General features: G+C 60.2%; 52 protein-coding genes and 1 pseudogene (2 of these 53 only partly in view). 19 read left to right on the forward strand and 34 right to left on the reverse strand.

Annotated elements, in window-relative coordinates; all coding sequences use genetic code 11:
• Positions 1–69 carry the 5' end (the start) of a tonB-system energizer ExbB gene (gene exbB / locus AC1RS8_RS03800; RefSeq protein ID WP_090452168.1) on the reverse strand. It extends 903 nt beyond the left edge of the window, so the window shows 69 of its 972 coding nt (coding positions 1–69); the start codon lies at positions 67–69; the stop codon falls past the left edge of the window.
• A 188-nt stretch (positions 70–257) separates the two neighbouring features.
• Between exbB and AC1RS8_RS03805 the strand changes: the two genes are divergently transcribed.
• Positions 258–1115 (forward strand): SDR family oxidoreductase, encoded by an 858-nt coding sequence (locus AC1RS8_RS03805; protein WP_493162422.1) that lies wholly within the window; start codon positions 258–260, stop codon positions 1113–1115.
• A gap of 138 nt (positions 1116–1253) precedes the next feature.
• On the opposite strand, the gene AC1RS8_RS03810 is transcribed toward AC1RS8_RS03805, so the two are convergent.
• From AC1RS8_RS03810 to AC1RS8_RS03835, 6 genes are all read right to left on the reverse strand, one after another.
• Positions 1254–1994 carry a hypothetical protein gene (locus AC1RS8_RS03810; RefSeq protein ID WP_057712738.1) on the reverse strand — a complete coding sequence of 247 codons (741 nt, stop codon included), beginning with the start codon at positions 1992–1994 and terminating at the stop codon, positions 1254–1256.
• Between the two features lie 67 nt (positions 1995–2061).
• Positions 2062–2442 carry a RidA family protein gene (locus AC1RS8_RS03815; protein ID WP_003229509.1) on the reverse strand — a complete coding sequence of 127 codons (381 nt, stop codon included), beginning with the start codon at positions 2440–2442 and terminating at the stop codon, positions 2062–2064.
• Between the two features lie 24 nt (positions 2443–2466).
• Positions 2467–4572, reverse strand: coding sequence for a bifunctional GTP diphosphokinase/guanosine-3',5'-bis pyrophosphate 3'-pyrophosphohydrolase (spoT, locus tag AC1RS8_RS03820; protein WP_489339461.1), 2106 nt, complete (start codon positions 4570–4572; stop codon positions 2467–2469).
• A gap of 57 nt (positions 4573–4629) precedes the next feature.
• Complete coding sequence (rpoZ, locus tag AC1RS8_RS03825; RefSeq protein WP_007921129.1) at positions 4630–4893, reverse strand: DNA-directed RNA polymerase subunit omega; 264 nt, start codon at positions 4891–4893, stop codon at positions 4630–4632.
• 167 nt (positions 4894–5060) lie between these two features.
• Positions 5061–5681, reverse strand: coding sequence for a guanylate kinase (gmk, locus tag AC1RS8_RS03830; protein WP_046038947.1), 621 nt, complete (start codon positions 5679–5681; stop codon positions 5061–5063).
• 12 nt (positions 5682–5693) lie between these two features.
• Complete coding sequence (locus tag AC1RS8_RS03835) at positions 5694–6557, reverse strand: YicC/YloC family endoribonuclease (RefSeq protein ID WP_057712739.1); 864 nt, start codon at positions 6555–6557, stop codon at positions 5694–5696.
• Positions 6558–6825: 268 nt separating this feature from the next.
• Between AC1RS8_RS03835 and rph the strand changes: the two genes are divergently transcribed.
• Together rph and AC1RS8_RS03845 are read left to right on the forward strand one after the other, a co-directional pair.
• Entirely contained in the window at positions 6826–7548 is a 723-nt protein-coding gene (rph, locus tag AC1RS8_RS03840) for a ribonuclease PH (protein ID WP_057395880.1), read from the forward strand.
• A 28-nt stretch (positions 7549–7576) separates the two neighbouring features.
• The gene (locus tag AC1RS8_RS03845) at positions 7577–7945 is read left to right on the forward strand and encodes a DUF4870 domain-containing protein (RefSeq protein WP_057712740.1); all 369 of its coding nucleotides are present in this window, start codon (positions 7577–7579) and stop codon (positions 7943–7945) included.
• A gap of 181 nt (positions 7946–8126) precedes the next feature.
• On the opposite strand, the gene crc is transcribed toward AC1RS8_RS03845, so the two are convergent.
• The gene (crc, locus tag AC1RS8_RS03850) at positions 8127–8906 is read right to left on the reverse strand and encodes a catabolite repression control protein Crc (RefSeq protein WP_003229491.1); all 780 of its coding nucleotides are present in this window, start codon (positions 8904–8906) and stop codon (positions 8127–8129) included.
• 81 nt (positions 8907–8987) lie between these two features.
• Here crc and pyrE point away from each other — a divergent pair, with 81 nt between their 5' ends.
• Positions 8988–9632, forward strand: coding sequence for an orotate phosphoribosyltransferase (gene pyrE, locus AC1RS8_RS03855; protein ID WP_034147724.1), 645 nt, complete (start codon positions 8988–8990; stop codon positions 9630–9632).
• Between the two features lie 145 nt (positions 9633–9777).
• Here pyrE and AC1RS8_RS03860 read toward each other — a convergent pair whose 3' ends face one another.
• From AC1RS8_RS03860 to coaBC, 7 genes and pseudogenes are all read right to left on the reverse strand, one after another.
• Positions 9778–10161, reverse strand: a complete 384-nt coding sequence (locus tag AC1RS8_RS03860; protein ID WP_150812730.1) for a hypothetical protein — start codon at positions 10159–10161, stop codon at positions 9778–9780.
• A complete protein-coding gene (locus AC1RS8_RS03865) occupies positions 10148–10720 on the reverse strand; it encodes a hypothetical protein (RefSeq protein ID WP_489339460.1) in 573 nt (190 codons plus the stop codon). The genes AC1RS8_RS03860 and AC1RS8_RS03865 overlap by 14 nt, the downstream gene beginning before the upstream one ends.
• Positions 10721–10738: 18 nt before the next feature.
• Positions 10739–10999 carry a hypothetical protein gene (locus AC1RS8_RS03870; protein ID WP_057712744.1) on the reverse strand — a complete coding sequence of 87 codons (261 nt, stop codon included), beginning with the start codon at positions 10997–10999 and terminating at the stop codon, positions 10739–10741.
• Between the two features lie 190 nt (positions 11000–11189).
• On the reverse strand, positions 11190–12095 hold the full coding sequence (argB, locus tag AC1RS8_RS03875; RefSeq protein WP_053163877.1) for an acetylglutamate kinase: 906 nt from the start codon (positions 12093–12095) through the stop codon (positions 11190–11192).
• Between the two features lie 17 nt (positions 12096–12112).
• Positions 12113–13489 (reverse strand): annotated as a pseudogene (locus AC1RS8_RS03880) (phosphomannomutase/phosphoglucomutase); the annotation flags it as partial.
• A gap of 266 nt (positions 13490–13755) precedes the next feature.
• Positions 13756–14211, reverse strand: coding sequence for a dUTP diphosphatase (gene dut, locus AC1RS8_RS03885; protein WP_007975171.1), 456 nt, complete (start codon positions 14209–14211; stop codon positions 13756–13758).
• Positions 14212–14216: 5 nt separating this feature from the next.
• A complete protein-coding gene (gene coaBC, locus AC1RS8_RS03890; protein WP_489339459.1) occupies positions 14217–15425 on the reverse strand; it encodes a bifunctional phosphopantothenoylcysteine decarboxylase/phosphopantothenate--cysteine ligase CoaBC in 1209 nt (402 codons plus the stop codon).
• A 135-nt stretch (positions 15426–15560) separates the two neighbouring features.
• On the opposite strand from coaBC, the gene radC reads away from it, so the two are divergent.
• Positions 15561–16235, forward strand: coding sequence for a RadC family protein (gene radC / locus AC1RS8_RS03895; protein WP_057712747.1), 675 nt, complete (start codon positions 15561–15563; stop codon positions 16233–16235).
• A gap of 135 nt (positions 16236–16370) precedes the next feature.
• Here the strand turns inward: radC and AC1RS8_RS03900 are convergent, their stop codons facing one another.
• Entirely contained in the window at positions 16371–17957 is a 1587-nt protein-coding gene (locus AC1RS8_RS03900; protein ID WP_489339458.1) for an ABC transporter substrate-binding protein, read from the reverse strand.
• A 446-nt stretch (positions 17958–18403) separates the two neighbouring features.
• On the opposite strand from AC1RS8_RS03900, the gene rpmB reads away from it, so the two are divergent.
• Positions 18404–18637, forward strand: coding sequence for a 50S ribosomal protein L28 (rpmB, locus tag AC1RS8_RS03905; RefSeq protein ID WP_007975166.1), 234 nt, complete (start codon positions 18404–18406; stop codon positions 18635–18637).
• A gap of 11 nt (positions 18638–18648) precedes the next feature.
• The gene (rpmG, locus tag AC1RS8_RS03910) at positions 18649–18804 is read left to right on the forward strand and encodes a 50S ribosomal protein L33 (RefSeq protein ID WP_003177274.1); all 156 of its coding nucleotides are present in this window, start codon (positions 18649–18651) and stop codon (positions 18802–18804) included.
• Positions 18805–19009: 205 nt separating this feature from the next.
• Here the strand turns inward: rpmG and AC1RS8_RS03915 are convergent, their stop codons facing one another.
• Positions 19010–19372, reverse strand: coding sequence for a cupin domain-containing protein (locus AC1RS8_RS03915; protein ID WP_057395874.1), 363 nt, complete (start codon positions 19370–19372; stop codon positions 19010–19012).
• Positions 19373–19596: 224 nt separating this feature from the next.
• Between AC1RS8_RS03915 and AC1RS8_RS03920 the strand changes: the two genes are divergently transcribed.
• Together AC1RS8_RS03920 and AC1RS8_RS03925 are read left to right on the forward strand one after the other, a co-directional pair.
• Positions 19597–21090 carry an aldehyde dehydrogenase gene (locus tag AC1RS8_RS03920; RefSeq protein ID WP_489339457.1) on the forward strand — a complete coding sequence of 498 codons (1494 nt, stop codon included), beginning with the start codon at positions 19597–19599 and terminating at the stop codon, positions 21088–21090.
• Between the two features lie 186 nt (positions 21091–21276).
• The gene (locus AC1RS8_RS03925) at positions 21277–22419 is read left to right on the forward strand and encodes an MFS transporter (protein WP_090452158.1); all 1143 of its coding nucleotides are present in this window, start codon (positions 21277–21279) and stop codon (positions 22417–22419) included.
• Positions 22420–22560: 141 nt separating this feature from the next.
• Here AC1RS8_RS03925 and AC1RS8_RS03930 read toward each other — a convergent pair whose 3' ends face one another.
• Positions 22561–23994 (reverse strand): aminotransferase-like domain-containing protein, encoded by a 1434-nt coding sequence (locus AC1RS8_RS03930; RefSeq protein ID WP_489339456.1) that lies wholly within the window; start codon positions 23992–23994, stop codon positions 22561–22563.
• Between the two features lie 179 nt (positions 23995–24173).
• Here AC1RS8_RS03930 and AC1RS8_RS03935 point away from each other — a divergent pair, with 179 nt between their 5' ends.
• Entirely contained in the window at positions 24174–24419 is a 246-nt protein-coding gene (locus AC1RS8_RS03935; RefSeq protein WP_090452154.1) for a DUF1127 domain-containing protein, read from the forward strand.
• 143 nt (positions 24420–24562) lie between these two features.
• On the opposite strand, the gene AC1RS8_RS03940 is transcribed toward AC1RS8_RS03935, so the two are convergent.
• Positions 24563–25870: an NAD(P)/FAD-dependent oxidoreductase gene (locus AC1RS8_RS03940; RefSeq protein ID WP_489339455.1), complete on the reverse strand. Its 1308-nt coding sequence runs from the start codon at positions 25868–25870 to the stop codon at positions 24563–24565.
• Between the two features lie 147 nt (positions 25871–26017).
• Between AC1RS8_RS03940 and AC1RS8_RS03945 the strand changes: the two genes are divergently transcribed.
• Positions 26018–26371 (forward strand): YkgJ family cysteine cluster protein, encoded by a 354-nt coding sequence (locus AC1RS8_RS03945; protein WP_007975156.1) that lies wholly within the window; start codon positions 26018–26020, stop codon positions 26369–26371.
• A gap of 152 nt (positions 26372–26523) precedes the next feature.
• Here the strand turns inward: AC1RS8_RS03945 and AC1RS8_RS03950 are convergent, their stop codons facing one another.
• Complete coding sequence (locus AC1RS8_RS03950; protein WP_007975155.1) at positions 26524–27012, reverse strand: Lrp/AsnC ligand binding domain-containing protein; 489 nt, start codon at positions 27010–27012, stop codon at positions 26524–26526.
• A gap of 157 nt (positions 27013–27169) precedes the next feature.
• On the opposite strand from AC1RS8_RS03950, the gene dadA reads away from it, so the two are divergent.
• The 6 genes from dadA (at position 27170) to AC1RS8_RS03980 (ending at position 33447) form a co-directional block, all read left to right on the forward strand.
• Positions 27170–28474: a D-amino acid dehydrogenase gene (dadA, locus tag AC1RS8_RS03955; RefSeq protein WP_218494623.1), complete on the forward strand. Its 1305-nt coding sequence runs from the start codon at positions 27170–27172 to the stop codon at positions 28472–28474.
• A complete protein-coding gene (locus AC1RS8_RS03960) occupies positions 28446–28799 on the forward strand; it encodes a RidA family protein (protein ID WP_057712756.1) in 354 nt (117 codons plus the stop codon). Before dadA ends, AC1RS8_RS03960 begins: the two co-directional genes overlap by 29 nt.
• Before the next feature lie 99 nt (positions 28800–28898).
• Positions 28899–29972, forward strand: a complete 1074-nt coding sequence (gene alr, locus AC1RS8_RS03965) for an alanine racemase (protein ID WP_489339454.1) — start codon at positions 28899–28901, stop codon at positions 29970–29972.
• Between the two features lie 127 nt (positions 29973–30099).
• Positions 30100–30648, forward strand: coding sequence for a cupin domain-containing protein (locus tag AC1RS8_RS03970; protein ID WP_007975150.1), 549 nt, complete (start codon positions 30100–30102; stop codon positions 30646–30648).
• Positions 30649–30830: 182 nt separating this feature from the next.
• On the forward strand, positions 30831–31253 hold the full coding sequence (locus AC1RS8_RS03975; protein ID WP_090452146.1) for a c-type cytochrome: 423 nt from the start codon (positions 30831–30833) through the stop codon (positions 31251–31253).
• 271 nt (positions 31254–31524) lie between these two features.
• The gene (locus AC1RS8_RS03980) at positions 31525–33447 is read left to right on the forward strand and encodes an acetyl-CoA hydrolase/transferase C-terminal domain-containing protein (protein ID WP_489339453.1); all 1923 of its coding nucleotides are present in this window, start codon (positions 31525–31527) and stop codon (positions 33445–33447) included.
• A 129-nt stretch (positions 33448–33576) separates the two neighbouring features.
• On the opposite strand, the gene AC1RS8_RS03985 is transcribed toward AC1RS8_RS03980, so the two are convergent.
• Entirely contained in the window at positions 33577–34149 is a 573-nt protein-coding gene (locus tag AC1RS8_RS03985) for a xanthine phosphoribosyltransferase (protein WP_057712760.1), read from the reverse strand.
• Positions 34150–34206: 57 nt separating this feature from the next.
• Positions 34207–36216, reverse strand: coding sequence for a DNA helicase Rep (gene rep / locus AC1RS8_RS03990; RefSeq protein WP_489339452.1), 2010 nt, complete (start codon positions 36214–36216; stop codon positions 34207–34209).
• A 264-nt stretch (positions 36217–36480) separates the two neighbouring features.
• Between rep and AC1RS8_RS03995 the strand changes: the two genes are divergently transcribed.
• Complete coding sequence (locus AC1RS8_RS03995) at positions 36481–38154, forward strand: putative bifunctional diguanylate cyclase/phosphodiesterase (RefSeq protein WP_489339451.1); 1674 nt, start codon at positions 36481–36483, stop codon at positions 38152–38154.
• Positions 38155–38276: 122 nt separating this feature from the next.
• Here AC1RS8_RS03995 and AC1RS8_RS04000 read toward each other — a convergent pair whose 3' ends face one another.
• Entirely contained in the window at positions 38277–39674 is a 1398-nt protein-coding gene (locus tag AC1RS8_RS04000) for a NorM family multidrug efflux MATE transporter (RefSeq protein ID WP_489339450.1), read from the reverse strand.
• Positions 39675–39833: 159 nt separating this feature from the next.
• Here AC1RS8_RS04000 and AC1RS8_RS04005 point away from each other — a divergent pair, with 159 nt between their 5' ends.
• A complete protein-coding gene (locus tag AC1RS8_RS04005; protein ID WP_057712762.1) occupies positions 39834–40754 on the forward strand; it encodes a LysR substrate-binding domain-containing protein in 921 nt (306 codons plus the stop codon).
• A gap of 32 nt (positions 40755–40786) precedes the next feature.
• Here AC1RS8_RS04005 and AC1RS8_RS04010 read toward each other — a convergent pair whose 3' ends face one another.
• The 11 genes in view from AC1RS8_RS04010 to AC1RS8_RS04060 are tightly spaced (at most 56 nt apart) and all read right to left on the reverse strand, a layout consistent with a single transcriptional unit that may run on beyond the window.
• Entirely contained in the window at positions 40787–42250 is a 1464-nt protein-coding gene (locus AC1RS8_RS04010) for a vWA domain-containing protein (protein ID WP_218494629.1), read from the reverse strand.
• A gap of 56 nt (positions 42251–42306) precedes the next feature.
• Entirely contained in the window at positions 42307–42813 is a 507-nt protein-coding gene (locus AC1RS8_RS04015; protein WP_489339449.1) for a hypothetical protein, read from the reverse strand.
• A 4-nt stretch (positions 42814–42817) separates the two neighbouring features.
• The gene (locus AC1RS8_RS04020) at positions 42818–43555 is read right to left on the reverse strand and encodes a hypothetical protein (RefSeq protein ID WP_489339448.1); all 738 of its coding nucleotides are present in this window, start codon (positions 43553–43555) and stop codon (positions 42818–42820) included.
• 34 nt (positions 43556–43589) lie between these two features.
• Complete coding sequence (locus AC1RS8_RS04025) at positions 43590–45134, reverse strand: SUMF1/EgtB/PvdO family nonheme iron enzyme (RefSeq protein WP_057712766.1); 1545 nt, start codon at positions 45132–45134, stop codon at positions 43590–43592.
• On the reverse strand, positions 45124–46347 hold the full coding sequence (locus AC1RS8_RS04030; protein WP_489339447.1) for an ABC transporter permease: 1224 nt from the start codon (positions 46345–46347) through the stop codon (positions 45124–45126). The genes AC1RS8_RS04025 and AC1RS8_RS04030 overlap by 11 nt, the downstream gene beginning before the upstream one ends.
• Positions 46331–47032 carry an ABC transporter ATP-binding protein gene (locus AC1RS8_RS04035; protein ID WP_057712768.1) on the reverse strand — a complete coding sequence of 234 codons (702 nt, stop codon included), beginning with the start codon at positions 47030–47032 and terminating at the stop codon, positions 46331–46333. Before AC1RS8_RS04035 ends, AC1RS8_RS04030 begins: the two co-directional genes overlap by 17 nt.
• A 10-nt stretch (positions 47033–47042) precedes the next feature.
• Positions 47043–49022 carry a vWA domain-containing protein gene (locus AC1RS8_RS04040; RefSeq protein WP_057716539.1) on the reverse strand — a complete coding sequence of 660 codons (1980 nt, stop codon included), beginning with the start codon at positions 49020–49022 and terminating at the stop codon, positions 47043–47045.
• Positions 49023–49033: 11 nt separating this feature from the next.
• A complete protein-coding gene (locus tag AC1RS8_RS04045; RefSeq protein ID WP_154909803.1) occupies positions 49034–50056 on the reverse strand; it encodes a hypothetical protein in 1023 nt (340 codons plus the stop codon).
• A gap of 3 nt (positions 50057–50059) precedes the next feature.
• Positions 50060–52771: a putative virulence factor gene (locus tag AC1RS8_RS04050; RefSeq protein ID WP_493162439.1), complete on the reverse strand. Its 2712-nt coding sequence runs from the start codon at positions 52769–52771 to the stop codon at positions 50060–50062.
• Positions 52768–55833, reverse strand: a complete 3066-nt coding sequence (locus AC1RS8_RS04055) for a virulence factor SrfB (RefSeq protein ID WP_102669372.1) — start codon at positions 55831–55833, stop codon at positions 52768–52770. Before AC1RS8_RS04055 ends, AC1RS8_RS04050 begins: the two co-directional genes overlap by 4 nt.
• A gap of 17 nt (positions 55834–55850) precedes the next feature.
• Positions 55851–56156 carry the final stretch of an SrfA family protein gene (locus AC1RS8_RS04060; RefSeq protein WP_489339445.1) on the reverse strand. 1083 nt of this gene lie beyond the right edge of the window, so only the last 306 of its 1389 coding nucleotides appear in the window; the start codon falls outside the window, past its right edge; the stop codon is at positions 55851–55853.

Raw genomic sequence — 56156 nt, forward strand, 5'->3', positions numbered from 1 at the left:
CAGGGCGGCCACCGCGCTCCAGGCGCGAGGTCGTTTGGTTGGCGAAGCGGAGAGTTGATTGCGTGTCATGCTGGCCGGACCTGAGAGAAAAAACGGGTGATGTTCTTCCAGGCCTCGAAGGCCGAGAACAAAAGTGGGGAGGCATTATTGCAAGTAATTCTTGTTAGCAGAAGTAATAGCGTCTCTTTTTTTCCTGCATTACTAGCCGCCTGTCTGTTGCCGGCGCTAGTCTGTGGCTTTCCGATGGGAGTTTTCTGATGTCTGCGCCTACTGTTTTGATCGCCGGCTGCGGTGATGTCGGCAGCCGCCTGGCCACACAATTGCTGGCGGCGGGATGGGAGGTCCATGGTCTGCGACGCGACGTTTCACGCCTGCCCAAGGGCGTCATCGGCGTGGCCGGTGACCTGTTTAACAAAGACTGCCCGGACACTTGGCCAATCGGCGCCGTGGATTACCTGGTGTATTGCGCGGCGGCCACCGATCACGACGAAGCCGGTTACCGCGCTGCGTATGTTCAGGGGCTGGAGCATGTGCTGGAGTGGCTGGACGACTACGGGCAGATGCCCAATCGCCTGTTGTTCGTTTCCAGCAGCAGTGTCTACGGTCAGCAGAATGGCGAATGGGTCGACGAGGCTTCACCGGCCGTGGCGGCGGGCTACTCCGGACGTGTGATGCTCGAAGCCGAGCAACTTGCCCTCAAGAGCGGCATTCCGGCCAGTATCGTGCGCCTGACCGGCATTTACGGTCCCGGCCGTGAATGGCTGCTGACCCAGGTGCGCCGGGGTTATCGCGTGGCGGTCGAGCCACCGTTGTATGCCAATCGGATTCATGCCGACGATGCCGCAGGGTTGATCGCGTGTCTGCTTGAGGCGGCTCGGCGTGGGGTGGCGCTGGATGATGTCTACATCGGCGTCGATGATGCGCCGGCAGCGCTGGCCGATGTGGTGGGCTGGTTGCGCGAATATCTGGGTGTGACCGAATGGGCCGATGACGACAGCGTGCGTCGCACTGGCAGCAAGCGCTGCAGTAATGCGCGGGCCAAAGTGTTGGGCTGGACGCCGAAGTATCCGAGTTTTCGCGAGGGGTATGCGGCGATCATTGAAGGGCGCTGCTGACTTCCAGGCACCGTAAACACCTGTGGGAGCGAGCTTGCTCGCGATGGCGGCATAACAGTCAACGATAATGTTGGATGTTTTGGCCTCATCGCGAGCAAGCTCGCTCCCACAGTGTTTCGTGGTGCTTTCAAGGGACGCTTATTGCTTCTCCAGCAACCACTTGCGATCACCCGGCGTGTATTGAGGCATCTCGTCCGCCTGCGCCGTGTTCACGGTCTGGAAAATCTCCAGCTCTTTGCCCTTGCGCGCAAAGATCCAGGCGTTGCCCTGGCCATTGAGTTGCAGCCACATGTTGTCATTGCCGCCGCTCATGGATGCGCAATCGCCGGCCAGGCACAACGCATAACGGTCGCTGCCCGGCAGGCCGGTCACCTGGCCGTCGGCCTGGAATTGAACCGTGTTGCCTTCGCCCGGGCCGTTGACGATTGTCCAGCCGCCGCCCATGTAGGCTGAATACAGGGCGCGTTCGAAGGTGGCACCCATCGGTGCGCCATCCGGTACCTGGATCTGTACGCGGTCGAAGACTTGCTCAGGCTCATTGTCGCTGGCGGACTGGCTCAGTTGCTTGCCGTCACGCTTCAGTTCACTGGCCGAGCTGCCATAAAAGTCGACTTTCCAGGCGCCGGACTCTTCACCCAGCAGCTTGCCATCGACATTTTCAAAACCGTTGGTGTAGCGGGCCTGACCGGCCTTGGTGTTGATGTCCCATTCCAGGTTCGGGCCATAGGCCTGGAGCGCTTCACGCAGGGGGACGCCTTTGGCGGCAGCATCGATCGCCACCTGGTTGATCCAGGTGCCGCTGATGTCACGGTCGGCAGGGTTGCTGGCACATCCGCCCAGGAACAGGGCAAGCAGCGAGAGAACAAGCGCGTTGCGCATGGTGGAATCCTTTCAAGCTTTCTTTACAGCAGAGCAGTCGGCGCAGCCCGAGGCTGCGCCGTACGCATTACTCGATGACCAGGATGGCATCCATTTCGACCTGCGAACCCTTTGGCAGGGCGGCTACGCCGATGGCGGCGCGTGCAGGGTAAGGCTGGTCGAAGTACTTGCCCATGATCTCGTTGACCTTGGCGAAGTGGCTCAGGTCGGTGAGGAAGATGTTCAGCTTGACGATGTCCTTGAACGAACCGCCGGCAGCTTCAGCCACGGCCTTGAGGTTCTCGAATACCTGGACGGTCTGGGCTTCGAAGCCTTCAACCAGTTCCATGGTTTTTGGGTCCAGGGGAATCTGACCGGACATGTAAACGGTGTTGCCAGCCTTGATCGCCTGGGAGTAAGTACCGATGGCGGCCGGGGCCTTGTCGCTGGTGATAACGGTCTTGGTCATGTAGGACTCCTTGTAATTAGGGGCTTAGGCGCGCATGCGGGTGATGCGAATCACCCCGGTCAAGGCGCGCAGTTTCTTGATCACGCGGGCCAGGTGCACGCGGTCGTGCACGCTGACCACCAACTGGACCACGCTGATGCGACCATCGCGTTCGTCCATGCTGATTTTCTCGATGTTGCCGTCGGCGGCGTTGACGCTGCTGGCCAGCAGGGCGATCAGGCCGCGCTGGTGCTCCAGCTCAACGCGCAGCTCGACGTTGAATTCGCCGGTGACATCCTTGGCCCACGAGAGCTGGATGCATTTTTCCGGGTTGTGGCGGATTTCGCTGATGTTGCGGCAGTTGTCCAGGTGCACGACCATGCCTTTGCCCGCGGACAGGTGGCCGACAATCGGGTCGCCCGGGATCGGCGTGCAGCACTTGGCGTAGCTGAGTACCAGGCCTTCGGTACCGCGAATCGCCAGCGGGCCTTCCGGGCTTGGCAACTGTTCGCCCTCGCCCAGCAGTCTGCGGGCCACCACATAGGCCATGCGATTGCCCAGGCCGATGTCTTCCAGCAAGTCTTCGATCAGTTCGAGACGGTACTCGACGAGCATGGCCTTGACGCGCTCGGCCGGGATTTTCTCCAGCGTGCTGTCGAAACCGTTGAGGACCTTGTTCAGCAGGCGTTCGCCCAGGCTGATGGACTCGGAGCGGCGTTGCAGTTTCAGTGCATGGCGAATGTGCGTACGGGCCTTGCCGGTGACCACGAAGTTGAGCCACGCCGGGTTCGGTCGCGCGCCTGGAGCACTGACGATCTCGACCGTGGAGCCGCTTTGCAGCGGTTCGGACAGCGGCGCGAGACGACGATTGATCCGGCAGGCAATGCAGCTGTTGCCGACATCGGTATGCACCGCATAAGCGAAGTCGACCGCCGTGGAGCCCTTGGGCAGCTCCATGATCCGGCCTTTGGGCGTGAACACGTAGACCTCGTCCGGGAACAGGTCGATCTTCACGCTCTCGATGAATTCCAGCGAGTTGCCGGCGCGTTGCTGCATTTCCAGCACGCCCTTGACCCACTGGCGGGCGCGGGCATGGGTGCCTTTTGGCTGCTCGTCGCCGCTGGATTTGTACAGCCAATGGGCGGCGATGCCGTTGTTGGCCATCTCTTCCATTTCACGGGTTCGGATCTGGATCTCGATCGGAACACCGTGCATGCCGAACAGCGTGGTGTGCAGTGACTGATAGCCGTTGGCCTTGGGGATCGCGATGTAATCCTTGAAGCGTCCCGGCAGCGGTTTATACAAGTTATGTACAGCACCCAGCACGCGGTAGCAGGTATCGACCTTGTCGACGATGATCCGGAACGCGTAGACGTCCATGATCTCGTTGAAGGCCCGACGCTTGCCGCGCATTTTCTTGTAGATGCCGTAGAGGTGTTTCTGGCGACCGCTGACCTCGCCCTGAATGCCATCGATGGCCAGGCAGTGGCTTAGGGATTCTTCGATCTTGTTGACGATTTCCTTGCGGTTGCCCCGGGCGCGTTTGACGGCCTGGTAGATCCGCGCGGAACGCATCGGGTGCATGGCCTTGAAACCGAGGTCTTCGAACTCTATGCGGATGGCATGCATGCCCAGCCGGTTGGCGATGGGCGCATAGATTTCCAGGGTTTCCTTGGCGATGCGCCGGCGTTTTTCGCCGGACAGCACTTCCAGCGTGCGCATGTTGTGCAGGCGATCGGCCAGCTTGACCAGGATCACGCGAATGTCGCGAGCCATGGCCATGGCCATTTTCTGGAAGTTTTCGGCTTGGGCTTCGGCCTTGGTCTCGAAGTTCATCTGGGTCAGTTTGCTGACCCCGTCGACCAGTTCGGCCACGGTTTCGCCGAACTGCGCTTGCAGCGCTTCCTTGGCAATACCGGTGTCTTCGATCACGTCATGCAGCATCGCGGCCATCAGGCTCTGATGGTCCATGTGCATGTCGGCAAGAATATTCGCAACCGCGAGTGGGTGCGTGACGTACGCCTCGCCGCTACGGCGGCGTTGGCCGTCGTGGGCTTGTTCGGCGTAGAAATACGCTCGGCGGACCAGGTTGACCTGGTCCTTGCCGAGGTAGGTCGATAAGCGATCGGCGAGGGCGTCTATGCTCGGCATGATGTCTCCTGCCGTAAGCTTTTATCCCGCGCCGTGCTACGTCGACCAGGCATAGGCTTAGACGGCCTCGTTGGACTCGTCCTCGAATGCAGCAAAAAGCGGTTCATCTTCAACGATTTCGGCTTCGGCGATAGCTGCGTAGTCGATCAGGCCTTCAGCGATTTCGCGCAGGGCAACGACGGTAGGCTTGTCGTTTTCCCATGCTACTTTCGGCTCTTTGCCGCCGGTGGCCAGTTGACGGGCACGCTTGGTAGAGAGCATGACCAGCTCAAAGCGGTTATCCACGTGTTCTAGGCAGTCTTCAACGGTTACGCGGGCCATGGTCTTCCTCGTAGCAAATGCAATATGCGCGCTGCCCGGATGGGCGAGCGGACTCGACAGTTTAAAAAATCACCAGCGTTTAGGGAAGCGCTGATTTTTTGACCAAGCCCTTCAACGCGCTGCAAGTACCAATGTAAAGCCCTTGCAGCGGTTTTGGGAAGAGCTGATTAACCGAGCAATTCAGCCAGCAATTTGCCGTGACGCTGTTGCTGACGCTTTTGAATCAGCTGATTGGCGCGGAAAATCGCCTTCAGGTCGTGCAGCGCGTGGGCGAAATCGTCGTTGATGATCAGGTAGTCGTAGTCGACGTAGTGGCTCATTTCGCTGACGGCTTCGCGCATCCGGCCGTCAATGACTTCGTCACTGTCCTGGCCGCGATTGGTCAGGCGCTGGTGCAGGGCCTGCAATGACGGCGGCAGAATGAAGATCGAGCGGGCCTGAGGCATCAGCTTGCGCACTTGCTCGGCACCTTGCCAGTCGATTTCCAGAATCAGGTCGTGGCCTTCGTCCAGGGTTTGCTGCAGGTGGCTTTGCGAGGTGCCGTAGAGGTTGCCGAACACTTCGGCGCGCTCGAGGAAGTCCCCGTGCTCGATCATCTTCACGAACTCGCTGCGGTCGACGAAGTGATAGTTCACGCCATTCACTTCACCGGGGCGCATGGCGCGGGTGGTGTGGGAGACCGAGACGCGGATCTCCGGATTTGCGTCGGTCAAAGCCTTGACCAGACTGCTCTTGCCCGCGCCCGAAGGAGCGGAAATGATGTACAGGGTGCCGGTGCTGTGTGTCATGTCGGGGTAGCCTTACTCAATATTCTGCACTTGTTCGCGCATCTGCTCGATCAACACCTTGAGGTTGACCGCAGCCTGGGTGCTGCGCGGGTCGAAGGCTTTGGAGCCCAGTGTATTGGCTTCGCGGTTGAGTTCCTGCATCAGGAAGTCCAGGCGCCGACCGGCGGCACCGCCGGATTTGAGCACCCGGCGAACTTCGATGATGTGAGTGCTCAGGCGATCCAGTTCTTCGGCGACGTCACTTTTTTGCGCGAGCATGACCATTTCCTGCTCCAGGCGCTGCGGATCCATCTCGGCCTTCATGTCGGCGAAACGGTCGAGGACTTTCTGGCGCTGGGTGGCGAGCATTTGCGGGACCAGTTCGCGCAAGGTCACCACGTCTTCTTCGATGGCGCTCAGGCGCTCGTTGATCAGTCGCGCCAGCTCCGCGCCTTCGCGCTCGCGGCCGGCCTTCAGCTCCTTGAGGCCCTGATTGAACAGTGCCAGCGCTTCGGCGTTCAAGGCTTGCGGGTCGGTGGCGTCGCCTACCAGTACGCCGGGCCAGGCAAGGACTTCCAGCGGGTTCAGCGCTGCCGGGTTCTTGATCAGGCTGGCGATGGTCTCGGCGGCGGCGACCAGTTGCGCGGCGCGCTCCTGATCGATTTGCAGCGCCTTGCCGGTGTTTTCTTCGGTGAAGCGCAGGGTGCATTCAAGCTTGCCCCGCGATACACCCTGGCGCAGGGCTTCACGAACAGCGCCCTCGAGGTCGCGAAAGGACTCCGGCAGACGCAGGTGGGGTTCCAGGTAGCGGCTGTTGACCGAGCGCAGTTCCCAGCTCAGGGTGCCCTGGACGCCGGCTTTCTCGACGCGGGCGAAGGCGGTCATGCTGTGCACCATGGAGGTACCTCGCAAGGCAGATCGGCACAGAACCAAGGTTCCGGGAATCCGATATCAATGAATTAAAGCCGACTGGCAGCAAAGGCGCAGGATTGTAGCGCAGTGGCGCGGATGCGCCCAAACACACAGTGTGACAAAGAGCGGCAGGCCTGCAGCGGCGCGCGGTACAGAGCCCTCGGTCGTCGGCGGATTTTTTTAGAAGTGCCCAGTGGCGGCCGTCGGCTCTATAATGCTCCGCAGTTTTCCGTCCCCAGTACAGGTACTCCCTATGATACGTCCAAGTGGTCGCGCTGCCGATCAGCTCCGCTCGATCCGCATCACCCGCAACTACACCAAGCACGCCGAGGGTTCTGTGCTGGTCGAATTCGGTGATACCAAGGTCATCTGCACCGTCAGCGTTGAACCGGGCGTACCGCGTTTCCTGAAAGGCCAGGGCCAGGGTTGGTTGACTGCCGAGTACGGCATGCTGCCGCGTGCTACCGGCGAGCGTAACCAGCGTGAAGCCAGCCGTGGCAAGCAAGGCGGTCGCACCCTGGAAATCCAGCGTCTGATCGGTCGCTCCCTGCGCGCTGCGCTGGACATGTCCAAACTGGGCGATATCACCCTGTACGTCGACTGCGATGTGATCCAGGCCGATGGCGGCACCCGCACGGCTTCGATTACCGGTTCCATGGTTGCGCTGATCGATGCCTTGAAAGTGATCAAGAAGCGTGGCGGCCTGAAAGGCGGCGACCCGGTCAAGCAGATGATCGCTGCGGTTTCCGTGGGCATGTACAAGGGTGAGCCGGTGCTCGACCTCGATTACCTGGAAGACTCGGCCGCCGAGACTGACCTGAACGTGGTAATGACCAGCGCTGGCGGCTTCATCGAAGTCCAGGGCACTGCCGAAGGCGCGCCGTTCCAGCCTGAAGAGCTGAACGCCATGCTCGAACTGGCCAAGAAAGGCATGAACGAGATCTTCGAACTGCAAAAGGCCGCCCTGGCCGACTGACCGGGCTGCTCCAGACAAGGAGGACACTATGAGTGACGAGCAACTGCCGCTGCCCACGCCGAGCCAAGAGGCGCGTCAGTGGGCCATGTTTTGCCACTTGTCCGCCTTGCTGGGGATCTGGATTCCGTTCGGTACGATCATCGGCCCGCTGATTCTCTGGCAGATCAAGCGCGAGATGGACCCGTTCATCGATGCCCAGGGCAAGGAAGCGCTGAACTTTCAGATAACGGTGGCGATTGCCTCGGCTATCTGCTTCTTGCTGATGCTGGTGATTATCGGGTTCTTCCTGTTTGGCCTGATCGCGATCGGTGCGCTGGTGCTAACGATCATTGCCGGGGTGAAGGCCAATGAAGGGCAGCCTTATCGGTATCCGTTCACATGGCGGTTGATCAAATAACGATCAGCAGGATCCCCTTGTAGGAGCGAGCTTGCTCGCGAAGATGTGTCAGCCACTCAGCCACATTGGTGTCAACTGACACACCATCGCGAGCAAGCTCGCTCCTACAGAGGGCGGCGCCAGCGTCGCCCACAAAAAAGCCGACCCTGAAGTCGGCTTTTTTGTGTCTGCGAAACGACGCTTAAATGGTCAGCGTCCAGTCGTAGTCCACGATCAGCGGCGCGTGTTGCGAGAACCGCGGCTGGCGTGGCAGGCGTGCGCTGCGTACGAAGCGGCGCAGGCCAGGGGTCAGCAACTGATAGTCGAAGCGCCAACCGAGGTTGAGCATCTCCGCCTGTTCGTTGTCCGGCCACCAGCTGTACTGGTCGCCTTCCCGGCTGACTTCCCGCAGGGCGTCGACATAACCCATGTTGCCGACAATCTCGTCCATCCAGGCACGTTCAGGTGCCAGGAAGCCCGGAGATTGCTGGCTGTCGCGCCAGTTCTTGATGTCGAGCTTCTGCTGCGCCACGTACAGCGAGCCACAATAAATGTACTCGCGGCGTTTGCGCCGCTGCTTGTCCAGGTACTTGCCGAAGTCGTCCATGAGCTTGAACTTCTGGTTCAAGTCCTCATCGCCGTTCATCCCCGAAGGAAGCAGCAAGGTGGCAATACTGACTTTGTCGAAATCTGCTTGCAGGTAGCGCCCGTAGCGGTCGGCCGTCTCGAAACCGAGACCGCTGATGACAGCCTTCGGTTGCAACCGCGAATACAAAGCCACGCCGCCTTGGGCAGGGACTTCAGCATCGCAGGCATAAAGGAAGTAGCCATCCAGTTGGAAGGCTGGGTCATCCAGTTCAAAGGCGGAGGCACGGGTGTCCTGCAGGCAGATGACGTCGGCATTCTGTGCTTGCAGCCAACTGAGCAAACCACGCTCGACTGCAGCCTGAATACCATTGACGTTCACACTGATGATCCGCATAAATGGCCCCAAAAATCGCGTGCGTGTATGATACACGGCGTCAAGCTAATTAGCTAAATCCGTGGTATTTGGGGTTTTTTCATGCAAGCGTATCAGCGCGATTTCATCCGTTTTGCCATCGATCGCGGCGTTTTGCGCTTCGGTGAGTTCACCCTGAAGTCCGGGCGCACCAGTCCTTACTTCTTCAATGCCGGCCTGTTCAACTCGGGTTCGGCCCTGGCGCAGCTGGGTCGTTTCTACGCCGCCGCCATTGCCGAGAGCGGCATTTCGTTCGACGTGCTGTTTGGCCCGGCCTACAAAGGCATTCCGCTGGCGGCGACTACCGCCGTGGCCCTGGCCGAGCATCACAACCGTGACTTGCCATGGTGCTTCAACCGCAAGGAAGCCAAGGCCCACGGCGAAGGCGGCAGCCTGGTTGGCGCACCGCTGACCGGTGAAGTGCTGATCATCGACGACGTGATCACCGCCGGCACCGCCATCCGTGAAGTGATGCAGATCATCGCCTCCCAGGACGGCGCCAAGGCCGCTGGCGTGCTGATCGCCCTGAACCGTCAGGAGCGTGGCAACGGCGAGTTGTCGGCGATCCAGGAAGTCGAGCGTGACTTCGGCATCCCGGTGATCAGCATCGTTTCGCTGAACCAGGTGCTGGAATTCCTGGCGGACGATCCGCAGCTCAAGCAGCATCTGCCAGCTGTGGAAGCCTACCGCGCCCAGTTCGGCGTCTGACACACCGACCCTGTAGGAGCGAGCTTGCTCGCGAAAAACGTCAACGATAATGCGGAGTGCCTGGCAGCCCGCGTTGCTCTGGCGCCCATCGCGAGCAATCGAGCGTCGACCGGCTGCTCCTACAAGGGGCTTTTTGTTTGTGCTGTCAGTGCAGTCTTCGCCATTTTCCTATCAGTTTTAGTGCCAATCCCAGATTGAATAGCGCGAACACCAGCAGTGCCACGACGACTAGAACGTAAAGCGTGCGGTCCACATCGAAATCCCACAGATCCAGTCTGCTGCCACGCATGATTCGAGCGGCGGCCGGCAGGTTGACGTAAAAAAGTGCTGTGAAGGCGCAGGTCAGGGGCAGGGCGCAGCCGAGCAGAACGCCTGAAACCTTCTCTCGGCTACGTTTTCTGGCCAGTGGGCCTGGTTGTTTTTCATCCAGTTCCAACGCTTCATGCAATTTTGGCCATGCCAGGTTGAACATGAAGGTGGTCAGGGTCAGCAGCAAACCACTGACCGCGACGATGTCACTGAACGGCATTCAGGCCCAGTGTCCGGCACAGCAGCGCGTGGGAATCCTCGCTGATTTCGAACTGCCCGGCACTGCCTTTGCGTTTGATGATGGGTTTGAAAGTCGGCTCGTTCTGGGTGATCAGCATGTTCAGTTCATCGCGGATGACGTCCGAGCTGATCACCACCAGATACACGGTCTGCGCGTGCTCCGCAGACTCGATCACGGCTCGCATGCTGTGTTGCAGGATCTCGTCCAATTGATTGCGGAAGCGTGAAACCGTGTTTTTCAGCAGGGTTTTGCTTTGGCTCTGAGTCAGCTGGAAAATCGTCGATATCTGCGATTCGGTTGGCAGGGTCTGCCCGAAGTAGTTTTGAATCAGATACAACAAACGGTCCTGTTTTGCTTCATCGGCCCGGCTCGGCATGCCGCCTTCAACCAGCATTTTCAAATATTCAGTCAGGCTCGCCCTGGCGATACGCTGTAAGGCATGAGCAATTTCCGTGTCGGAAATCTTCAGGGTTTTCTTGACCGGTTCCTTCTGCTCCTGCTCGAAAGCCTGGGCGTCGATCGTGAACGAGATCTGCATGGCTCAGTGCCTCCGTGGCTATTTTTTGCTCGCAGGGCTGGTTGTCTCGGCCTTTTTGTTCTCGACGGATTTGTCGGTTTTTTCCGGATACGGGTCATTCGGGGCGTCGCCCTGGCCGGTCAATACTTTCCAGGCTTTGCGCGTGTGAGGGGTCTTTTTGAAATCAGGGCAGGGTGGCATTGATGTTTGCGACGGGCCTGAATACTCAAATCCGCAGTCTACGCAGGCGTAGGTGCCTGCTGAAATGTCACTGCCGTATGGAACATGGTCTTTTTGCATGGGTAGATCTCCTGTGGATGCAGGGAAGATCCTATGCAGATTGATTCCTTAATGATGTCGGACGTTTCGTTATCTGAAGTGAGGCATTTCCTGCACGCATAAAAAAGATCGCAGACTTCGTCAGCACCTACGGAAAATTCATACTTCCGTAGGTGCCGCTGAAGGTTGCGATCTTTATGACGTTCTTGAATCAGTGACGCTTGCGATTGCTGATCAGGGTGCCCACGCCGGTATCGGTGAAAATTTCCAGCAGGATCGCGTTCGGCACGCGACCGTCGATGATCAGCGAGCTGCCCACGCCGCCCTGGACTGCTTCCAGTGCGCAACGGATCTTCGGCAGCATGCCGCCATAGATGGTGCCATCGGCGATCAGGTCGTCGACTTGCTGGGTTGTCAGGCCGGTCAGGACCGTGCCCGACTTGTCCATCAGGCCGGCGATGTTGGTCAGCAGCATCAACTTCTCGGCTTTCAATGCCTCGGCGACTTTACCGGCCACCAGGTCAGCGTTGATGTTGTACGACTCGCCGTTGGCGCCGACGCCGATGGGCGCGATCACCGGGATGAAATCGCCCTTGACCAACAGGTTCAGCAGGTCGGTATTGATGCCGACTACTTCGCCCACGTGGCCGATGTCGATGATTTCCGGGGTGGTCATTTCCGGCGTCTGACGGGTAACGGTGAGCTTCTTCGCGCGAATCAGCTCGGCGTCTTTACCGGTCAGGCCGATGGCGCTGCCGCCATGACGGTTGATCAGGTTGACGATGTCCTTGTTGACCTGGCCGCCGAGGACCATTTCAACCACGTCCATGGTCGCGGCGTCGGTGACGCGCATGCCGTCGACGAAATGGCTCTCGATCGACAGGCGCTTGAGCAGGTCACCGATTTGCGGGCCGCCACCGTGAACCACCACCGGGTTGATGCCCACGGCCTTCATCAGCACGATGTCGCGGGCGAAGCCGGTTTTCAGCTCCTCGCTTTCCATCGCGTTGCCGCCGTATTTGATCACCAGTGTCTTGCCGACATAACGGCGGATGTAAGGCAGCGCTTCGGACAGGACCTTGGCGGTGTTGGCGGCGGCTTCGCGTTCGAGGGTCATTCAGGGCTCCGGGTGAATCAGAACGGTAGTTGGAGATCAGGTGCAACACGCTTCAACTGGGCGTGGAAAACGTCCTTGATGCGCTGCAATTCAGCCTCGTCATCGGCCTCGAAACGCAGCACCAGCACCGGTGTGGTGTTGGATGCGCGTACCAGGCCCCAGCCTTTGGCATAGTCGACTCGCACGCCGTCAATGGTGGTCAGGTCGGCGCCTTCGCCCCACTGCGCATCGTGCAATGCATCAATGATGCTGAATTTGCTCTCTTCGGTCACATGGATATTGATTTCCGGCGTAGAAATATCGTTCGGGAAGGTCGCGAACAACTCTTCGGCCGAGGATTTTTCCTTGCTGAGGATCTCCAGCAACCGCGCGGCGCTGTAAATGCCGTCGTCGAAACCGAACCAGCGCTCCTTGAAGAAGATGTGCCCGCTCATTTCGCCAGCCAGCAGGGCGCCGGATTGTTTCATTTTCTTTTTGATCAACGAGTGACCGGTCTTCCACATTAACGACCGGCCACCGTATTCCTTGATCAGCGGAATCAGGCGGCGGGTGCATTTGACGTCAAAGATGATTTCGGCGCCCGGGTTGCGCGCCACAACGTCGCGGGCGAACAGCATCAGCAACCGGTCTGGGTAGACGATGCTGCCGGTGTTGGTCACCACGCCGACGCGGTCGCCATCGCCGTCGAAGGCCAGGCCGATGTCAGCGTTGGTTTCCTTGACCTTGGCGATCAGGTCCACGAGGTTTTCAGGCTTGCCCGGGTCCGGGTGGTGGTTCGGGAAGTTGCCGTCCACTTCGCAGAACAGCGGGATGACTTCGCAGTTCAGCGCTTCGATCAGTTGCGGAGCGATCACACCGGCCGCGCCGTTACCGCAATCGACGACCACTTTCAGGCGACGGGCCAGCTTGATGTCCTGGACGATTTCGGTGGTGTAGCGGTCGAGGATCTCGACCTGGGTGATGCTGCCCTGGCCGCTGCTCAGGTTGTTGGTCTTGAGGCGGTCGTGCAGGGCCTGGATCTGTTCGTTGGCCAGGGTGTCACCGGCGATGACGATCTTGAAACCGTTGTAGTTCGACGGGTTGTGGCTGCCGGTGAGCATCACGCCGGATTTGCCGGCCAGTACGTTGGCGGCGTAGTAAAGCGCCGGAGTCGGGACCAGGCCGACATCACTGACGTAGCAGCCGCTGTCGGCGATGCCTTTGATCAGTTGCGCGACCAGCTCCGGGCCGGACAGACGACCATCGCGACCGACGGAAACGTTTGGCTCGCCCTGGGCCAGGCTTTGGGAGCCGACGGCGCGGCCGATCCAGTAAGCGGTTTCGGCGTTCAGGAATTCCGGGACGGTGCCGCGGATGTCGTAGGCGCGGAAGATGCTGTCAGGGAACTTGGGTGCGATTTTGGCCGGGGTGTTCATCTGTGGAAATGCTCCATCTCGAAAGTGGCTGGACAGGCCGCCGATTCATTCGGTGGCAGGTTCAAACTGAAGGGTATGACGGCGTTTTCCACAGAGAGTTCGTGGTGTGAAAGGGCCATGACGCCCCTGACGACAAGGGTTTGACCGGGCAATGCCTTGATTTTCGGAGCTAAACCTTGCAGATGACAATTTGAATTTTGTGGCGAGGGAGCCAGATCCCCCGCCACAAGAAGAGCAAGACCGGATCAGCGGGTACCGGTATGGCCGAAGCCGCCGGTGCCGCGCTCGGTTTCAACAAACTCTTCAACCATCTCGAAGTGAGCCTGCACTACTGGTACCAGCACCAGTTGCGCCAAGCGCTCGCCAACCGGCATGGTGAACTCGGTCTGGCCACGGTTCCAGCAGGAAACCATCAATGGGCCTTGGTAGTCGGAGTCGATCAGCCCCACCAGGTTGCCCAGCACGATGCCGTGCTTATGGCCCATCCCCGAGCGCGGCAGAATCAGCGCCGCCAGGTTCGGGTCGCCGATATAGACCGACAGGCCGGTGGGGATCAGCACGGTTTCACCCGGCTTGATCACGGTGTCCTGTTCCAGCATGGCGCGCAGGTCGAGGCCGGCGGAGCCCGGTGTGGCGTATTGCGGCAGCGGGAATTCGGTACCGATGCGGGGGTCGAGGATCTTGGCTTGCAAAGCGTGCATGTAAATTAAACCTGGTTCAGACGTTCGGCGATAAAAGTGATCAGCTGGCGAGCAATCTTGCTCTTGCTGGTCTGGGCGAAAAGTGTGGCGTGAAGCTCACGGTCGATGACGCTGCAGGCGTTTTCTTCGCTGTTGAAGCCAATGCTCGGGTTGGCGACGTCGTTGGCGACGATCAGATCGAGGTTCTTGTCTTTCAACTTGCGTGCAGCGTAATCGAGCAGGTGTTCGGTCTCGGCGGCAAAACCGACACTGAACGGGCGGTCGGGGCGGGTGGCGATGGTGGCCAGGATGTCCGGGTTACGCACCATCTGTAGCAACAAGCCGTCGCCGTTCGTAGGATCTTTCTTGAGTTTCTGCGGGGCGACGACTTCCGGACGGTAATCCGCGACCGCTGCCGAGGCGATGAACAGGTCGCAAGGGATCGCCGCTTCACACGCGGCCAGCATGTCGCGGGCGCTGACCACGTCGATGCGGTTGACGCGATCCGGAGTCGGCAGGTGCACGGGGCCGGTGATCAGGGTCACGCGGGCACCGGCTTCCACAGCGGCTTCGGCTAGGGCAAAGCCCATTTTTCCGGAGCTGTGGTTGGTGATGTAGCGCACCGGGTCGATGTTTTCCTGGGTCGGGCCGGCCGTAATCAGCACGTGTTTGCCGGTCAGTGCCTGACGCTGGAAGCAGTCGGCGGCGCACTGGGCCAGTTCAAGGGCTTCGAGCATGCGTCCCAGGCCGACGTCGCCGCAGGCCTGGCTGCCGGAGGCCGGGCCGAAAACCTTGATGTCGCGGCTTTCGAGGGTTTCCAGGTTAGCCTGGGTCGCCGGATCGCGCCACATCGCCTGGTTCATTGCCGGCGCGACGGCGACCACTGCGTCGGTGGCCAGCACCAGCGTGGTCAGCAGATCATCGGCAATGCCTTGGGCCAGGCGGGCGATCAGGTCCGCCGTGGCGGGGGCGATCAGCACCAGATCGGCCCATTTGGCCAGTTCGATGTGGCCCATGGCCGCCTCGGCCGCCGGGTCCAGCAGGTCCAGGTGGACCGGGTGCCCGGACAGGGCCTGCATGGTCAACGGGGTGATGAACTCTGCGCCGCCACGGGTCATGACCACGCGCACTTCGGCGCCCTGATCGATCAGGCGGCGAACCAGGTCGGCGCTCTTGTAGGCAGCGATACCGCCGCCGACGCCCAGAACAATGCGTTTCCGATACAGCCGCTGCATAGGCCTGCCTTTCAATTCGTTGGTGACATACGTGGCGAAACCCCCTCCCCAGGGTGAATTCGCCCGCAAAAAAGATGGGCTACGATATCACAGCGACCGCTACGGAACAGCGGTGCCCACAGACAGGGAGGTGCTATGAGTATTCGCGATTGGCCAGCGGCGGAACGGCCGCGGGAGAGGTTGCTTGAGCGGGGCGCGGGAAGCCTTTCGGATGCCGAATTGCTGGCGATCTTTTTACGCACCGGCGTGGTGGGTAAAAGTGCAGTAGATCTGGCGCGACACCTGTTGAATCAGTTTGGCAGCCTGCGTTTGTTGCTTGAAGCCGATCAGGAAGCGTTCAGCAAGCAGTTGGGACTTGGGCCGGCGAAATTTGCGCAGTTACAGGCTGCGCAAGAAATGAGCAGGCGTCATCTGGCCGAGCGTGCGCGCCATAAATCGGCACTGGAGAGTCCGCACGCGGTTCGCGAGTATCTGAAATCGATGCTGCGCCACGAGCCACACGAGGTGTTTGGTTGTCTGTTTCTCGATTCCAGGCATCAGGTACTGGCGTTCGAGACGCTGTTCCGCGGCTCCATCGACAACACCAGCGTTCATCCGCGAGAGGTGGTCAAGCGCGCCCTGGCCAACAACGCAGCGGCATTGATCCTCTGTCACAACCATCCTTCGGGCAACACCGACCCAAGTCAGTCCGACCGGGTGCTGACCAAGCGCCTGCAAAAGGCGCTGGAGTTGATTGACGTGCGGGTGCTCGACCATTTCATCATCGGTGATGGCGACCCGTTGTCGATGGCGGAGTATGGCTGGATGTAGGCAGGATGTGAGAAGCACGCTTTCCATGTGGGAGCGAGCTTGCTCGCGATGGCGTCGGCACATTCAGCATTGATGTTGCCTGAAAGTCCGCTATCGCGAGCAAGCTCGCTCCCACAGGTTTTGTGTTGTGTCAGATTATTTGAGGTTGACCTTGGAGTAATCCTGCCGGCCGAACGGGCTGACCGAATACCCCTCGACATCCTTGCGCGTCAGCGCGAAGGCTGTCGGGTGAGCCAGTGGTAGCCACAGAGCTTGCTGCTGGATCTGCGCCTGGGCCTGTTCGTAGAGTTTGCTACGCACACCTTGCTCGCCGGTGGTCTTGCCGGCGCTGATCAGCTTGTCCAGGTCCTGATTGCAGTAGCGGGCGAAGTTGGTGCCAGACTTGACCCCCGCGCAGGAAAACTGCGGCGTGAGGAAGTTGTCCGGGTCACCGTTGTCACCGGCCCAGCCCATGAACAGCAAGTCGTGCTCTCCGGCCTTGGCGCGGCGGATCAGTTCGCCCCATTCGATCACGCGGATTTCGGCCTGAATGCCGATTTCCGCGAGGTCAGACTGCAGCAGTTGGGCACCAAGGCTTGGGTTGGGGTTAAGCAGGCTGCCGGAAGGGCGGGTCCAGATGGTGGTCTGGAAGCCGTCCTTGAGTCCGGCCTTGGCCATCAAGGCCTTGGCCTTGGCGATGTCGTGAGGGTAACCCGGCAGGCCTTTGGCGTAGCTCCAGGTGTTGGGCGGATACGGACCGTTGGCCGCCTCGGCAGTGTCTTCGAACACGGCTTTGACATAGTTGGCCTTGTCGAAGGCAAGGTTGATGGCCTGGCGGACTTCAGGCTTGTCCAGTGGCGGATGCTGACTGTTGATGCCGACGAATGCGGTCATGAACGCGTCAGTCTTTTCGACCTTCAGCGTCGGCTCTTTCAGCGCTTCCTGTACGTCCAGAGGCTTGGGCGACAGGGCGATCTGGCATTCGTTGCGGCGCAATTTCTGCAGGCGCACGTTGGCGTCCGGGGTGATGGCAAAGATCAGCGGATCTACAGAGGGTTTGCCGCCGAAGTAGTCGGGGTTGGCTTTGTAGCGAACCGATGCGTCCTTCTGGAAGCGAGTGAAAACGAACGGCCCTGTGCCGATCGGCTGGCTGTTGAGCTTCTCGGGTGTGCCGGTCTTCATCAGTTTGTCGGCGTATTCGGCCGAATAGATCGAGGCGAAACCCATGCTCAGGGTCGCCAGGAAGGTCGAATCCGGGTGGTCGAGGGTGAAGCGCACGGTCTGCGGATCGAGGGCGTCGATTTTCTTGATCAATGCAGGCAACTGCATCGATTGCGCATGCGGGAAGCCGCTCTGGGCGACTTTGTGCCACGCATTGGCCGGGTCGAGCATACGGTCGAAGCTGAAAATCACGTCTTCGGCGCTCAGGTCACGCGTCGGGGTGAAGTACTCGGTGCGATGGAATTTCACCTGCGGGTGCAACTTGAACACGTAGATCAGGCCATCGGGGCTGACTTCCCAGCTATCGGCGAGGCTGGCGACCACTTTGCCACTGGCCGTGTCAAAGTCCACCAGGCGATTCATCAACACATCGGCCGAGGCATTGGTGGTGGTCAGCGAGTTGTACTGCACCACGTCGAACCCTTCAGGGCTGGCCTCGGTGCAGACGCTCAGGGCGGCGGCAAATGCCTGTGGGCTCAGCAGAAGCGGGGCGAGCAACAGCGGTAGGGCAGCAAGGCGCATGGTCGGCTTCCTATACAGGTCGAAGGCCCATCTGCAAGTGCAGTCTGGAAAAGGCCTACCCTAGTGGGCTCTTTTGCAAATGACTATCCCCTTTTTCATTTTAAGGGGACTATAGGCGACTGATTTTGCTGTGCAGCGGTTGAGCAAACCCCTTGGATGGCTCGCTGAACGATTTTCTGCGACGAGCGGTCGCCATCGACGATAGCCTTTATCCAAGGCGCTCGGAGCCAGAAAAACGGGGTTTTTGTGAATTCAACGCACACTGAATGTTGTTGCTCTCTAGTCTTTCTGGTATAAAGCAGCGCTCTTTTCTAGGGGCCCGGTTCCTTCACTGTAGGTGTAGCCGGTAAGACCTCTAAAGAAACGCGGCGCCTGGCGCCAAATGACTGAGAGATTAAGCGGCCAACCCATGCCGGGTTGGGCATGTGGTTTTAGAGGGCTGAGGCATGTCTAGAGTCTGTCAAGTTACCGGTAAGGGTCCGGTGACTGGGAATAACATTTCCCACGCAAACAACAAAACCCGTCGTCGTTTCCTGCCGAACCTGCAGCATCACCGCTTCTGGGTTGAAGAAGAGAAACGTTTTGTGCGTCTGCGCGTATCTGCCAAAGGCATGCGTATCATCGACAAGCGTGGCATCACTGTCGTGCTGGCCGAACTTCGCCGCGATGGCAAGGTTTAAGGGAGCTAATCATGCGTGAATTGATTCGTTTGATTTCGAGCGCCGGTACTGGTCACTTCTACACTACCGACAAGAACAAGCGTACTACTCCGGACAAAATCGAGATCAAGAAATATGATCCGGTTGTTCGCAAGCACGTGATCTACAAAGAAGGCAAAATCAAGTAATTGATTTTTCCCTCTTACGAAAAAGGCCCGTATCGCGAGATACGGGCCTTTTTTGTTGCCTGTGGGTTATGCAGTGCCTGTCAGGGCCCTTTCGCGAGCAAGCCCGCTCCCACACTTGATTGTCGCCGGACACAAATGTGGTGTTCACTGAAGCTCGAATGTGGGAGCGGGCTTGCTCGCGAAGGGGCCCTGACAACGCTAGTCTTCAAGCCTTCTGTTCAAACGCCACATAGATCTTGCGGCATGGCTCCAGCACTTCCCAGGTGCCGCGAAAGCCTGCCGGGATCACGAAGCGATCACCCACACGCAGCGTCTTGGCGTTGCCGTCGAGGTCACGTATCACGGAAACCCCCTGCACGATTTCGCAGTATTCGTGCTCGGTGAAGTTTACCGTCCACTGGCCGACAGCCCCTTCCCACACGCCGGCGTTCAATTGGCCGCAAGGGCTGTTGTAGTGGTTGTACACCACTTGCTCTGGATCACCCTTCAGTACTTTGGTCGGATCCGGGCGATAGCGTTCGGCGGCGGTGGTGGCCTGGCTGAAGTCGACGATATTCTGGATGCTCATTGTTGTATTCCCCCGTCATGGCGTTGGTATTGCCAAAGTCTATGTTTATTAAAATGAACATCGCAAGGCCGTTTGCCGGTGTTATGTCAAATATATTGAAACTTCACCTGCCGCTGGTTTAGGGTGGTGGATGCCTTGGGCCGAAAAGCAGGCTGGCCGGGCAGAATTCCTGACAGCGCCCGCGAAGAACGCGGGTGTCGTATCAATAAGAGGAGGACACTCGCATGACCACCCTGACCCGTGCCGACTGGGAACAACGTGCCCGCGACCTGAAAATCGAAGGCCGCGCCTATATCAATGGCGAATACACCGACGCCGTTTCCGGCGAGACATTCGAGTGCATCAGCCCGGTCGATGGCCGTCTGCTCGGCAAGATTGCCAGTTGTGACGCCGCCGATGCCCAGCGCGCCGTGGAAAACGCTCGCGCCACGTTCAATTCCGGTGTCTGGTCGCGTCTGGCGCCGACCAAACGCAAGTCCACCATGATCCGTTTTGCCGGCCTGCTGAAACAGCACGCCGAAGTGCTGGCCCTGCTTGAAACCCTGGACATGGGCAAGCCGATCAGCGATTCCCTGTACATCGACGTTCCCGGCGCGGCGCAAGCCTTGAGCTGGAGCGGCGAAGCCATCGACAAGATCTACGACGAAGTGGCAGCCACTCCGCACGATCAGTTGGGTCTTGTGACCCGTGAGCCGGTGGGTGTTGTGGGCGCCATCGTGCCGTGGAACTTCCCGCTGATGATGGCGTGCTGGAAACTCGGTCCTGCGCTGTCCACCGGTAACTCGGTGATCCTCAAGCCGTCCGAAAAATCCCCGCTGACCGCCATCCGCATCGCTGAACTGGCTGTCGAAGCCGGCATCCCGAAAGGCGTGCTGAACGTGCTGCCGGGTTACGGTCACACCGTCGGCAAGGCCTTGGCCCTGCACAACGACGTCGACACCCTGGTATTCACCGGCTCGACCAAAATCGCCAAGCAATTGCTGATCTACTCCGGCGAGTCGAACATGAAGCGAGTCTGGCTCGAAGCCGGCGGCAAGAGCCCGAACATCGTGTTCGCCGATGCGCCGAATCTGCAGGATGCTGCCGAAGCCGCTGCTGGCGCCATCGCCTTCAACCAGGGCGAAGTCTGCACCGCCGGTTCGCGCCTGCTGGTGGAGCGTTCGATCAAGGACAAATTCCTGCCGCTGGTGATCGAGGCGCTGAAGGCCTGGAAGCCGGGCAATCCGCTGGATCCGGCGACCAATGTTGGCGCGCTGGTCGATACCCAGCAGATGAACACCGTACTGTCCTACATCGAGTCTGGTCATGCCGACGGCGCCAGGTTGGTGGCCGGTGGCAAGCGTACGCTCCAGGAAACTGGCGGCACTTACGTTGAGCCGACGATTTTCGATGGTGTGAGCAATGCGATGAAAATCGCCCAGGAAGAAATCTTCGGCCCGGTACTGTCGGTCATCGAATTCGACAGCGCCGAAGAAGCCATCGCGATTGCCAACGACACACCGTACGGCCTGGCCGCTGCGGTCTGGACGGCCGACATTTCCAAGGCCCACCTCACCGCCCGCGCACTGCGTGCCGGTAGTGTGTGGGTCAACCAGTACGATGGCGGTGACATGACCGCTCCGTTCGGTGGCTTCAAGCAGTCCGGCAACGGTCGCGACAAATCCCTGCACGCGTTCGACAAATACACCGAGCTGAAGGCGACCTGGATCAAGTTGTAAGCCGTTAAGGGAGGTCTGTTGTAGAGCAGGCCTCCCGAACGACACAGATCCCTTGTGGGAGCGAGCTTGCTCGCGATAGCGGTGTAACAGTCGACTTCAATGTTGAATGTTGCTCCGTCATCGCGAGCAAGCTCGCTCCCACAATGTTTTGTGTTGTACATAAAAATATCCACAGGAGCGTGGAACATGCGTTGGGCGACTTATTTCGCCGTTTTGGCATCTGTCCTGAGTGTCGGCCTGGCCCTGGGTGTCAGCATGCCGCTGGTGTCGTTTCGCCTGGAAAGCTGGGGCTACGGCTCGTTTGCCATTGGCGTGATGGCCGCGATGCCAGCCATCGGCGTCCTGCTGGGGGCGAAAATCTCCAGCCATCTGGCGGCGCGATTCGGCACGGCCAATCTGATGCGCCTGTGCCTGTGGGCCGGGGCGATTTCGATCGGTTTGCTGGCGCTGTTGCCGAGCTATCCGATCTGGTTGGTGCTGCGGCTGATGATCGGGGTGATCCTGACCCTTGTATTCATCATCGGTGAAAGCTGGATCAATCAACTGGTGGTCGAGCAATGGCGCGGGCGGCTGGTGGCGCTGTATGGCAGCAGCTACGCATTGAGTCAGCTGGCGGGGCCGGTGTTGTTGGGCTTCCTCGGTACCGAGCATGACTATGGCTTTTGGGTGGGCGTCGGTTTGCTGATGGGGGCTCCGTTCCTGTTGCTGGGCCGCAGTGGCGCGCCGAGCAGTGAAGCCAGCAGCGTGACCCTGCGTGATTTGCTTGAGTTTTGTCGTGGCCTGCCGGCGATTGCCTGGGCGGTGTCGCTGTTCGCCGCGTTCGAGGCGATGATTTTGACGCTGTTGCCGGTCTACTGCCTGCGCCAGGGCTTCACCACGGAGATCGCTCTGGCGATGGTCAGTACGGTGGTCGTCGGTGATGCGGTGCTGCAATTGCCGATTGGTGCGTTGGCCGATCGTTTGTCGCGGCGGGCGTTGTTTACCGGCTGCGCAGTCGTCTTGCTGGTGTCGAGCCTGGCGATTCCGATGCTGATCGACACACTGCTGATCTGGCCGCTGTGGGTCTTGTTTGGCGCCAGTGCCGGTGGCTTGTTCACCTTGTCACTGATCCTGATCGGTGAGCGTTATCGCGACGACGCACTGGTGCGGGCCAACGCGCATATTGCACAGCTGTGGGGGATTGGTTGCTTGGTCGGGCCGCTGCTGGCGGGTGCCGGCAGCCAGTGGATCAACGGCCATGCGTTGCCGTTGCTGATGGCAGTGGGGGCCTTGGGCGTACTGATTGTGGTGTCGCGGCAAGGGGCGTTTGGCACCGCTCAGCCAGCCTGATGAGCATCGCAGGACTGTGGCGGTCGAGTCTTACAACATCGTCCCCAGCCAACCGAATTGCTCAGCCAGGCATTGAAGCGCCGCCACCAACTCCGTTTGGCGGCGCAGATAGGCATATGTACGCTGATTCCCGAAGAAAGGTCAGTCGCTGAGCTGATCGTTTTCCGCCAGCAGTCTGATCGCTGTCGTACCGACCTTGCGTACTGCGTCTTCGATCTGCGGTGTTGGCTTGGCAGCGTAGTTCATGCGCAGGCAATTGCGGTACTTGCCCGAGGCGGAAAAAATACTGCCCACGGCAATCTGTACGCCCTGGTCGTGCAATGCGCGATTCAGTTTCAGGGTGTCGAAACCTTCCGGTAGTTCGACCCACAGCATGAAGCTGCCCTGTGGGCGACTGGCGCGGGTGCCGGCCGGGAAGTAGCGGGTCACCCAATCAATCATCATGTCGCGATTGCGCTGGTATTGCGTACGCATCCGCCGCAAATGCGGTTCGAAGTGGCCACCTTTAAGGAATTCGGCGATGGCGATCTGCGGTTGTGGCGCGGTGGATCCGGTGCTGATGTATTTCATGTGCAGTACCCGTTCCAGATAGCGGCCGGGCGCGACCCAGCCGATGCGCAGGCCGGGTGCCAGGGTCTTGGAAAACGAACTGCACAACAGGACACGACCGTCCTCGTCCAAGGACTTGATCGTGCGCGGACGCGGGTAGGTGTAGGCGAGCTCGCCATACACATCGTCCTCGATGATCGCCACGTCATAGCGCTGCGCAAGCGTCAACAACGCGCGTTTGCGCGACTCCGGCATGATGTAGCCCAACGGGTTGTTGCAGTTGGGGGTCAACTGTATGACCTTGATCGGCCACTGTTCCAGGGCCAGTTCCAGCGCTTCGAGGCTGATGCCGGTCAGTGGATCGGTGGGGATTTCCAGGGCCTTCATGCCCAGGCCCTTGAGGGTCTGCATCGCGCCGTGAAAGCTCGGCGAGTCCACCGCGACAATGTCGCCGGGCTCGCAGGTCGCGCGAATACTGGTGGACAGCGCTTCATGGCATCCAGTGGTCACCACCAGTTCGCTGGCACTCAACTGGCAGCCGGAATCGAGCATCAGGCGAGCGATCTGTTCGCGCAGTTCAAGGTTGCCGTGGATGTTGTCGTAATACAGGCCGGGCATGTCCTGCCGACGGCTGATTCGCGCCAGGTCACGCAGCAGCGGTTTCATGGTCGCACTGGTGATGTCCGGCATGCCGCGACCCAGTTGCACCACGTCTTTGCGCGGAACGGCGCGAATCAACTCCAGCACTTGATCCCATTGGGAAATGTCCACCGGCCGTTGGGCCGGGCGGCCGACTGCCGGCAAATCCGGCAGTTCGCGGCTGGCCGGGACGAAGTACCCGGACTTGGGCCGAGGCATGGCCAGCCCGCTGTCCTCCAGCACCCGATAGGCCTGCTGCACTGTGCTCAGGCTGACGCCGTGCTCGACGCTCAGCGCCCGAACCGAAGGCAGCCGGTCGCCGGGGCGATAGAAGCCCTGTTCGATACGTGTGCCGAGCAATTCGGCGAGGTTGACGTAAAGGGTCATGGTGCAGCCTCGATAAGGGTGATTCGGTTAACCAGTACAGATCGGGCGAAAAATCGGGATTCAGTGGCGGAATCGGCAGAGCTGTATGGAGTTAATACAGTTGTTTTGAATCTGTAATGCTCTTGCGCGCCCACGCATCATGGAACCTCTGGCTACCCAAGTAAACAGGAGCATCCAAGATGAACGGTTTGAGCGATGTGCGGCTGACGTTACACAGTCAGGAGCTGGCGACCGGGCAGAACAACGGCACGCGGGAGGGGGGCATGGGCAATGCGTCGTCCGGCCTGAATCGCTGGGACCGGTTCTGGCGTCGCCTGCACACGCGCAAGGCGTTGCTGGCCCTGACGGCTGACCAGCTCAAGGACATCGGGCTGACGCGGGAGCAGGCGCGGGAGGAGGGGCTGAAGCCTTTCTGGCGGATCTGAGTTTTGCGGTGTTCTTCAGGGCCTCATCGCGAGCAAGCTCGCTCCCACAAGGAACGGTGGTGAACACAAATTTTGTGAACACTGCCAAACACTGTGGGAGCGAGCTTGCTCGCGATGGCGTCGGTACAGGCCCAGCTAAACCTTCAGACCAACTCTTTAAACCGATGCCACAACATCCCCAATGCCAGCAACGGCGAACGCAAATGCTTGCCACCCGGGAATGTGATGTGCGGCACCTTGGCAAACAGATCGAAGCCGCCGCTGTGCTGGCCGCTGATGGCTTCGGCCAACAGCTTGCCGGCCAGGTGTGTGGCGTTCACGCCATGACCGGAATAGGCCTGGGCGTAATACACATTCGGCTGGTCCTTGAGTCGCCCGATCTGCGGCAGGCGGTTGGCGCCGATACCGATCATGCCGCCCCATTGGTAATCGATCTTCACTGCACTGAGTTGCGGGAAGACCTCCAGCATTTTCGGACGCATGTACGCAGCGATGTCTTTGGGGTCGCGGCCGGAGTAATGGCAGGCACCACCAAACAGCAGGCGCCGGTCCGCCGAGAGCCGGTAGTAGTCCAGCGCCACGCGCTGGTCACAGACCGCCATGTTCTGCGGCAGCAGGGCGTGGGCCCGTTCTTCGCTCAGTGGTTCGGTGGCGATGATGTAGCTGCCGGCGGGCAGGACTTTGCCGCTGAGTTCCGGGTTGAGGTCATTGAGGTAAGCATTGCAACCCAGTACCAGGGTCTTGGCGCGCACCGAGCCCTCGGCGGCATGGACCTTGATCTCTGGGCCATAGTCGATGCGGGTCACGGCCGAGTGCTCGAACAACTGGACCCCCAGTCGTTGTGCCGCGGATGCTTCGCCCAAGGCCAGGTTCAGTGGATGCAGGTGCCCCGAGCCCATGTCGATCAGGCCGCCGACGTAACGCGTAGAGCCGACCACGGTGTGCATCTCGTTGGCTTGCAGCAAACGGGTCTCGTAGCGATAACCGAGGCTGCGCAGCTCTTCGGCATCCTCGGCGAAACCTTCAAGGTCACGGGGCTTGTTGGCGAGGTCGCAATATCCCCAGGTCAGGTCGCAGGGGATCTGGAAGTGCTCGATCCGTTGCCGGACGATTTCCACGGCTTCCAGGCCCATGAGTTTCATTTGCCGAACACCTTCGACACCGATGACGTTGGTGAACTGATCGAGGCCGTGGCCGACGCCGCGGATCAGTTGCCCGCCATTGCGTCCACTGGCGCCCCAGCCGATTCTATGGGCTTCAAGCAACACTACACTAAGGCCGCGTTCGGCCAGCTCAAGCGCCGTGTTCAACCCCGAAAACCCACCGCCTACCACACAGACATCGGCCATCACTTCGCCTTGGAGCGCCGGAAGTTCGGGCTGCGGCAGGCTGCTGGCGGCGTAGTAGGACGCGGTGTGGTTCATTGCAGGCTGTTGAGCACGGGCATTCATGTGCGTGTTCCTGATGCTTGCGTTTAGAAAACTTGACGGAGCATAAGCCGGACCTTCCCGGACGGGCAACATTGGTCGGCTGGTGCTGTCTGGATCGGGGCTTTTGCGTCAGAATCGCGCTCTATTCCGCTATTGGTCACCGCTTCAATGAGCTGCAACAGCCAGACAATCCGCACATTGCGACAGCAGATTCCCTCGTTCGAGTGCGTTCCCGGCTGCCATGACTGCTGCGGGCCGGTGACCACCTCGCCGGAAGAAATGTCACGCCTGCCGCGCAAGACCCGCGCCGAGCAGGATGCCGCCATGGAAGAACTCAACTGTGTGCATCTGGGGCCCAATGGTTGCACGGTGTATGACGAGCGGCCGCTGATCTGCCGGTTGTTCGGCACCACCAAGACCCTGCCGTGCCCCAATGGGCGGGGGCCAGTGGAGTTGATTCATCCGAGAGTGGAGAAGCAGGTGTTCGAGTACATGGCCAGTACCCGGCAGGTGTTGGTTTAAAACAGCGGGTCTTCAGGTGGACCGAGTTGCCTCAATCGCGAGCAAGCTCGCTCCCACAGGTATTTGAGTCTGCCTGAATTTTGTGTTCAAAACCGGTTCATTGTGGGAGCGAGCTTGCTCGCGATGGGGTCGGAACAGACACCGGAAAATCTTCAATCCGGAATCGGCAGAGTCAGACTCTCTTTCACCTCTTCCATCACGATGTAACTCTTGGACTCGCGCACGTGGGGCAGCTTGAGCAGGATGTCGCCCAGCAATTTGCGGTACGAGGCCATCTCGGAAATCCGCGCCTTCACCAGGTAGTCGAAATCCCCTGACACCAGGTGGCACTCCAGCACATGGGGCAATTTCAGCACCGCACGCCGGAACTCTTCGAAAGTATCGCCGGACTTGTAGTCCAGGCTGATCTCGACGAACACCAGCAGACTACCCTTCAGATGCTGCGGATTGAGCCTGGCGTTGTAGCCCATGATGATCCCTTCGCGCTCCAGACGCCGGACCCGCTCGGTACAGGGCGTGGTCGAGAGCCCGACCTTTTCCCCAAGCTCGGTAAAGGAAATCCGCCCGTCCGCTTGCAGGATCCGCAGGATGTTGCGGTCGATCTTGTCCAGCTCACGTTTGGTCTGAGTGTTGGTACGCATAGGGGATGCGCCTCCGTGAAAAGGGTTTTTGCCGAGAATTGTCGCCAAATATAGGCGCTTATATAGTGAAATGCACTGGCAAATCTTTTTTACACTGCGCACATCTGAAGCTCTGAATAACAAACGTCAGCGGTTAGCCGCGATGAGGGATATGAAAATGCGCGTCATGGTCTTGGGTAGCGGCGTCATCGGTACCACCAGTGCTTATTATCTGGCCCGTGCCGGGTTTGAAGTGGTGGTTGTGGACCGGCAGCCGGCCGCTGCCATGGAGACCAGTTTCGCCAATGCCGGGCAGGTCTCGCCGGGTTATGCCTCGCCGTGGGCCGCGCCGGGCGTGCCGCTCAAGGCCATCAAGTGGCTGTTGCAGCGCCACGCGCCACTGGCGATCAAGGCCACGGCCGACATCGACCAGTACCTGTGGATGGCACAGATGCTGCGCAACTGCACCGCCAGCCGTTACGCGGTGAACAAGGAGCGCATGGTCCGTCTGTCCGAGTACAGCCGTGACTGCCTCGATGAACTGCGTGCCGAAACCGGCATTGCCTATGAAGGCCGCAGCCTCGGTACCACCCAACTGTTCCGCACCCAGGCTCAACTGGACGGCGCCGCGAAAGACATCGCCGTGCTGAAAGAGTCCGGTGTGCCGTTCGAATTGCTCGACCGCGAAGGTATTGCCCGCGTTGAGCCGGCGCTGGCCAGCGTCACTGACATCCTCGCCGGTGCCTTGCGCCTGCCGAACGACCAGACCGGCGACTGCCAGATGTTCACCACCAAGCTCGCCGAGATGGCCGCGAACCTCGGTGTGCAATTCCGTTTCGACCAGGACATTCAGCGCCTCGACTTCGCCGGTGACCGCATCAACGGCGTATGGATCGACGGCAAGCTGGAAACCGCCGACCGCTACGTCCTGGCGCTTGGCAGCTACTCGCCGCAATTGCTCAAACCACTGGGGATCAAGGCGCCGGTGTACCCGCTCAAGGGCTACTCCCTGACCGTGCCGATCACCAACCCGGCAATGGCCCCGACTTCGACCATTCTCGACGAGACCTACAAGGTCGCGATCACCCGTTTCGACAACCGCATCCGCGTTGGCGGCATGGCGGAGATCGCCGGTTTTGACCTGTCGCTGAATCCGCGCCGGCGCGAAACCCTGGAGATGATCGTCAACGACCTTTATCCTCAGGGCGGCAATCTGGCCGAAGCGAGCTTCTGGACCGGCCTGCGCCCGACCACTCCAGATGGCACGCCAATCGTAGGCGCCACACCGTTCAAGAACCTGTTCCTGAACACCGGTCACGGCACGCTGGGCTGGACCATGGCCTGTGGCTCCGGTCGCTTGCTGGCGGACCTGATGGCCAAGAGAAAGCCGCAGATCAGCGCCGAAGGCCTCGATATTTCCCGTTATGGCAACAAAACCCAGGAGTCTGCTAAGCATGTCAGTCCAGCGCCAGCTCACCAATGAGCGCATGAGTCAGATCGTCACCCATAACGGCACGGTTTACCTGGCCGGACAGGTGGGCGACGACATGAACGCCGGGATTGAACAGCAGACCCGTGAAACTCTCGCCAACATCGAGCGGTTGCTCGATCTGGCCGGCACCGACAAGCACAATCTGCTGTCGGTGACGATTTACCTGAAGGACATCGACGCGCATTTCGAAGGCATGAACGCGGTGTGGGACAAGTGGCTGCCAAAAGGCGTCGCTCCCGCCCGAGCCACCGTTGAAGCGAAATTGTGCGAACCGGAAATCCTGGTCGAGCTGTCGGTTGTCGCCGCTCTGCCATAAGCCTGTCAGAAAAGATCCCTCTCCCGGTGCTGTTGGTGGTTAACGCTGTCAGCCAGCACCGGTTTTTCTTCCCGATAACCCGACCAGAAGTCTGCCGCCATGCGTCCTGCCCGTGCCCTGATCGACCTTCAAGCCCTGCGTCACAACTACCGGATCGCCCGTGAACTCACGGGGGCTCGTGCCCTCGCGGTGATCAAGGCCGATGCCTATGGCCATGGCGCGGTGCGTTGCGCCCAGGCGCTGGAAGCCGAGGCGGACGGGTTTGCCGTGGCCTGCATCGAAGAGGCCTTGGAGCTGCGGGCGGCGGGCATTCGTGCGCCGGTCCTGCTGTTGGAAGGCTTTTTCGAAGCCGACGAGCTGGCGCTGATCTTCGAGCATGATTTCTGGTGCGTGGTGCATTCGCTGTGGCAGCTCGAAGCCATCGAAAAAGCCGCGTTGAGCAAGCCGATCACCGTGTGGCTGAAGCTCGACTCGGGCATGCACCGGGTGGGCCTGCACCCGGCGGATTATCAGGCGGCCTATCAACGGCTGCTGGCCAGCGGCAAGGTCGCGAAAGTGGTGCTGATGAGCCACTTTGCGCGTGCCGACGAACTGCACGAACAGGCCAGCGCGGAGCAGGTGGCGGTATTTGAAGCGGCACGCAAGGGCTTGTCCGCCGAGGTCAGCCTGCGCAACTCGCCGGCGGTGCTCGGTTGGCCGCAGATACCGAGTGACTGGGTGCGCCCAGGCATCATGCTGTATGGCGCCACGCCCTTCGAAGAAGCCAACGAAGTGGCATCGCGGCTGCAACCGGTCATGACCCTGGAATCGAAGGTGATCAGTGTGCGCGAGTTGCCGGCTGGCGAGCCCGTCGGTTACGGCGCCAAATTCATCACCCCTAAACCGATGCGCATTGGCGTGGTGGCCATGGGTTACGCCGACGGCTACCCACGTCTGGCACCGACCGGCACGCCAGTGCTGGTTGCCGGGCAGCGCAGCCAGTTGATCGGCCGGGTATCGATGGACATGCTCTGTATCGACCTGACCGATGTGCCGCAGGCCGGTCTCGGTTCGACCGTCGAGTTGTGGGGCAAAAACATCCTCGCCAGTGATGTGGCCATGGCTGCCGGCACGATTCCTTACCAGATCTTCTGCAACCTGCGCCGAGTGCCACTGCTCTATTCCGGGGCTTAGTGAGCAGGGCTCCAGACCGGAAGTCGCCTCGCTGAGCAGGATTCAGGTCAAGGTGTTGTAAATACTGAACGCTGTCGCCATGATAACGCTCAATATTCCAACAATCTGAATCCTGGAGGCGCAAGCTTTGGACGTCGGTGAACGACTGCAATCCATCCGTAGGCTCAAAGGCCTTTCCCAGCGTGAGCTCGCCAAACGGGCGGGGGTCACCAACAGCACGATTTCGATGATCGAGAAGAACAGCGTTAGCCCTTCGATCAGTTCGCTGCGCAAGGTGTTGGGCGGGATTCCCATGTCCATGGTCGAGTTCTTTTCCGAAGAAATCCTGCAGGAAAAACCGACCCAGATCGTCTACAAGGCCAACGAGCTGATCGATATTTCCGATGGTGCCGTGACCATGAAGCTGGTCGGTCGGGCGCACCCGAGCCGGGCCATCGCATTCCTCAATGAAATCTATCCGCCAGGCGCCGATACCGGTGACGAGATGCTCACCCATGAGGGCGAGGAAACCGGCATCCTGGTCGAAGGAAAACTGGAACTGGTGGTCGGTCTCGAAACTTTTGTCCTCGAAGCCGGCGATAGCTACTACTTTGAAAGTACCAAGCCACACCGTTTCCGAAATCCGTTCGATGCGCCTGCGCGACTAATCAGCGCAGCCACACCAGCGAATTTCTAAGAAAAGAGGCGTCCTGCCAGCATCGCAGAGGTGCCCGGGCTGTTTTTCCGTCGCGGCCTAAGACCCCTCCGACTTTGGGGTTGTTTCAGTGCGGCGGGCTTACCGCTATACTTGCGCCCGCCTGCGAACCGTGGCCGTAGGCGTGACTAGCCACCATTGAGGGTGAACGCGTGAACCTAATTATGAAAATGCTGGCTGCACCAGCAACCGTATTGGCCCTATGGGCTGTCAGTGTCAGCGCTCAGGCTGCGACCAACGACGATATTGCCAAACGCCTTGAGCCAGTCGGCCAGGTTTGTGTTCAGGGTAAAGAGTGCAAGGGCATGGAAGTGGCCGCTTCCGCTGGCGGCGGTGGTGGTGCGAAAACCCCGGATGAAGTGATTGCAAAACATTGCAACGCTTGCCACGGTTCAGGCCTGTTGGGCGCGCCGAAAATCGGTGATGCCGCCGCTTGGGGCGAGCGTGCCAAGAAAGAAGGTGGTGTTGACGGCTTGCTCGCCAAGGCGATCTCCGGCATCAACGCGATGCCGCCAAAAGGCACCTGCGCCGATTGTGCAGACGCCGAGCTCAAAAGCGCCATCCAGAAGATGTCCGGCCTGAAATAAGGCGCCGCATCGTTCGCAAAAAACCGTCCCAGGACGGTTTTTTTGTGCCTGCAAGTCCGCGCTGACCCTTGTAGGAGCGAGCTCGCTCGCGATGGTCGTCAACGATAACGCTGGAAACCTGGCACCCCGCGGTGCTCTCAGGTTCTTCGCGAGCGAGCTCGCTCCTACAAGGTCTTTGTGGCGGCCGATTGGCATTAACGGACTGTTCATTGCAGCAAAGACCCGGCAAGCTCGGTCCAGGCTCAAGTCATGGAAAGCGAGGGGTGATCCGATGGTTCAGCTGTGCTCTATCGAACAGGCAGTCGATGACGTCTTGGCACGGTTGCCGACGCATATCCACATGGGCCTGCCTCTGGGGTTGGGCAAACCCAATCACTTCGTCAGCGCGCTGTATCGACGAATCGCACAGTCGCCCGAGCGACGACTGACGATCTACACCGCGTTGTGTCTGGGGCGCCCACCCTTGGGCGATGGTTTGCAAAAGCGATTTCTCGAACCCTTTGTCGAGCGGGTGTTCGGCGATTATCCGGAGCTGGAGTTTCTCGCCGACCTGCGTCGCGACGGTTTACCGGGCAACATCCACATCCAACAGTTCTTCATGCAGCCTGGCAGCCTGCTCAACTGTGCTACGGCGCAACAGGATTACGTCAGCAGCAACTACAGCCATGCGGCCCGGGACATCAACACCGCCGGGTTGAATCTGGTGGCGCAACTGGTGGCCAGCCATGCCGAGCATCCCGACCGCTTGAGCCTCAGCTGCAACCCGGACATCACCCTCGACCTATTGCCGATGATCGCCAAGCGCCGCGCCGCCGGAGAAACCATCCTGATGGTCGGCCAAGTACACAACGATCTGCCTTACATGCCCGGCGATGCGGAACTGGGCATCGACACCTTTGACCTGCTGATCGATGAGAAGGACAACACCACGCTGTTTTCCACGCCAAACATGCCGGTGGGCTTTCAGGACCATTTCATCGGCCTGCACGCCAGCACTCTGGTGCGTGACGGCGGCACCTTGCAGATCGGCATCGGTTCCATGGGTGATGCGCTGACGGCGGCGCTGCTGGCGCGGCAAGCCGACAACGACGGATACAGGGCTTTGCTGGCAGACGTAAACCTCAGCCACTGGGCGCAACTGATCGAGCGCGAAGGCGGCATCGAGCCCTTCGCCAAAGGCTTGTATGGCTGCAGCGAAATGTTCGTCAACGGCTTGTTGGTGCTGGCCGATGCCGGGATCGTGCGGCGTAAGGTTTATCCGAACGCGGCGACCCAACAGCAGGCGAATGCCGGCACCCTCGACGAGGCTGCGCAAACCGATGGCATCTCGGTGCACGGCGGATTCTTCCTCGGGCCGCGCAGCTTCTATGAACGCTTGCGTGAGTTGCCGCAGAGCAAGCGGCTTGAATTCAACATGACCCGCATCAGCTACATCAACGAGCTCTACGGCCAGGAAGAACTCAAGCGCTTGCAACGTCTCGATGCGAGGTTCATCAACACCGCGTTCACCGTGACCTTGCTCGGTGCCGCGGTGGCGGATCAGCTCGAAGACGGACGTGTGCTCAGCGGCGTAGGCGGGCAATACAACTTCGTGGTGCAGGGGCATGCGTTGCAAGGCGCGCGTTCGGTGTTGCTGCTGCGCAGCTGGCGTGAGTCTGGAGGCGACGTCAGCTCGAACATCGTCTGGGAGTATGGTCACTGTACGATTCCGCGGCATCTGCGGGACATCGTGGTCACCGAGTACGGCATCGCCGACCTGCGGGGCAAGACCGATGCGGCGGTGATTGAAGCACTGTTAAATATCAGCGACTCACGTTTCCAGTCGGGGCTGATCGCGCAGGCACAGAAAGTCGGCAAATTGCCCAAGGACTTCCGTCTCGATCCGCGCTTTACCGATAACAGCCCGCAGCGTTTGCAGGAGATTCAGGCGCGGCACCCGCAGTTGTTTCCAGAGTATCCGCTGGGTTGTGATTTCACCGAGGTCGAGCGGGATGTGTTGCGGGCGCTGAACTGGCTCAAGAGCAAGTTCAAGCTGAGCGAGGTGCTGGAGTTGGGCAAGGCAGCATTGGATGCGCCGGAGCCTGCGTTGTTTCCAGAACATCTGGAGCGCATGCAGTTGGCCAGTCCGGAAGGGCTGAAGGAAGACTTGTATCAGCGCTTGCTGCTCACTGGCCTCAAGGCGACTGCGCAGTAACTGCCCCCCCAAAACAACTGTGGGAGCGAGCTTGCTCGCGATAGCGGTGTATCAGTCAACGAAGATGTCGACTGACACTATGCAATCGCGAGTAAGCTCGCTCCCACAGGGGGATGTGCAGTGTGGCCTTTATTCGATGAAGGTTACGACGCCACCGGCCAGCGACTTCACACGCGCCAGGGACTCTACGCGATAACCCTGCGAATCCAGCTCTGCACGGCCACCCTGGAACGACTTCTCGATCACGATCCCCAGGCCTGCCACGGTGGCGCCGGCCTGTTTGATGATCGAAATCAGTGCCTGGGACGCCTTACCGTTGGCCAGGAAGTCATCGATGATCAGCACGCGGTCGCTGCTGGTCAGGTGGCGCGGAGAGATGGCCACGGTGCTTTCGGTCTGCTTGGTGAACGAGTACACGGTCGCCGACAGCAGGTTTTCGGTCAGGGTCAGGGACTGGTGCTTGCGGGCGAAGATCACCGGCACGCCAAGGTTCAGACCGGTCATGATCGCCGGGGCGATGCCCGAGGCTTCGATGGTGACGATCTTGGTGATGCCCGAATCCTTGAACAGCGTGGCGAATTCGTCGCCGATCAGCTTCATCAGGGCCGGGTCGATCTGGTGGTTCAGAAAGGCGTCGACTTTCAGGACCTGGTCGGAAAGCACGATGCCTTCTTCGCGAATTTTCTTGTGCAGGGCTTCCATGAAGCTGTCCTCTGTTGGCGCCTTGTGCGCCCTAAGGTTTTAAAAAAGTGGTCAATTCTAGCGCTTTAACATCGCGCGTATATCCGCCAATGCGTTGTTGCCTCGCACGGCTTTGACTTCGGTCGGTGTGTCGTCGTTGCCTTCCCAGGCCAGGTCGTCCGGCGGCAACTCATCGAGGAAGCGGCTCGGCGCGCAATCGATGATCTCGCCGTACTGCTTGCGCTTGGCGGCGAAGGTGAAGGCCAGGGTCTGGCGCGCACGGGTAATGCCCACGTAGGCCAGGCGACGTTCTTCTTCGATGGTGTCGGCTTCGATGCTGGAGCGGTGCGGGAGGATTTCCTCCTCCATGCCCATGATGAACACGTAGGGGAATTCCAGGCCCTTGGACGCATGCAAGGTCATCATCTGCACGCCTTCGGCGCCGTCTTCCTCTTCCTGCTGGCGCTCGAGCATGTCGCGCAGGACGAGTTTGCCGATGGCGTCCTCGACGGTCATCTCGCCTTCTTCGTCTTTTTCCAGGGTGTTCTTCAGCGCCTCGATCAGGAACCAGACGTTACCCATGCGGTAATCGGCAGCCTTGTCGCTGGAGCTGTTGGTGCGCAGCCAGTTCTCGTAGTCGATGTCCATGACCATGCTGCGCAGGGCCGAGATCGGGTCTTCGCCGGCGCACTGCTCGCGCACCCTGTCCATGAAGCGCTTGAAACGCGACAGGCGATCGGTGAAGCGGCTGTCGAGATGCTCGCCCAGGCCGATTTCGTCGGTGGCGGCGTACATCGAGATCTTGCGTTCGGTGGCGTAGTTGCCCAGCTTCTCCAGCGTGGTCGAGCCGATCTCGCGGCGCGGCACGTTGATCACCCGCAGGAAGGCGTTGTCGTCGTCCGGGTTCACGATCAGGCGGAAGTAGGCCATCAGGTCCTTTACTTCCTGGCGACCGAAAAAGCTGTTGCCGCCGGACAGGCGATACGGCACCTGGTGGTGCTGCAATTTCAGCTCGATCAGCTTGGCCTGGTAGTTGCCGCGATACAGGATCGCGAAATCGCTGTACGGGCGGTCGGTGCGCAAGTGCAGGCTGAGGATTTCCATGGCCACGCGCTCGGCCTCGGCGTCCTCGTTGCGGCAGCGAATCACGCGGATTTCGTCGCCGTGACCCATTTCACTCCACAGCTGCTTTTCGAATTCGTGCGGGTTGTTCGAGATCAGCACGTTGGCGCAGCGCAGGATGCGGCTGGTGGAGCGATAGTTCTGCTCCAGCATCACCACCTTCAAGGAGGGGTAGTCGTCCTTGAGCAGCATCAGGTTTTCCGGGCGCGCGCCGCGCCAGGCGTAGATCGACTGGTCGTCGTCGCCCACCACGGTGAACTGGTTGCGTTTGCCGATGAGCATTTTCACCAGCAAATATTGGCTGGCGTTGGTGTCCTGGTATTCGTCCACCAGCAGGTAGCGCACCTTGTTCTGCCATTTTTCCAGGATGTCGGCGTGTTCTTCGAACAGCTTCACCGGGAGCAGGATCAGGTCGTCGAAATCCACCGCGTTGAACGCCTTGAGCGTGCGCTGGTAGTGGGTGTAGACGATGGCAGCGGTCTGTTCCTTGGGGTTGCGCGCGTTTTCCAGGGCCTGGGCCGGCAGGATCAGGTCGTTTTTCCAGGCGCCGATCATGTTTTTGATCTCGTCGACGCCGTCGTCGCCCGAGTATTCCTTCTGCATGATGTCGGTCATCAGGGCCTTGACGTCGGTCTCGTCGAAGATCGAGAAGCCCGGTTTGTAGCCCAGCCGCACGTGTTCCTTGCGGATGATGTTCAGGCCCAGGTTGTGGAAGGTGCAGACCGTCAGGCCACGACCTTCGCCAGAGCGCAGCAGGGTGCCGACCCGTTCCTTCATCTCGCGGGCGGCCTTGTTGGTAAAGGTCATGGCGACGATGTACTGGGCGCGGATGCCGCAGTTCTGGATCAGGTGCGCGATTTTGCGCGTGATCACGCTGGTCTTGCCGGAGCCAGCACCGGCGAGCACCAAAAGAGGGCCGCCGACGTAGCTCACGGCTTCTTGCTGCCGGGGATTGAGTCGGGACATAGGTAAATTCAGGAGTCAGTCACGAAATGGGCCGGCATTTTAACAGGCTCAGCGAATTGTGCTGCTCTGTCCGACTTGTGACGTACCACGCTATCTGTAATTGCCGGTTTTGTTACTTTCACGCAGGATGCGCAACGAATTTGCGGCTAATGTTCGTATTTCCGGATACAAAGGTCTCGTTTTGCTCACCGATGTCATTGTCATTGGTCATCGGAACGGCATAATGCCCGTCGCCTACATCTTTGCAGAGTCTAGGGAGCTAGCTTGTCTACGCCTGTCGAACCCTTGCGTTTGCTGCTACTGGCCGAAGAGCCAGCGTGGGCAGCGTTGTTGCGCGAGTGTCTGGCTCCTATGGGGAGCTCGGTCGTGCTCATCAGCGCGCCGAGTTGGGAGTCGGTCAGCAGCCTGTTCGATGACAACCGCAGCGCGGTGTTATTGACCATCCCGCAACTTCAGCCGGCGCCGGGCCGTTGCAGCCTGCCGACGGTGTTGTTGCTCGACCATGAGCCGCTGATCCCGCCCGACGGTGTGAGTGACTGGTTGGTGCGCGATCATCTCGATCCCGGCATGTTGCGCCGTTGCCTACGCCATGTGCGCGAACGTGGCGTTCTGGAAAACACCCTTCAACGTCTGGCCGAGCAAGATCCACTGACCGGCATCGCTAACCGCCAGGGCTTCCAGACTCTGCTGACGGCGCGCCTGGCGGAAAACGACGGTCGCGGCTTGGCCCTCGGTCATCTCGACCTCGACAACTTTCGTTATGCCAACGACGCCCTCGGCCATCAGGCCGGTGATCGCCTGATCCTGCAGGTGGTGGCGCGGCTCAAGAGTCAGCTTGAGGCCGGCGATCAACTGGCGCGCCTGGGCAGTGATGAATTCGCTCTGCTGATCGACACCCGTCGTGCTCCCCAGCGTGCCGAGTGGATGGCCGAGCGCATCAGCGAAGTACTGGCCGAGCCTTATTGGGTCGATGGCGAAAGCCTGTTGATCGGTTCCAGCCTGGGCATTGCCTATGCCCGGGCCCAGGCCGGTGCGGATCCGCTGATGTGGCATGCGCACATCGCGATGCAGCAGGCCAAAAGCACCCAGGGCTGCACCTTTCACATTTTCAACGAGCGCATCAATCGCAATGCCCGCAGCATCGCCGACCTCGAAACCGAGCTGCGTCGGGCACTGCGCCGCGATGAGCTGGAGCTGCATTACCAGCCACGGCTGAACCTCGAAGACGGGCAGATCGTCGGCCTCGAAGCTTTGGTGCGTTGGCGGCATGCCGAGCGCGGCTTGCTTCCACCGAGTGAATTCGTGCCGCTGGCTGAGCAAAGCGGTCTGATTGTCCCGCTGGGCTACTGGGTGATTTCTCGGGCCTTGCGCGACATGCAGGCGCTGCTTGAGCTGGGTTTGCCACCGTTGCACATGGCGATCAACCTGTCGTTCCGGCAATTCCAGGACAGCCAGTTGCTGTCGACCCTGAGTCGCCTGATTGCCGAGCGCGGCGTCGAAGCGCAGTGGCTGGAGTTTGAACTGACCGAAACCGCCGTGATGCGCCGTAGCGAACTGGTCAAGCAGACCATGGACGCCCTCGGGCGCCTCGGTGTGCGCTTCTCCCTCGACGACTTCGGTACCGGGTTTTCATCCTTCGTGCACCTCAACAGCCTGCCGATCACCTTGCTGAAGATCGACAAGAGCTTTGTCGGCGGCATGGAGCAGCGTGAGGAAAACCGCAAACTGGTCCACGCGATGATCAACCTGGCGCACAACCTCAACCTCGAGGTGGTCGCAGAAGGCGTGGAAACGCCGGAGCAACTGGAGCTGCTGCGTGGGTTTGAATGCGATCAGGTACAGGGGTATTTGATCAGCAGGCCATTGCCGCTGGCCGAACTGGTGGAGTATCTGACGTTTGGCAGCAATCAGCAGCCGATGCTGGAAATCGTGGGCTGAGGTTGCCACAGAGCCCTGTAGGAGCGAGCTTGCTCGCGATAAACCTGAGAACGCCGCGGGGCACCTGCCAACCAGCGTTATCGTTGACGACCATCGCGAGCGAGCTTGCTCCTACAGGGGGCTCAGTCAGGCTGAGCAACCTCGAAACGCTGCACTAGCGTCGTGTCGCGCTTGATCATCCGCTTCATCTTCCACTCAAATCCCAGCGTCAGGCTCACCGCCGCACACGCCAGCCCCAGCGCCAGGCCCCACCAGACGCCCGTTGGCCCCCAGCCCAGGTGGAACGCCATCCACCACGCCGCCGGTGCGCCGATCAGCCAATAGCAACCCAGGCCGACCAGGAAAGTGGTCTTGGCATCCTTGAGTCCGCGGATGCAGCCCATGGCAATGGTTTGCGTGCCGTCGAACAGTTCGAACCATGCCGCCACCGCCAACAGGCTCACGGCAAGGTTGATGACATCGCGAAACGCCGGGTCGTTGTGGTCGAGAAACAAACCGACCAACTGGTTTGGCAATAGCCAGAAGACCATGGCGAAACACAGCATCGCCACCGCCCCGAAGGCAATACCGACCCTCCCGGCCAGCCGCGCATCCAGCAATTGCCCGGCGCCGTAGTGCTGGCCGATGCGCATGGTGATTGCATAAGAAATCCCTGCCGGGACCATGAACGCCACCGAAACGATTTGCAGGGCAATCTGATGAGCCCCCAGCTGTGTGCTGCCCATGGTGCCCATGCACAGCGCGGCGAAGGCAAACAGCCCGACTTCCACCGCGTAGGTACCGCCAATCGGCAGCCCCAGACGCCACAGCTCCTTCAGGTACTGGCGGTTCAGCCGCGAAAGGCCCTGGCGCAGCGGATAGGCCTCATAAGCCGGATGCCGACGAATGTGCCACGCCAGCGCAAGTGCCATCAGGTTGGCGACAATCGCCGTGACCAGCCCGATGCCCGTCAGCCCCAGTTTCGGCAGGCCGAACATGCCGGTAATCAGCGCATAGTTGAGCAGGAAGTTGGCGACCGTACCGCCAACACTGATGACCATCACTGGCGTTGCACGGCCAATGGCGCTGGTGAACCCGCGCAGGGCCATGAAGCTCAGGTAGCCGGGCAGGGCGAACGGCAGGAAGATCAAAAACTGCCCGGCTGCGTTGACGTTGCTTTCAGTCTGGCCGAACAGCAGCAGCACCGGTTTGAGGTTCCACAACAGCAAACCGGCGACCAGCGCCATCAGCCACGCCAGCCACAACCCGGCCTGGGTCAGTCGAGTGGCCCCGACAATATCGCCGGCACCCTGACGGATCGCCACCAAGGTGCCGACCGCTGCAATCACGCCGATGCAGAAAATCGACACGAACGAATAGGTCGCCGCACCGAGCCCGCCACCGGCCAGGGCCTCGGGACTCAGGCGCGCCATCATCAGAGTGTCGGTGAGGACCATCAGCATGTGCGCCAACTGCGAGGCAATCAACGGCCCGGCCAGCCGCAGGATGGCCCAGAGTTCAGTACGTGCTGGATGCTGCATGGTCATCACGCTCGATTATCAAAAGGGAACAGGAAAGCACCGATTCTCGGCGCTCTGCACGGTTTTCACAAAGGGATAAAAAGGATGGATGGCATGATTCAAACTCATGCTGGAGAGTTTCTGCTAGGGTAGGCGAACCCCGCAGTAGGAGCTTTCCCAATGTCCCGTCGTCTTCCTCCCTTGTATGCCCTGCGCGCATTCGAAGCGGCGGCGCGGCACAGTTCGTTTACCCGCGCGGCCGAAGAACTGTCGATTACCCAAAGTGCGGTCAGCCGGCATATTCGTACGCTCGAAGAGCACTTTGCCTGCCGCTTGTTTCATCGCAGTGGCCGCAACCTGCAACTGACCGAGTCGGCCCGTTTGCTGTTGCCGGGCATTCGCGAAGGCTTCACCGCCCTGGAGCGGGCCTGCAATACCTTGCGCGCCGAAGACGACATCCTGCGCATGAAAGCTCCGTCGACCCTGACCATGCGTTGGTTGCTGGCGCGCCTCAGCCGCTTCCGTCATCTGCAGCCGGGCAACGAAGTGCAATTGACCAGTGCGTGGATGGACGTCGATTCAGTGGATTTCAATGACGAACCGTTCGACTGCGCCGTCATCCTCAGCAATGGGCATTTTCCACCGGACTGGGAGGCGACTCTCCTGTTCCCCGAAGAGCTGATTCCGGTGGGCGCGCCGAATCTTCTGAAGGATCAACCATGGGACGTCGCGCGCCTGGCCAGTACCGAGCTGCTGCACCCGACACCGGACCGCCGTGACTGGCGCAACTGGCTGGAGCGCATGGGCCTGACCGATCAGGTCTCGCTCAAGGGCGGTCAGGTGTTCGACACGCTGGAACTGGGCATGATTGCAGCCGCCCGTGGCTACGGCGTGTCCATGGGCGATTTGCTGATGGTCGCGGAGGATGTCGCGCAGGGACGTCTGAGTTTGCCGTGGCCGACAGCCGTCGCCAGCGGTGAGAATTATTTCCTGGTCTGGCCGAAAACCCGCCCCGGAGGCGAGCGTTTGCGCCGCCTCAGCGATTTTCTTTTGGGTGAGGTTCGGGCCATGGAGCTACCGGCGGTCGAGCACTTGAGATGAATCATCGCAGGCAAGTCGGATCAGTCCCCAAGCTAATCGCACTTGGCATTGCTGGATACTTCCTTGCTCGCCTGTTTCAACAGGTTACCCAACTCAGCCGCATTGGTGCTGTTGTAAACCCGACCTCCGGTGTTTTCAGCGATACAGCGTGACGGGCCGCCAGCACCGATTTTCACCACGTTGACCCGCAGGCGCGGTTGTTCCCTGGCGATTTGACGGGATACCGCGCAAACGTCCTGCCCGCAACCGTCTTCACCGTCGACGAACATCACGATCACCGCATCGTTATTGCGCCCGTCGACGGTACTCGCCGCGTGGGCCAGGCTGTCGGCCAGCGGTGTGCCGTCGTCGGGAACCAGGCCTCGAATCCCGTTGATCAGCCGCGGGCGGTCGCCGAACTTGAACAAACCCTGGTCCGGTGTTCTTTCGCAGCCGGCGAAGGTGATCAGGCGTGTGTCGATCTTCGGGTCCAGCCCGTTGATCATGCCGGCCAGCGAGTCCTTGGCGACGTCCATGCGGCTGGGTTTGGCGGTAAGCCGCATGGTGCGGTTCGGGTCCAGGAGCTTGTTGATGTCAGGACCGAAGAACCAGTCCTCGTCGGATTTCACTGACTTGATGTTCAAATCCATCGAACCCGAGGTGTCGAGCACCACCACGAACTGCGGGACCTCTGACTTCGGCGCTGTTTTGCGGCATGCGAAGTTGTCCAGCGTCGGGGCGGGTGGCGGGGCAGCCACTACCGGTTTTGGTGGTGGAACCGGTTTGGGTGGCGGGGTCGGCTTGGGTTCCGGTGCCGGTGCCGGCTTTGGTGGCGGGACCGGCTTGGGTTCCGCTACCGGCTCTGGCGTGGGTTCTGGTGCCGGAACAGGTTTCGGTTCCGGTTCCACGACAGGCTCGGGGACAGGTTCAACCGGTTTCTCAACAGGCGTCACTACCGGTGCCACAGGCGCTACAGGCGGAACCACGACAACCGGCTCACGGTGCAGGAACCACCAGAGCCAGAGCGCCAGAAGCAGCAACAGCAGCGCGAGCAAGGCTGCCGCGATCCACCAGCCACGACGCGACGGCGGTAGGACGGGCACCACTGGCGGCACGATCGGTTTGGGCGGACGCTGGTTCCACCGCACCACCAAAGGCTCACCGTTGAGGCTGTAGAGTTTGTCCAGCTCAGGCGTACCGAGCAGGCTGCGCAGGTCATTCGCTTCCGTCGTTTGACCGCGTTTTTGCAGTTCATCCGCCAGCTGTCCGAGGGACGTCTGACGTACTTCATAGGTTTCCAGCAAACGTCGTTGCGCGTCCTCGTTGAGATCGGCATAAGGCGTGGGTTGGCCACCCAGTTCGGTCCACCATTCCAGCACGTCGCCGCTGCCCATCCGCGGGATAGCAAACAGACTGGCGACGGTCGGCGGAAAGTGTTTCTGGATGAGGGCGACTTTGGCTTGCAGCGCACTCATCCCCTCCGATGTGGCTTGCGCATCCCTGATGACCCGCTGCATGACGACGATTCCTGAAAAAGTGCAGGCATCCATCGGGACGCTTGCGGGGTGAAAAGTTACTCTTCGTAGCCGAGGCTGAATTGCAGCTGATTGACCTTCTTCTGCAACGTTTTCAGCTCTTGCTGCTTGGCCGCGAGTGTCGCGGGTGTTGATTTGGCCGTTGGCGCCGCTTGCGAAGCCTTGAGCTGCTTCTCGAGGTCGGCAATCTGCTTCTGCACCTGGGCCTCATTGCCACGCCGAGCCTTGAGCGAGGTCAGCAGTTGCGCCAGCGACTGATTCAGCGCCGCCTGGGATTTCTGCTGGCTGGCCAGATCGGTCTTGGTGCTGAGCTGCTGGGCCTGAATGTTCTCGTACACCTGACGGAACATTGCGTTTTGCTGTCGGGACTCGCTCAGTGCCGTTTCCTTCTGCTTGACCTGATCGCTGTAACCACCGGAGTAGTCGCAGTTCATCTTGGTCAGCATGCTGCTGTCGCGATTGGTTGCATCGCATTCGCCGGGTTGGGTCGCGCAACCGCTCAGGGCCAGGACGGCAGTGATGACCATTAGTTGTCGTAGCGTCATGTGCTTAACCCAGGGTGATTGCGGAGCGTTGGCTGTACAGAGCGTCGACTTCCTTCTGCAGGCTGACGACTTTCTGGTTCATTCTCTGAATGTTCATGTCCACCTGTCGGATCTCGGCGCTGGTGCCTTGCGAACGCTCGGCGTCTGCCACTTTTCTGTACTCGGTGACCTTGGTACGCATGTTGGCAAGGTCTTTGCGCAGGCGTGCGATGTCCGAGTCGATCCCGGCGATTTGCGCCTGAGCCCTGCTCTTGTCGACTTTCTTGTTGGCGATGTCCTTTTTGATCTGGGCAATTTGCGCATTGTCATCATTGATCACTTGCTGAGCGGTCGCAGTCCGGGCGATCACGTTCTGCGTGTCTTGTTCGACGTCGCTGTTCATCTTCGCCAAGCGGGTGGTGGTGTCGGCGTATTGGGCGCGACGTTGATCCAGGTAATAGTTCGCGCCCATGGCCACGCCACACGCGGTAATACCGGCGGCGATGACGCACACGGTTTTGTTGCTGCTGTTGGACAGCGCGCAAGCGAGGATGCCGACACCGGCGCCGACGGCGCAGGCCTGGTAACCGGACTTGCTGAAGAACTCTGCGTCATTGCCCTGGGTCAGGCGCGGGTCGGGACCTTCACTTTCGCCATCGCCGAGCATGGAACTGCCAGTGTTGGCGCAACCGGTCATTAGCAGGCTGCTGGCGACTACGAAAGCGATCTGTAGTTTGAAGCGAGTCCAAAGGCTGCGCGACATGGTGAAACTCCTACGTAACGGTGTTGACGCGTTGTTATTGAGTGACGGTTTTGCAGCTGGTCAGCCAGGCTTCAGTGTCGATTTTCTGCTTTTGCAGGAACGCCTTCTGATTGGCCCAGTGGGTGCGCAAGTAAGGTTTGAGGTCTTGCAGCTGTTTGTTGCGGGTGATGATTTCTTCCATCACCGGGACTTGCGATTCAAGCAGTGGCTGGCCGTACAAGGTAGCCGATTCCACCAGGCTGCTGGCGTAGTAGCGGCTGAGTTTGTGCAGGCGATCCTTTTGCTCGTTGAGCTTGCCTTTACGCATGTCGCAACTGGCATCTTTGTCTGCGCTTTCGCAGTTGAGCTTGTAGTTCTTTTGCAGGAAGTCGACGTACTGGCCGTCGTCGAGCATCTTGGTGCACAGGAACGCACCCAGGTTGAGGCTGGCGCGGATCGCCTGGTCGCGGGTTTCTTCCTGCTGCTGGTTGCTGGCGCGCAGCTGGTTCTCCAAGGCCTGGAGCTTTTCCTTGAGCGCTTTGTCTTCGACACCCGAGGCGAGGCTGTTCAGCGATTGTACGGTGCCTTTGTCGGCGGATTCGGTTTCCTTGCTGCCGGTGCCGAGTTTCTTCCAGCTGCTTTCGATGCTGGCGACCCGTTCGCGAGAGGTTAGGGTCGGGGAGACCAGCACCAGTCGCAGGCCGGTGGTCTTGTTTTTCACCTGGCCTTCGGCGTTGTAATACGGCTCTTCCTTACGCAATGCCGTACGCAGGTCGGCCTGGGCGGTCAGGTAGTTGCCGCCGCGGACGACATAGCCGCCGGCCTGACCGTGCTGGCGGTCGAGTTTGTTCAGGCGAAACGGCTCGAACATCATTTCGTCGACGTTACCGAGCATGTCATGCAGGCCCAGCGGGTTGGGCTTTTGCAGGCCGGTCAATTGCACTTTGCCGTTGGACGATTGCGCCCCGGCGAACCACTCGTAGGCGTTGATGCCTTCTGGCATCGGGTAGTGCGTGTCGCGGAATTCAGCAGCACCGACTTCCAGCCCGCCGCGCGCGGCGAACTCCCACTCGACCTCGGTCGGTAGGCGCAGGAAACCCTGGGCACCGTCTTCCTTGGGCAGCTTGCCGGCGGCGTTTTTGCGCAGCCACAGGTTGTACTTGTCGGCGGCGTCGATGGCTTGCACCCAGCTCACCGCCGTTTGCGGCAAGCGCATTTTGGTGGCAGCGGTGGGGCAGGTCGCTTCGGTCAGCGCGGCGTATTGCAACTGACTCATCTCGTACTTGGCCATCAGGTAGTAGCGGGACTTGTCGTTCCTGGCCCCGGTAAAACTGCCGGCGATAAAGGTCGGGCGGGTCTGCTCGACATAGCCGTATTCCGCGCCGTCCTGACCGATGTTGATCGGGTAGTCATCCAAGGGACCTGCGACCGGAATGAACACTTTGCGAAACACCATCGAACCTTCGCAGGGCATCGGCAGCACGACGTCGCCAGCCTCGGGCATCGGGTTGTAATACTTCTCTTCCCAGCCCGCCGCCGAGGCGTCGAGCAAGTAGCCGAGGCTCAGGGGTAACAGCAAGCCAAAACGTTTATAGCTCACGCAGACTCTCCGCAGGTTGGATGTTGATGGCTCTCAGCGCGCCGACCATGGCCACCAGGGCAGCGACCAGAAAGGTCAGGAGCAGGGCGGCAACGCCGTGCCAGACCGTGATGTGGCAAACGAAGGTACCGGTGGCCTGGCTGCTGCCGAGCAGGGAGTCGAACAAATGACTGCCCACGGTATAAAACCCCAGCCCGCCCACGTAGCCGGCCAAACTCAGCACCAGCGCTTGCAGGACCACGAAACCGCCGACGGACCTGCGCTTGAAGCCCAGCAGACGCAGGACCGCCAGGCTTTTGCGTTTACGATCGATGTTGGCCAGGAACGCGCCAACCATGGACGCCACGCAGCCGATCAGTGCCGCCATGGCGATCACACCGAAGATCAACCCCAGCACATGGTTGATGGCTTTGACGTTGTCGATGTCGGCCAGTCGGCTCGACGTTTCGATGTGTTGTTCGTTGAGCCAGTGTTCCAGCGGCGCGACCTGGTCGATGTCGCGCGCATACACGCGGGCGCGGGCATACAGCGGTTGTAGATTCCCCTGAGGCTTGCCGGTAGTAACGCCGAACTCACTGACCTGATAACCGTCGCGAAAGCGCTCCAGATCCAGTAACAGCGGCGGGGCGACGAACCCGGCCGCGCGACCGAAGCGGGCACCGTCGAGCACGGCCAGTACCGTCAGCGTCATCTCGCCGCGTTCATTGACACCTTCCAGGCGGCGCAAGGCCCGTAGCTGCACGCTGTCGCCGGCCTTGGCCTGCAAGCGTTGCGCTGCGCTGGCGCTGAGGATCACCTGATTGCCGACGGGGTTGAGGGACGCCAGATTCAGCTGTGGGTCGCCGGGCTCGGTGGCGATGATTTCCGCGCCTTCGACAAAGCGTTGCATGCCGATCAGCAGGTCCGCCTGGGTATTGAGCGAGCGGGTCTGGCCGAGGGCAAAGCCGGTCTCGGGGCGCAGGCGCAAACGCTCGATCCAGGCTGCGTCGTAGTTACCGTTGCTGAGCATCTTCACTTCAAGGTTGCGCGGGTCGCGCAGCAGTTCGTCCTGCAGCTGGCTGACCACCCCGTGTTTGAGCCCGAACAGCAACAACAACGGCGCGATCACCGCCACCAGGGAAGCGGCGATACACAGCGAGACCTTGCGGTCGTGCCAGAGGTCTTGCAGTGCCAGTGAGCCCAGCAGGCGCAAGCGATCAGTCCATCGGTTCAAACAGAGTCTCTCCCAGATGGTTGATAGCACCGAGTCGCGGCAACCCGAAATCCTTCAGCAGGGCCCAGTCATGGGATACAACGAGCGCACTCAGGCCCATGCTCGACACCAGGCTCAGGAGTAACTCAAACAATCGCCGGGCACTGTGAGGGTCGAGCGCGGCGGTCGGCTCGTCGGCCAACAGCAGCAGCGGTTCATGGGCAATTGCCCGAACGCAGGCGACGCGCTGGCGCTCGCCAATCGACAAGGCCTGGGGTTGTTTGTCCAACAAGCCTTGCAGGCGCAATACGTCAACGGCGTGGTCGATGTGATCGCTCTTCGCCTGCATCCCGAGCAAACGGCGCGGCAGGCTGATGTTGTCTCTCACGCTCAGGAACGGCAGCAAGCCGCCGCTCTGCAAAATGAATCCCAAGTGCCGTGAACGCACCGCTGCAAGCGCAGGCTGATCGTCAGTGGCCAGCAGTTGGGCGATATCCTGAGCGTGCGTCGGGCCCAGCCGGAAGCGCTCGAGTTCTACCGGTGCGAGCAACAGACCGATGGCTTCGAGTAACGTGCTTTTGCCGCTGCCGCTCTCACCCGTGACGGCGAGGATTTCTCCGGCGCCGATCCGCAGGTGCGGCAGTCGCACGTGATGAGCCTGTGCGCCTTCTCCACGGCGCACCAGCAGATTCTTGATTTCGAGCATCGGCGTCTCGTCAGGGCATCATTTCCAGCGGGACGGGGTAGACGTTGTCCCGCGCATCGCTGTCTTTGGCTAAGGCTACCCAACGGTCGACATCGGCGTTGTAACGCTGGTAATGCCGCAGTTTGGTGTTCAGCGTGCGGATGAATTTTTCTTGTGCCAGACCATCCCAGCTCTTCCAGGTCTCTTCATCCAGGTTCAGCACTTCACTCTGATAAGGCAGGTCTTCAAGGTATTCACCGAGCACGCCCATGTCCGCCAGTTTGGCATTGCTGTTCTGTTTGAGCTGATTGGGATCGGCGCCCATGGTCGCCGCCACCGAGCGCAGGCGATTGAACATGTCCGTTGGCGAAATCAGGCCCTCGTTGGCGGCATCGAGAATCTGCTTCATCACGTCGCTCAAGTCACTGAGCTGTGACTTGGTCAGCAGCACCCGCACGTCGGTGGTCGGAATGTTCTGCTTGATCAGGTCGCGGTCGGTGATCCATGCCTTGAACACTGGCGGGGCCTTGCTGTTGGTCCTCTCGCCGAGATAGGCGAGTTGCATGGCGTGGCCGATCAGCGCCGCGTCTTCGAGCATTTTTTTCTCGGCCGGGTCCTGCTTGGCGTTCGCCGCGCTGCCGATGGCGTCTTCGCCCATGTAGGCGGCTTTGACTTGTGTAGTGATCGCTGCGGCCAGTGTGTCGACCTTGCGCCCGAATTCTTGCACATCGCCTGCGTTTACCGGGTAGTACAGCGAAGTGTTGGTACCCGGGTAGGTCGACAGATTCCGGTATTGCGCCTCGGCCTTGGCATGGTCCTTGGCACCGGCCGGGGTTTTCAGGTGCAGCGTGTAAATCGCCACACCCGGGTTGGCGGCTTCGATACGTACCTGTGCAGCGCTCAAGCCGGTCTTCGACAGCTTGTCGTCGCCTTCGATGGCGCCCGCATCGGTGATCAGCACCACGTAGCGTGCGCCGAACTGGCTCCAGTCGACCTTGTCGATGCTCTCCATGACCCCGGCAAACGAGTCTTCATCGAAGCTGCTGCTCGACACGTTAGCCTGTTTGAGGTCTTTGATCCTGGCGAAAAAGTCGGCGCTGTCTTTCACCTTGGTAGGGTCGGCGTACATCTTGGTGGTGTATTCCAGCCCCGGTACTGCCTGGGTGTTGGAGCGGAAAGCCACCAGGCCGAACTTGACCTGCTTGCCGAGGTTCTGCGCTTCGATCTTCTGGTAAACCTTGCGGATCGCCTCGCGGGTGCGGTCGATATAGGGGTCCATCGAGATCGTCGAGTCGATGACAAATACCACGGCCGCGCTGAATTCCTTCAGCTGGTTGGCCTTTTTCTCTTCGGCTTCCTTGCTGCCGGCAGGGCTGTTTGCAGCCCCGCCCTTGGCGTTCTTGTCATCCGGCTTGCTGACGGAGGCCACATTGAGCAGGCGCGTGCGGAAACCGCTTTCGGTCATGACTTCTTCGCCACTGAGCACCGGCAGCAGGTAGAACTGCTTTTGCAGGTCGACGAAGTATTCAGGTTCTTCAGCCAGTACGCCCGGTGCTTGCAGGCCCTTTTTCAGCGTGGCCCGCAGCGGCGCGACTTTGCTGACCGGGTCCGGTGCATCGAGGATGCCTTCGACGGTGGCGCGGTCCTTGAAGAACAGCAGCCGGTCGCGGTTGGCCGGGTTAGTGAAGGCCAGCGTCAGCTGCATCTTCCAGTCGGTGGTGCAGCTGGCAGGCAGCCAGCCAATGGTTTTGCCATAACTGTCGGGACCGACTTTCAGCCATTCGGCATTGTTCGCTTGCGCACGTTCGTACACATAGAAGCGGCTGAAGACCGGTTGTGCTTCACCTTCGGCACCGCCCGCCGTCGAGCTGATTTTGCAGCCCGGTGTGGTCAGCACGCGTTGGAACAGGGTCTTTTTACCGGCCTGGATCAGCGGTTTGTCATCGGCCTGGGACAGTGGGCTGATGCACAGCGCGAGCAAGGCGGCACCGCTCAGCAGGAGTCGACTCATGGGTGAACGCATCACTTCTGCAACTCCTCGAAACGCTGCTTGGCTTCGGCATTGTTCGGGTCCTGGGTGAGGATGGTTTCATACCAGTAGGCGGCGGTGGCGTTGTCCGCAGCCGGGAAGCACTCGCTGGCCTTCAGGTATTTAGGGTCGTATTCACGGGCATAGGCGTTGGCGATCAGCACGTCACCAGCCTGGGCACGGTTGGCGTACAGGCGCTGGGCGACGCCGCAGTGTTTACTGGCCTTGGCCTGGTCGATGATCTCCAACAACCTGGCACTGTCGGGTGCCGCCTTGATGCAGGTCTGGACGAAGGTCAACTCGGGCAGGCTGTTCATACTGTCGAGGGTGCAGGCTTGAGCATTGGCGCCGGCAGGTGCGCTGGCAGTGGCTGCAACCGCAGGCGCTGGGGTGCGTTTGTAGAACCAGAATCCGGCGCCCGCCGCCAGCAACAACACCACAATCAACAGGCCGATCAGACCTTTGTTGCTTTTCTTCACCGGTGCGGGAGGCGGCGTATAGGCGCGCTCGGTGAGTACCGATTCCAACTCCACTTCTGGCTCGGCGGTGGACAGGGTCAGTTCAGGCAAATCCGGGATCTCCGGGATCTCCGGTGCCGGTGCGCTCGGCGCCGTCAGTTCGGCACCGCCGTAAGTCGAGCGTGTCTGGCCGCCGGCCGTGGACGGCAGCAAGCCGACGCCTGGCCGAACCACGCCTTTGTCGGCGTGGCCTTGGCTCTGTTCACGCAGTTCGATCTGGAATTGCGAGTTGGCGCCGCCTTCCAGCAGTGGGTCAACCACGTCCGGTCCGACCTGGGTTTCCAAAGCTTCGCCGTTGGCCGCGAGGTTGAAACGCGAGACCTTGAACCAGAATGGATTGTTGCTCCAGGCCTTGTGGTCCTGAAGGTAAAAACCGTCCTGGTTGCGCTGAATGGAAAACTCCAGCTGTTCCTCGTCACCCTGCCATTTCTTCACAGTGAGGCGAGCCTGGCCAGGCACATTGGGCTCTAACGCGAGCAGGTCGACACGAATTGGCATTGCTTATCTCGCTGCGAAGGCTGTGAGCACTTGGCCCAGCCGTTCGTTCTGTTCAGGGGTGATTTCACGTCCAGCACCATGGCCAGCATTGTCCTGCGTGATGTAGGCCAGGCCCGAAAGCCAGTCGCCTAGATACCGTTGCGCCTGATTCGCCGGTTGCGCCGGCAGTACAGGCACTTGTCCAGGGCCAATGTCGGTGTAGAACGAAAACAAGGGCTCCTTGGCACCGGCGCGGCTGTTCGGACGCTCGCTCACCGGTTTCTGGAGGTAGCCGAACCAGGACACGAAATCGCGCAGCACCCGCTGCACTTCCAGCACCTGGCGCTCAACCAGTTGATCGCGCCGCGCGCCACTTTGTGCGCGCTTGAGGACGGCGCGGCTCAATTGCCCCGGCAAATCCTGGCGATAGCCGGCGGTGATCAGTTCATCGACCACCGCTTCCAGCAAGGCCTTTTCCAGCCCCAGCAGGTTGAGCAGGCTTTGCCGGGTGGTCAGTTCACGCAAGTGCGCGATCCAGGCCTTGAACGCTGCTTTGGCGAAACGGTGCTCGTTGCTTTGCGGTTCGGGCGCCGGGGTGCCGGTTTTGCTGCTGACTGGCGCGTCGTGGCCCGGGTCGTCACTGAAATCGAAATTGAAACCGGTGTCATTGCCGTAGAGGCTCTGGCTCGGTGTCGGGGTGACCGGCTCGTCGTTCACGGCCGGCTCGTCATCGGTTTCGTACACGCCGCTGAGGTACAGGTCGCGCACCTCTTCGCTCGGTATGTCGAGTTGATCGATCAATTCGCCAAGTACCGCCGGGCGACGGCCCAAGCTCGTCAGAATCATTTGCGCTTTGGCTTTCTTGGCGGCTGCGGCGCCGTCGTCGTCAGCGTGGTACCAGGTGCTCAGACCGTGAGTGGTCAGGCCTTCGAGGCATTCGCTCAATTGCTCGCGGATACGCTGCAATTTAAATTCTATATTGGCCACGCCTTTGAAACTGCCGCTGAAGTGGCTGATGCCACCGTCATCGTTGCGCAGCATTTCTGTCCAGGCGTTGACCGGATTCTTGATGTGTTTGCACACCAGAGCGTTGCTGGCGAAGCTGGTGCCCAGCGCGCTGACACGTTCCTGATAAATGGCATTGAGGCCGGTTTCCGCACCGGTCGCGTCTTGCCCGATGAACGCCGCATCCATACGCGGCTTGCGCACCAGGTAGGTGTTCTGGAACGGTGTACCGGCCCAGTCGTTCATCCAGCTCAGGCTACCGAAACGCTCCAGCATGGTCAGCTTGACCATGCCGTTCCAGCTCTCGTCGTACTGATCGGGTGTCAGACTCAGGGAGTTGGTAATGCGCAGGTCGAGCATGGTCAGCGCCCAGATCAGGCCGGTATCGCGCTTGCTGCGAGCAGCCGGGTCGGCGCCCTGGGTTTTTTCGATCCAGCGGGTCAGCACCGGACCCACGTCGTTGACGTCGCTCTGCTTGGTCGAACTGGTGCAGACCACCAGTGCGTTCATTTCCTGGTTGTCGGTGTAGCGTTCGAACAGGTAGGCGACCTTGCCGCGCAGGATCAGCTGGGAAACGGAGTTGTCCTTGGTACTGGATTGCGGGTCGTTGGAATCGGCGATCTCGTGCAGTTTCTGGCGCCCGCGATAACCGGGGAAATCCAGCAGGTCGACCTGATTGACGATGTCATCCACCGGCGCTTCGATCAGGCGGAAGGTCATTTCGGCGGTCAGTGCCGCCAGTTGCGCGACCGCAATCGCCTGACTGTTTTGCAGGCGATCGCCAACCAGCGGTCGAACATCGATCGGTAAGTCCAGCGGGCTGCCGAAGCGTTCGAGGATGTCGACGTTCATGATGCTGTCGCGCTGGCTGTAGGTGTCGTTGTCGAAACTCACCAAGGCCTTCAACGGTGCGAACACGGTCTCGGGCAGCCCCAGCTTGTGCAGCGCGCCGGCCAGTTTCTGGTACACGCGTGTCAACTCGCTTTGCTCACCCCAGAGGATCGAAAACAGCTCGGCCCGTTCCTGGAAATTCAGGCGTGGCGCCAGCTGCAACGCTTTGGGCCAGAACAGGTGCTCAAGCTTCTTCACCGAGTTGCGAAAATTGTCGCGCAGGTAATCCCACAGCGACACTAGATCGTCGGCGTTGACGCCCGTTTGCAGCGGCCCGGTTTCGCGACCTTCGAACGGTTTGAGCACGCGCTGGATGCGCTCCTCGTCGATCTCGTAGGAAATCCGCTCAAGGTCGAAATCCTTGAACCAGGCGTTGGCGAGAATCTTCGCCAGCTCGATTTCCTTGAACAACGTAAGTTCTACCGGGAAGTCCTTGTCCTGACTTTCCGTCGCCCGACGGCTGAAGCGCGTTACCAGGCCGGTGGCTTCCTTGCCACCACCCACCGGGTTGATGTGCTTGATGAAGTCCAGGCGATGATCGCCGAACTCGGTTTCCAGCTTACCGTTCTGACCGGCGGCGAGGGCCGAAATCAGGTAGGACTTGCCGGCCTGGGACAAGCCGAAAAAGCCAATGGTCATCGGCGTGCAGGCCACGCGACCGAGGCTTTGAGCCAGGTTGCGGGCGCGGTGCAGGCGGATGTTCAGGTTGTCGGCTTCGCTGTCCAGGCGCGGCGCATTGCCGCGCGTCTGGTCAATCCAGTCCAGCGCCTGACCGGCGCCTTCATAAACAGCGGCCCAACTGGCAGAGAGCTGAGTTTGATCGGGGGTCAGGTCTTTCATTTGCGTTTCACACTTCCACTGTCGAGCCAGTACTTGGTCTCGCTCAGGCCGGCGTCGAGCATGGTGTTGAGTTCCAGCTCGAGGTCGCTGCGCGGGTTGAAGTTGACGTTGTTACTGTTGGATTCGATGTCGCGAACTGAGAGGCGGTCGCTGACCAGATCCTGCTTGCGCGTGTATTTGTCCGCCGGTTTGACCTCGAACCGCACCTTGAGCAGCGGGGCGCTGCCGTTTTCACCGGTTGCCCGGGAAAACTTCTCCCGACCCGCCTTGGTGAACCGCAAGGTATACAACGGCGAAGCAGCCCAGCGGTCAGCGGCCAACTGGCGAAAACCGAGGCGCAGGTCGCCGCGCATTTCCAGCTGCGGTGTGTCGGCGGCGTCGCCAACGCCAATTTCCGGTAGCTTGATTTTGTAGTCTTCGGACTGGATGTCGCGGTACAGCACGTCGGCATCCTTGATCACGTTGTTCAGATCGATGACGCCGATGTGCTTGACCGTTGAATACGGCTTGAGCGCCGATGCCCGGAAGTAGAAGTTCGGCACGCTGTGGTTGGCGCACAACAGGCAGAGCATGGCGCCGACCGAGGCGGTGCTTTTCGGGTCGTCGATCCGGCCGTTCTTGTGAAACGGATACCAGCCGCCGGTGCGGTAGTTTTGCAGCGCCAGAATACGCCCCGGTGGCAGCGGCAACAGCTTGCGAATGAACGCCTGGATGCCGGGCAGGCGCGAAGGGCGGCCGGTCAGCAGCAAGACATCACAGGGGTAATGCGCGACCACTTCACACAGCGCACCAAGGATCTTGGTGATGTTGATCTGGTCGTTGAGAAACGCGGCATGGAGCTTTTGCAGGTCGAAGCTGATCGGCGCGTCATACAGGTCGAAACCGCTCTGAGCGCCGACATCGCGACGCACGGCGACATTGACGTAGTCGAGCACGGTCTGGCTGATGGCATTGTCACCGAGCAATTGGCGGTAGCTTTGCGGGATGACTTCTTGCGGGACCTGCGGATCGTAATGCTCATACGCCTTGAGCAGCGCCAGGCCCAGCGGGGCGAACACCTGGAGGTTCAATTGTTGACGCAAGATCATGTCCTGGGCGCTGACCGATTCATCGCCACACAGCCGTGACATCAGTGAATTCGGGGCCTTTACGCCGGCGTTCTGCAAGGCTTTTTCGAAACTCGGCAGGATGAAGTCCTGGATCACGTCCAGCAGGATGTCGTCGCCGGCCACTTTGAAGCCATCGCGAAAACGCTGTTCCGGCACGATGTGCACGTTGCTGCCGCTGCCGGTATTGCCCGCACGGTCGAGGCGATAGTCGGTGATCACCAGGTCGGTGGTGCCACCGCCGATGTCGATGGTCGCGAGGGTGATGCGTTGGCGGTCGACTTTGTCCGGCCGGGCGATGGTGTCAAAAAACTCTTCCGGGTGACCGGCGAAGTTCTCGTTGACCTCAGTGTACAGGTACACCAACTGGCCGCAGGACGCTTCGTCCCATTCCACGCGGATACTCGGGATCGGCGTGCGCGGGCTGACGGCCTGATCCTGATGTGGATCTTCCTCGCCGGCATGCCAGCCGAGGCTTTTCCACACCAGGCCGATGGCTTGCAGCATGCGTTCGTTGAGGATGCTGCGCTCGGCCTGTGGCATGCCCGGTGGCACAGTCAGGGTAATGCTGTTGAGCTGGCGCGGCACGCGGGTGTGACCCTGGCGCGAACGCTGGGCCGGGCTGTTGATTTGCGACAGCGCCTGGGCCAGTACTTCGGCGAGCATGAAGGTCATTAGCGAGCTGCGTGAGTAACGCGGCATGAACACCGGCAGACGATCGTCTTCTTCGAGGCTGTAAAGCGCCTCGCCGGTTTCGTTGATCAGGTGCGAGAACGGCGCGGCGGTGGCGTACGGCTCATTGTCGGTCTTTATATACGAGCAGTTGAAACGCCAGCCGTGGCCATAGGCGTTTTCGTCCCACAGATAGCGTTTCGGGCTGGACAGGCCAGTGGAGCCTTCGGTGCCGCGACGACGACTGGCCAGACGACTGGCCTCATTGCCGACACGGGCAATCGTCGCCCATTGGAACGCGTCGTGGCGACCGCTCTTGACCGAGCAGTGGTCCTTGCCGAAGTACGCCTGGGAGAACTCCACGCGGCTTTCAAACGGCAGGTTATAGGTGTGTTCCGGGGTGATCAGGTCACGCAGTTCCAGCACATAATTCTGCTTCAGTCCGGAGCCGGCCTGACCGTGATTTTCGATCAGGATGCCGCAGGTGCGCGAGTTGCCGACGTCCAGCACCAGGTCCACCGGTATGGGTTTGACCAGGCCATTGCTGTCGTTGGCGACCACTTTCAGCTCGGGGATTTCAACTTTCGCCCGGGCCTTCGACTCCTGGGCGGCTGACGGTTTGCTCAACAGGCTGAGCAAGTTGAGGTAGTGCGCCAGGTGATGGTTGGCGCGAATATCGATGTCCAGCTCTGCGCGCGAACGGTGGGCATTGCCCTCATTGAACACTTCCAGCAACCACTCGTTGACCCACGGCTGCGCCAGGAACCAGCGGGTTTCGCTAGCCTTGGTCGCCAGTTTGAAAGACACGCCGGAGCTGATGTCTTCATCGTTCGGCGCCAGATAGGCAGTGCCGTCACGTTTGGGCATCACACGGCTGTCGAACGCCATCGTCAGGCGGTGGGTATTACCGTCGATGTCAGGAGTTGCCAATTTCACCAAACGCATGCGCGACCAGTTGGTCGGACCTTCGTCGAAGCGATGCGGCGGCATGAAGCGGAAAAACGGGATCGGCAGCCAGATACCGTCGAGCAAATCGAGGCTGCTTTTCATGTCGACGCTGAACGCAGGTTTGGCTTTTTCGACCTTTTCCGGTTCGGGTTCGTAGAAAAAGAAGTCTTTCTCTTCGTTGTACGCCAGGCGGCAGATCAGCCCGCTGATCATCGGTGCGAACTCGCCCGCCGGTTCCTTGCGGGGATCCAGGCGCAGGGCGAAATCCATGAACTGGATGCCGGTGTCGCTGACCAGTGTGACGGTGTCTTCGAATTGAGTGACTTCAGGCAACATGTCGGGTTATTCCGTTTTTATTCGGCCACTTGCCGCATGGACATGGGGAATTGTTCTTTTCCGTAACCACCGGTGCAGTCTGCGATCGTGGTCGCCCCTGGGCGGCAGCTGACCTTGGGCATGTCGTAAGTGCTGCCATCGCCGCAAACGGCCTGGCCCTGGCTGTCGATGGCCAGGCTGCCACCCTTCATAGTAGCGCTCACCGGCCCGCTGCATTTCGAGCCGTCGGCCTGATGTACGGTGACTTGGCCCTTACCGTCCTTGAGTTGGTACTCCAGACGTAGCGGTTTGCCGGTTCGGCGATCCTGAATCCCGGCGCCTGC

This window comes from Pseudomonas sp. GW821-FHT12A04 (assembly GCF_058807755.1).

Excerpts from the sequence above, each read along its gene's own strand:
- AC1RS8_RS03805 (WP_493162422.1), top strand. The coding sequence starts at position 258 with ATGTCTGCGCCTACTGTTTTGATCGCCGGCTGCGGTGATGTCGGCAGC.
- AC1RS8_RS03810 (WP_057712738.1), bottom strand. The coding sequence starts at position 1,994 with ATGCGCAACGCGCTTGTTCTCTCGCTGCTTGCCCTGTTCCTGGGCGGA.
- AC1RS8_RS03815 (WP_003229509.1), bottom strand. The coding sequence starts at position 2,442 with ATGACCAAGACCGTTATCACCAGCGACAAGGCCCCGGCCGCCATCGGT.
- spoT (WP_489339461.1), bottom strand. The coding sequence starts at position 4,572 with ATGCCGAGCATAGACGCCCTCGCCGATCGCTTATCGACCTACCTCGGC.
- rpoZ (WP_007921129.1), bottom strand. The coding sequence starts at position 4,893 with ATGGCCCGCGTAACCGTTGAAGACTGCCTAGAACACGTGGATAACCGC.
- gmk (WP_046038947.1), bottom strand. The coding sequence starts at position 5,681 with ATGACACACAGCACCGGCACCCTGTACATCATTTCCGCTCCTTCGGGC.
- AC1RS8_RS03835 (WP_057712739.1), bottom strand. The coding sequence starts at position 6,557 with ATGGTGCACAGCATGACCGCCTTCGCCCGCGTCGAGAAAGCCGGCGTC.
- rph (WP_057395880.1), top strand. The coding sequence starts at position 6,826 with ATGATACGTCCAAGTGGTCGCGCTGCCGATCAGCTCCGCTCGATCCGC.
- AC1RS8_RS03845 (WP_057712740.1), top strand. The coding sequence starts at position 7,577 with ATGAGTGACGAGCAACTGCCGCTGCCCACGCCGAGCCAAGAGGCGCGT.
- crc (WP_003229491.1), bottom strand. The coding sequence starts at position 8,906 with ATGCGGATCATCAGTGTGAACGTCAATGGTATTCAGGCTGCAGTCGAG.
- pyrE (WP_034147724.1), top strand. The coding sequence starts at position 8,988 with ATGCAAGCGTATCAGCGCGATTTCATCCGTTTTGCCATCGATCGCGGC.
- AC1RS8_RS03860 (WP_150812730.1), bottom strand. The coding sequence starts at position 10,161 with ATGCCGTTCAGTGACATCGTCGCGGTCAGTGGTTTGCTGCTGACCCTG.
- AC1RS8_RS03865 (WP_489339460.1), bottom strand. The coding sequence starts at position 10,720 with ATGCAGATCTCGTTCACGATCGACGCCCAGGCTTTCGAGCAGGAGCAG.
- AC1RS8_RS03870 (WP_057712744.1), bottom strand. The coding sequence starts at position 10,999 with ATGCAAAAAGACCATGTTCCATACGGCAGTGACATTTCAGCAGGCACC.
- argB (WP_053163877.1), bottom strand. The coding sequence starts at position 12,095 with ATGACCCTCGAACGCGAAGCCGCCGCCAACACCGCCAAGGTCCTGTCC.
- dut (WP_007975171.1), bottom strand. The coding sequence starts at position 14,211 with ATGCACGCTTTGCAAGCCAAGATCCTCGACCCCCGCATCGGTACCGAA.
- coaBC (WP_489339459.1), bottom strand. The coding sequence starts at position 15,425 with ATGCAGCGGCTGTATCGGAAACGCATTGTTCTGGGCGTCGGCGGCGGT.
- radC (WP_057712747.1), top strand. The coding sequence starts at position 15,561 with ATGAGTATTCGCGATTGGCCAGCGGCGGAACGGCCGCGGGAGAGGTTG.
- AC1RS8_RS03900 (WP_489339458.1), bottom strand. The coding sequence starts at position 17,957 with ATGCGCCTTGCTGCCCTACCGCTGTTGCTCGCCCCGCTTCTGCTGAGC.
- rpmB (WP_007975166.1), top strand. The coding sequence starts at position 18,404 with ATGTCTAGAGTCTGTCAAGTTACCGGTAAGGGTCCGGTGACTGGGAAT.
- rpmG (WP_003177274.1), top strand. The coding sequence starts at position 18,649 with ATGCGTGAATTGATTCGTTTGATTTCGAGCGCCGGTACTGGTCACTTC.
- AC1RS8_RS03915 (WP_057395874.1), bottom strand. The coding sequence starts at position 19,372 with ATGAGCATCCAGAATATCGTCGACTTCAGCCAGGCCACCACCGCCGCC.
- AC1RS8_RS03920 (WP_489339457.1), top strand. The coding sequence starts at position 19,597 with ATGACCACCCTGACCCGTGCCGACTGGGAACAACGTGCCCGCGACCTG.
- AC1RS8_RS03925 (WP_090452158.1), top strand. The coding sequence starts at position 21,277 with ATGCGTTGGGCGACTTATTTCGCCGTTTTGGCATCTGTCCTGAGTGTC.
- AC1RS8_RS03930 (WP_489339456.1), bottom strand. The coding sequence starts at position 23,994 with ATGACCCTTTACGTCAACCTCGCCGAATTGCTCGGCACACGTATCGAA.
- AC1RS8_RS03935 (WP_090452154.1), top strand. The coding sequence starts at position 24,174 with ATGAACGGTTTGAGCGATGTGCGGCTGACGTTACACAGTCAGGAGCTG.
- AC1RS8_RS03940 (WP_489339455.1), bottom strand. The coding sequence starts at position 25,870 with ATGAATGCCCGTGCTCAACAGCCTGCAATGAACCACACCGCGTCCTAC.
- AC1RS8_RS03945 (WP_007975156.1), top strand. The coding sequence starts at position 26,018 with ATGAGCTGCAACAGCCAGACAATCCGCACATTGCGACAGCAGATTCCC.
- AC1RS8_RS03950 (WP_007975155.1), bottom strand. The coding sequence starts at position 27,012 with ATGCGTACCAACACTCAGACCAAACGTGAGCTGGACAAGATCGACCGC.
- dadA (WP_218494623.1), top strand. The coding sequence starts at position 27,170 with ATGCGCGTCATGGTCTTGGGTAGCGGCGTCATCGGTACCACCAGTGCT.
- AC1RS8_RS03960 (WP_057712756.1), top strand. The coding sequence starts at position 28,446 with ATGTCAGTCCAGCGCCAGCTCACCAATGAGCGCATGAGTCAGATCGTC.
- alr (WP_489339454.1), top strand. The coding sequence starts at position 28,899 with ATGCGTCCTGCCCGTGCCCTGATCGACCTTCAAGCCCTGCGTCACAAC.
- AC1RS8_RS03975 (WP_090452146.1), top strand. The coding sequence starts at position 30,831 with ATGAAAATGCTGGCTGCACCAGCAACCGTATTGGCCCTATGGGCTGTC.
- AC1RS8_RS03980 (WP_489339453.1), top strand. The coding sequence starts at position 31,525 with ATGGTTCAGCTGTGCTCTATCGAACAGGCAGTCGATGACGTCTTGGCA.
- AC1RS8_RS03985 (WP_057712760.1), bottom strand. The coding sequence starts at position 34,149 with ATGGAAGCCCTGCACAAGAAAATTCGCGAAGAAGGCATCGTGCTTTCC.
- rep (WP_489339452.1), bottom strand. The coding sequence starts at position 36,216 with ATGTCCCGACTCAATCCCCGGCAGCAAGAAGCCGTGAGCTACGTCGGC.
- AC1RS8_RS04000 (WP_489339450.1), bottom strand. The coding sequence starts at position 39,674 with ATGCAGCATCCAGCACGTACTGAACTCTGGGCCATCCTGCGGCTGGCC.
- AC1RS8_RS04005 (WP_057712762.1), top strand. The coding sequence starts at position 39,834 with ATGTCCCGTCGTCTTCCTCCCTTGTATGCCCTGCGCGCATTCGAAGCG.
- AC1RS8_RS04010 (WP_218494629.1), bottom strand. The coding sequence starts at position 42,250 with ATGCAGCGGGTCATCAGGGATGCGCAAGCCACATCGGAGGGGATGAGT.
- AC1RS8_RS04015 (WP_489339449.1), bottom strand. The coding sequence starts at position 42,813 with ATGACGCTACGACAACTAATGGTCATCACTGCCGTCCTGGCCCTGAGC.
- AC1RS8_RS04020 (WP_489339448.1), bottom strand. The coding sequence starts at position 43,555 with ATGTCGCGCAGCCTTTGGACTCGCTTCAAACTACAGATCGCTTTCGTA.
- AC1RS8_RS04035 (WP_057712768.1), bottom strand. The coding sequence starts at position 47,032 with ATGCTCGAAATCAAGAATCTGCTGGTGCGCCGTGGAGAAGGCGCACAG.
- AC1RS8_RS04040 (WP_057716539.1), bottom strand. The coding sequence starts at position 49,022 with ATGAGTCGACTCCTGCTGAGCGGTGCCGCCTTGCTCGCGCTGTGCATC.
- AC1RS8_RS04045 (WP_154909803.1), bottom strand. The coding sequence starts at position 50,056 with ATGCCAATTCGTGTCGACCTGCTCGCGTTAGAGCCCAATGTGCCTGGC.
- AC1RS8_RS04050 (WP_493162439.1), bottom strand. The coding sequence starts at position 52,771 with ATGAAAGACCTGACCCCCGATCAAACTCAGCTCTCTGCCAGTTGGGCC.
- AC1RS8_RS04055 (WP_102669372.1), bottom strand. The coding sequence starts at position 55,833 with ATGTTGCCTGAAGTCACTCAATTCGAAGACACCGTCACACTGGTCAGC.